Source organism: Mycobacterium sp. RTGN4, from assembly GCF_033804635.1.
In the GTDB taxonomy this organism is placed as follows: Bacteria; Actinomycetota; Actinomycetes; order Mycobacteriales; family Mycobacteriaceae; genus Mycobacterium.
In genome coordinates this window covers 800092-841722 of sequence record NZ_JAPZLB010000001.1, presented here as the reverse complement: position 1 = coordinate 841722, position 41631 = coordinate 800092, and the positions used below count along the sequence as shown (strand labels likewise).

Below are 41631 nucleotides of genomic sequence, written 5' to 3'. Positions count from 1 at the left end.
TGCGCGGCTCGCTGGTTTTGCCGGCGTGGTCCTCGATGTCGAGGACCCCCGTATCGAGGCTCAACCCGGCACCGCGTTGCCCGCGCCGAGCGGCGACGATGTCGCTTATCTGATTTACACCTCGGGCACTACTGGTACGCCGAAGGGGGTGGCGGTCACTCACCGCAGTGTGACGGGGTTGTTGGCGGCCTTGGATGCGGGCCTGCCGGTTGCGGGGGTGTGGTCGCTGTGTCATTCGTTGGCCTTCGACGTCTCGGTGTGGGAGATCTTCGGGGCGCTGCTGCGTGGTGGGCGGGTGGTGGTGGTGCCCGAGTCGGTGGTGGGTTCGCCGGACGACTTGCACGAGGTGTTGGTCAACGAAGGGGTCAGTGTGTTGACTCTGACGCCGTCGGCGGTGGCGATGCTCTCCGATGAGGGGTTGGAGTCGGCGACGGTGGTGATGGCCGGTGAGGCTTGCCCGGCCGAGGTGGTGGATCGGTGGGCGTCGGGGCGGGTGATGGTCAATGCCTATGGTCCGACCGAGACGACGATGTGTGTGGCGATCAGTGCGCCGTTGACGGCGGGGTCGGGTGTGCCGCCGATCGGTGTGCCGGTGTCGACTGCGGCGTTGTTCGTGCTCGATGGGTGGTTGCGCCCGGTGCCTGCTGGGGTGGTCGGTGAGTTGTACGTCGCCGGTGGCGGGTTGGCCTGTGGGTATGTGCGCCGGGCCGGGTTGAGTGGGTCGCGGTTCGTGGCGTGTCCGTTCGGCGGTCCTGGGGCGCGGATGTATCGGACCGGGGATTTGGTGTGTTGGGGTGCTGATGGGCAGTTGCAGTATCTGGGTCGCGCTGATGAGCAGGTCAAGATCCGCGGTTATCGCATCGAGTTGGGTGAGATTCAGGCTGCGCTGGTCGGGTTGGACGGGGTGGAGCAGGCGGTGGTGGTCGCCCGCGAGGACCGCCCCGGTGACAAGCGTTTGGTCGGGTACATCACGGGCACAGCAGATCCGGCTGAGATTCGCGCGCAGCTGGGCGAGCGGCTGCCGGCCTATTTGATCCCGACAGCGGTCGTCGTCCTCGAGGCGTTGCCGTTGACACCCAACGGCAAACTCGACACCCGCGCCCTGCCCGCACCCGAGTACACCGCGGGTGAGTATCGCGCCCCGACCAATGCGGTCGAGGAGATCCTGGCCGACATCTACGCCCAAGTGCTCGGGCTGGAGCGCGTCGGCGTCGACGAGTCGTTCTTCGATCTGGGTGGGGACAGCATTTCGTCGATGCAGGTGGTGGCGCGGGCGCGTGCGGCCGGGGTGCTGTGCAAGCCGCGCGACGTCTTCGTCGAGCAGACCGTCGCCCGGCTGGCCCGGGTGGTCATGGTGGCCGACGGTGACGTCGGTGTGGTCGACGAGGGTGTCGGCCCGGTAGTCGCGACGCCGATCATGCGCTGGCTGGCAGGCGTGGACGGCCCGGTCGAGGAGTTCAACCAGACCGTCGTCATGTCGGCCCCTGCAGGGGTGTCCGAGGCCGATGTGGTCGTGGTGTTGCAGGCGGTGCTGGATCGCCATGCCGTGTTGCGGCTCCGTGTCGACGACGATGTGGCCGGCGGCGGGTGGTCGTTGACGGTGCCCGAGATTGGTTCGGTGGATGCCGGCGCGTGCCTTTCCACAGCCGACGTGTTGTCCGATGCGGCGTTGGTGGCGGCGCGGTCGCGGTTGAACCCGGGTGCCGGGGTGATGCTGAGTGCCGTGTGGGTGGCCTCGTCGGGTCAGCTGGTGTTGATCGTCCATCATCTGGCCGTCGATGCGGTGTCGTGGCGAATCCTGTTGCAGGACATCAACATCGCCTGGGCTCAGCATCACCGTGGGCAGCCGATCGCGTTGCCGGCTCCGGGGACGTCGTTTGCCCGGTGGGCGTCGCTGCTGGCCGAGCACGCCCATGCGGCGGAGGTGCTGGCGCAGGCCGACGCCTGGACGAAGGTGGTGGCGGTCCCGCCGGTGCTGCCACCGGTGCAACCCGAGCGGGACACCTACGCCACTGCTGGCCAGTTGTCGATGGCGCTGGATAGCGAAACGACGCGGATGCTGTTGGGGGAGGTGCCTGCGGCGTTTCATGCTGGGGTGCAGGACATTCTGTTGATCGCGTTCGGGTTGGCGGTGGCGGAGTTCTTGGGTAGCGGCGGCGCGCCGGTCGGTATCGATGTGGAGGGCCACGGTCGCCAGGAGGAGCTGGGCCCGGATGTGGATCTGTCGCGGACGGTGGGCTGGTTCACCGCCAAATATCCTGTGGTGCTTGAGGTCGGCGGGCTGTCGTGGGGACAGGTGGTCGCCGGTGACGCGGCGCTGGGTGCGGTGATCAAGGATGCCAAGGAACAGCTGCGCGCCCTGCCCGATCCCCTCACGTATGGTCTGCTGCGCTATCTGAACCCCGACGTGGATCTGCCCGGCTCCGATCCGACGATCGGATTCAACTACCTCGGTCGGCTGGGCGCCCCGGCCACCGAGGCGCTCGGTGAGATATGGGGGATCAGTCAGGAAGGCTTGTCGCTGGCCGCCGTCGCTACCGCGGTGCCGATGCCCTTGGCGCACACGGTCGCGCTCAATGCCGGCACCGTGGACACCGACCTCGGCCCGCACCTGCACGCGAATTGGACGTGGGCGCCCTCGGCAACCGATCGTGATCAGGTCAGTCGGCTGGGCCGGTTGTGGTTCGACGCCCTGGCCGGCATCTGCGCCCACGTGCGAGGTGGCGGGGGCGGGCTGACCCCGTCGGACATCATCCCGGCGCGGCTGAGCCAACACCAGCTCGACGAGCTTCAGCAGGACTATGAGATCGCGGACGTGCTGCCGCTCATCCCGTTGCAGCAGGGGCTGCTGTTCCACGCCAGCACGACGCGGGGTGGCGATGACGATGTGTACGCGGTGCAGCTGGCCTTCACCGTGACCGGCCCGCTCGACCCCTCCGGGCTCCGCGATGCAGTGCACACCGTGGTCAAACGGCATCCCAACCTGGCGGCCCGGTTCTGCCCTCAGTTCGACGAGCCTGTGCAGATCATCCCGGCCGATCCCGCGCCGGGATGGCGGTATGTCGAGCCCAAGGCCGGCGGCGTCGAACTCGACGAGCAGATCGAGCGGGTGTGCGCCGAGGACCGTGCCGCGGTCTGCGAGCTGGCCGACGGGCCGGCTTTCCGAGTGGCGTTGATTCGCATCGCAGCACACCGGCATCGATTCGTGCTGACCAATCACCACATCGTGATGGACGGCTGGTCGCTGCCCATCCTGCTTGGGGAGATATTCGCCAGCTACTACGGGCAGCGACTACCCGCGCCGGTGCCGTATCGCAGGTATGTCAACTGGTTGGCGGACAGGGACATCGATGCCGCCGAGGCGGCGTGGCGGGAGGTGTTGGCGGATTTCACCACCCCCACATTGGTCGGACCGGCGCAGAGCTTGGGGTTGCGCGCCAAAGGCGTGGAAGCGTTTCGGCTGCCCGAGGAGACCACGCGGGCGATTGGTGAGCTGGCGCGTTCGCATCACACCACCGTCAATACCGTGCTGCAGGCCGCGTGGGCGCAGCTGCTGACGTGGCTGACCGGTCAGCACGACGTCGCCTTCGGCACCGCGGTCTCGGGCAGGACCGACGTGCTCGGCGCGGAGACCATGGTGGGGCTGCTGATCAACACGGTGCCGGTGCGCGCCACCATCACACCGGCCACCACCACGGCCGACCTGCTAGACCAACTGCAAAGCGCTCACAACGCCACCCTGGAACATCATCACCTGGCGCTCAACGAGATTCACCGCATCGCCGGCCACGATCAGCTGTTCGACACCCTGTTCGTGTACGAGAACTACCCGATCGACACGGCCGCACTGTCCGGGGACCACGAGATGGCCGTCACCGACTTCTCCATCAGCGAGTACAACCACTACCCGCTGACGGTGCAGGCCACGCCGGGCCCCGAGCTGGGCCTTCGCGTCGAATTCGACACCGGAGTCTTCGACGCGATGGACATCGCGGCGCTCGTCACGCGGTTGCAGCGGGTGCTGGTGGCGATGGCTGCCGACCCGACCCGGCGGCTGTCGACGATAACTCTGCTCGACGCGTCCGAGCATGCCCGGTTGGACGAGATCGGCAAACGTGCGGTCTTGACCCGGCCCGAGACGCCGGTGTCGGTTCCGGAGTCGTTCGCCGCGCAGGTGGCCCGCACGCCGGACGCGGTCGCGGTGATCTTCGAGGGTCGATCGACGTCGTATCGCGAGCTCGACGAGGCGGCGAATCGGTTGGCGCACCTGCTGATTGACCACGGCGCACGCCCGGGTGCGTATGTCGCGTTGCTGCTGGGACGCTCAGCCGACGCCGTCGTGGCGATTTCGGCGGTGCTCAAGACCGGGGCGGCCTACCTGCCGATCGACCCGGCGCTGCCGCAGGCCCGGATCGAATTCATGCTCGCTGACGCCATGCCGATCGCCGCGCTCACCACCACCGGTCTGGCCGACCGGTTGAACGCCTTCGACGGGCCGGTCATCGATGTCGCCGACCCCCGCATCCCGACCTATCCGACCACGGGCTTGCCGACGCCCGGGCCGGAAGATATCGCGTACCTCATGTACACCTCGGGCACCACCGGTGCGCCCAAGGGGGTGGCGATCACCCACCACAATCTGACCCAGCTGCTGGCGTCGCTGGACGACTGGCTCGCGCCGGAACAGGTGTGGTCGCAATGGCATTCGTTGGCGTTCGACGTTTCCGCGTGGGAGATGTGGGGTGCGCTGTTGCGGGGTGGGCGGCTGGTGGTGGTGCCCGAGTCGGTGGGCCGCTCGCCGGAAGATCTGCACGCCTTGCTAGTGGCCGAACAGGTCAGCATGCTCATCCTGACGCCATCGGCGGTGGGTATGTTGTCGCCGCAGGGGCTGGACGGGGTGACGTTGGTGGCGGCGAGTGAGGTCTGCCCGCCCGAGTTGGTCGATCGGTGGGCGCCCGGGCGCGTGATGGTCCACTCGTACGGGCCCACCGAAACCACGGTGTACACATCGATGAGTGCGCCGTTGGCAGTGGGGTCGGGGTCGCCGCCGATCGGCTCACCGGTCGCGGGGGCGGCGTTCTTCGTCCTGGACGGATGGCTGCGGGCGGTGCCCGTGGGCGTGGTCGGTGAGTTGTATGTCGCCGGTGCCGGGGTGGGACCCGGGTATTGGCGCCGGGCGGGGTTGACCGGGTCCCGGTTCGTGGCGTGTCCGTTCGGCGGGGCCGGATCCGCGCGTGGAATGAGGATGTACCGCACCGGGGACCTGGTCCGGTGGCGCAAAGACGGCCAGTTGCAATTCGTGGGACGTGCCGATGAGCAGGTCAAGATCCGCGGCTACCGCATCGAACTCGGCGAGGTGCGGACGGTATTGGCCGCCTGCGACGGGGTGGACCAGGCGGTTGTGGTCGCCCGCGAGGACCGTCCCGGTGACAAGCGCCTCGTGGGCTACGTGACCGGCACCGCGGATCCCGCCGAGGTGCGCATCGCGCTGGCCCAGCGGCTTCCGGCCTATATGGTGCCGGCGGCAGTGGTGGGGATCGCGGCGCTGCCGCTGACCCCCAACGGCAAACTCGACACCCGTGCCCTGCCTGCACCGGAGTACACCGCCGCTGCGTACCGGGCCCCAGGCACCGCGGCGGAGAAGATCCTGGCAGGCATCTACGCGCAGGTGCTCGGGCTCGAGCGAGTCGGGGTCGACGACTCGTTCTTCGACCTGGGTGGGGACTCGCTGTCGGCGATGCGCCTGATCGCCGCAATCAACACCCGCTTGGACACACACGTCGGTGTACTCGCCTTGTTCGAGGCGCCAACCGTTGGACGACTGAGCCAGCAATTGGCGAGACATTCCGGCCCGGCCGACGGCACCGACTTCGCAGCTGTGCACGGACGCAACGCCACGGAGGTGCACGCCGCCGATCTCACGCTCGACAAGTTCATCGATGCTGCGACGCTGACCGTCGCCCCGACGCTGTCATGCAAAACCGTCGAGATTCGGACGGTTCTGTTGACCGGAGCAACCGGTTACCTCGGGCGCTACCTGGCCTTGGAATGGCTCGAGCGGATGGAGGCGGTCGACGGCACGCTGATCTGTCTGGTGCGAGCCGAGACCGACGAGGATGCGCGGGTTCGTCTGCTTGAGACCTTCGACAGCGGCGACCCGAAATTGCTGCGGCACTTCCATGAACTGGCCGTCGATCATCTGGAGGTCATCGCCGGCGACAAGGGCGAAGCGAATCTCGGGCTGGACGAGGAGCTCTGGCAGTGTCTGGCCGACACCGTCGACCTGATCGTCGATCCCGCGGCCATGGTCAACGGTGTCCTGCCCTACAGCGAGCTGTTTCGGCCCAACGTCGTAGGCACTGCGGAGCTGATTCGGTTCGCACTCACCACGAAACTCAAGCCCTACGGTTACGTGTCGAGTGGCGACGTGAGAATCCAGATCGATTCGTCCGCGTTCACCGAAGATGCCGACATCCGGGTCATCAGCCCCACCCGCTCGAATGACGGCGGCTTCGGCAACGGCTACGCCAACAGCAAGTGGGCCGGCGAGGTGCTACTGCGCGAGGCCCACGACCTGTGTGGGCTGCCGGTCGCAGTGTTTCGCAGCGACGTGATCCTGGCCGAGCCGAACTACGCGGGTCAGCTCAATGTGTCGGACATCGTCACCCGGATGGTGCTCAGCTTGGTGGCCACCGGTCTCGCGCCCGGCTCGTTCTTCCAGCTCGACGCCACCGGCAACCGGCAACGCGCGCACTTCGACGGGCTCCCAGTCGATTTCATTGCCGAGGCGATCGCCACGCTGAGTGCTCAGGTGATCGACGGGTTCGAGACCTATCATGTGATGAACCCGCACGACGACGGCATCGGACCCGATGAGTATGTCGACTGGCTGATAGACGCCGGTTACCCGATCCAGCGCATCGGTGACTTCGGGGAGTGGTTTCAGCGGTTCCAGACTGCCTTGGGTGCCCTGCCGGATTGGCAACGCGAGCACTCGGTGCTGCAGATGTTGCGGTTGAACAATTACGAGCAGGTTGAGCCCCCCGAGCCGACCCTCGGGTCCTTCGCGCCGACCGACCGATTCCGTGCTGCCGTGCAAAAGGCGAAAATCGGCACCGACAAGGACATCCCGCACGTCGTGGCGCCGATCATCATCAAATACGTCACCGACTTGAAAATGTTCGGGCTGCTGTAGCCCGCTCGAGGAGTTCCACCCGCACCGACAATCCCCGGAGGAACAAAATGCGCCGAATCACCCTTTCGATCTACTGGGCGATCTTGACGGTTGTCCGCTCCTTTGGCCTGATGCGACAGAAAGACGCAGCGGCCTATTACACGATACTCGGCGATGACGTCATCGATTTCATGAACGAAGGTTACGTCGATAACTCGAAGCCGCTGTGGCTCAACAACGGTTACTGGAAAGCCGCTCGCACGTATCCCGACGCATGTGTCGCAATGGTCGAACTTCTGGGAACACGGGCTGGCCTGCAACCAGGCGATGGAGTGCTTGACGTCGGTGTCGGTTTCGGGGAGCAGGACTTCGTTCTTCTCGATTGCTTCAAGGTGGCACACATCACGGGGATCGACGTCACACCCGTCCATGTCGACAAGGGCCGCGAACGCGTCGCCAAGCGCGGTCTGGAGAAACAAATCGACATTCGACTCGGTTCCGCGACCGCAATGGAGTTTCCCGAAGCATCGTTTGACAGAGTCTTGGCCCTGGAATGTGCATTCCACTTCGACACGCGTGACCAATTCATGCGCGAAGCATTTCGCGTCCTCAAACCAGGAGGAACCATTGCGCTCGCCGACATGCTCCCGACTCCAGGCAGGCAACCAAGTCTGACGACGGTCTTCAGCCGAAAATACGGCCACATCCCCGAAGCCAATTACTATGACCGCGACGAGTATTTACGGCGGCTGGCTGCTGCGGGATTCGAAGATGTCCGCGTTGAATCGATCCGGGAAGACGTTTTCCCCGGGATGGCCAAATACGCTCGGCAACGCGTCGAGGGAAGAAAGAAGATGGACGAAGTGGTCGTGGAAGTCTCGGAAGAGGATCGTGCCAACTGCCGCGGCGTAGAGATGTGGGAACGGGGAACCGGCTTGACGGACTATGTGATCGCGTCGGCGCGAAAGCCTTTGGACACCGGAATTCAGGCCTAACTGATCAGAGCCCGGTGAGCAGAATGGGATTTGACGGGCTGTCGAAGTCGCGGCGCCGTACCGCGGCAGGCCTGGGCGATATTGGTGGCGCCGCTCAGGTGGTGGCGGATGATCCCGCTCATATCGTGGCCAGTGACGGTTTGCTTGGCGTTCAGTCGACCGACGTTGTCCAGTTCGGATCATCGGGCGCCGCTGGCAAGGGGTTTTCGGGTGACAAACGGTGTGCAGCAGCATCACGCGGCAGGCATTCGCGAGCCCCCGACGCCTGCTCGCCGTTGGCGCGGTGCTTCAACCCGGCGTCGAGCCACCGGCTCGTTGTAACGGACCTGGCCGCAGCAGCTTTGGCGTACTCCCACTGCTCCCGGTCACGAATGTAAAGCGGTGATACCGCCTTCAAACCCGCGAGTTCAAAGCCCCCGTTACGAAGGGTAAACCGGACGTCACCGCTGACGCGTTGAGCACACTCTTCGAGGAAGGACTGCAACGCCTTTCGGAGACCGCGGAACCATCGACCCTCTACGGCCTCCATGGTCAGGGCTTCGCCGAGAGTGCGCATCCAACGGAGGGTCTCCACATCGACCGTCGCCGACGCGAGCTGAGCGAATGCCTCGAGGAGGAGTGTCGCGGCGGGAGCCTCGCGGACCTCGAGTACTTTTTCGCCATTTTCTAAATGTTCCAGGCTGCTAAACCGTCCGATACCGTAACGTCCAACTTTGGCGTTGAGGCCGGAGATCAGTTCGACAAGATCTGTGACAGGTTGTCTGTCCACTGATACGACGTGACCTCTATCAAAGCCGAGCTCTATAACGCGGCTCGCGGTTTCAGATGCGACAGACCATTGGTACAGATTTTGATCGATTTCGAATCCTTCGGGATCGTCTAGAGTTCCACTCTCGAACTCTCTGCACCACACGTTGGTGTCGGTGCTTGTCATTCGATTCGCGAAACCAGTGATTCCGAAGGTCTCCTGAAGTTGTGAGCGTTTGAAGTCGCGGGTCATGGCATCGAACTCGTATGGCGATCCGAAGTAACCTTCAAAACCTAGGTCGGAAATAGCTCCGTTGAGCCTCCGCAAGCTATTTTGCGACTGATTGGCCGTGTGAACAAGACACTTGGCACCGACTGATCGCGCGAACTCCACGCCGACTCGGGCAATCAATGGCCGTGACAACGAAGCGCTAATGGGATGCTGACCAAGATATCTGCCCCCAGCAAGAATTGACGGGTAAACGAACTCCTCGACGAATTCCTTTTTATAGTCGAGCCGCTTGATTTCGACACTGAACTTGTTCGCGATGCATGAGAATTGTTCGATATTGAAGTCGTCTCCGACATCGACGGACAGTGCTATGAGTTGCACGTCAAGTCTCGACAACTGTGCCAAGAGATACGTACTGTCCAACCCGCCCCCGCACAAAGTCACGATAGTGTCATTGCGGTGACACAATTCCTCTATATCCGAAAAGGACCGAACTTTCCTGTCATTCATGTAGTCAGACCCCTGCTCGCGAACCACCAACCGTTCGGCCGAAGCGTCTGAAAACGAAGAATGCACGACCGTCCGGCACCTCCCCACCTAGGTCAGGCTAACACTGATCTCCATTCATGACATGGTGGTTTGTTGATTGACAGCTCCCCGACAAACCGGCGCGTCTTGCTGTGTGGCGGTACGCACCTGGCCGGGAAGCTGGACACCGACGCGGGTCAATACGTGTGGCAGTTGGGAGCCGCGTAAAGCCTTCCGGCTCAACGAAACATTCCGGGCAGCGCCACCTCAGTGCGCTGTACGAGCCGACCTTGCGCCTGTAGGCGGCAGATGTGCCGACGCCCAAAAGCGGGCTGCCTGCATCGGCCGCACCCGTCATGGCAGGAGGTCATCGCGCTCAAGTGCGGGCGCTCTTCGAGCCTCGCAGGATCTCTCGGATGCCATCTGCCTGAAATGCGCTCTGCTGGCCGAGCGACAGGTGCGGCGTGCTCGCGCTCGCCAAAGTGACGCGGCAGCAAACAGGTTGTCAACCAACCACCTCCTATGTGTGGCGCAGCTCATGGGCTCGCGATGGCCCAGTGTTTTGGCTTACCGCTGGGCGAATTAGTAGCCATCGGACTTCGCTGGATGTTTAGTTATTGCGTGTCCTCAAACTTCATGGGGAAGTGAAGACGGATAGCCATCAGAAATCTGACACCGCGGAAGTTGTTTCATGCAACGCCGTTCGCCGATTTTGAAAATGCATTGATTGGGCGATCTGATCAATTGTGCGTGTTATTGGTCTATTGGCCAACGCTTATCTTCATCGGCAAGGTGATCGCTTCGCAAAGCAGCCCCAGCAAGGCGCCCGCGCTTGCCCACTCCACGTCGCGACCCATTGCCCTCTTGACTTACTGCGGTTTCTTGCCGAACCACGACTGCCGCCATCCATGATGGTCCACATGGACAGGAGAGCCCACGACCTTGTGAGCATGCCCCGAGGCGGGCCGGACGCCTCCTGGCTGGACCGGCGGCTCCGCACCGACCGGTTGGAATACCTGGATCGCGACGACGACGACGACCTCAAGCGCAAGGTCATTGAATCGCTCGACCGCAGCGGACGTCGACGGTTCTTGGGTGCCTACGAGATGTGCGCCCGAGCGGCGCTTGATGAGGTGGCCGACATCGCGTCGCCGAAGATCCTCGAACTCGGATGCGGTCTGGGCGGATTGTCGCGCAAGCTGCTCGAGTACCACCCCGCTGCTCAGCTGACGGTCACCGACGTCGATCCTGCGTTTGTGACCGCCGTCGCCGCCAGCGACCTCGGCAGTCACCCACGCGCCACTGTGCGGGAAATGGACGCGACCGCGATCGAGGCTCCCGACGGGTTTTACGACCTCGCCGTGTTTGCGTTGTCGTTGCATCACCTGGCGCCTGAGCAGGCCGCCGGTGTGCTTGCCGAAGGGACTCGGGCAGCGAAGGAGTTGTTGGTCATCGACCTCCGGAGGTGGCGGGCGCCGCTCCAATTGGTGCAGTTGGCGCTCACTCTGCCGTTCACTGGGCTGATCCCGCCGCTACACGATGCGGTCATCAGCTCGCTACGCGCCTATAGCCCGTCGGCGCTGCGTGCGCTCGCCGGGTACGCCGACCCGGCGATTACCGTCGAGTTTCGCACCCGACCGCGGGGCACTACGGCAATGGTTGCCGCTCGCGCGAGGAGTCGATGACCAGCATCCACGCCGTCCCGCATGAGTAGCGACCGCTAGGCTTGTCGAGTGTTTGAATCCCTATCCGACCGGTTGACCGGAGCCCTGTCGGGGCTTCGCGGCAAGGGGCGGTTGACCGACGCCGACATCGACGCGACCACCCGCGAAATCCGGCTCGCCCTACTCGAGGCCGACGTCTCGCTTCCGGTGGTGCGGGAGTTCGTCGCCCGCATCAAGGACCGGGCCAAGGGCGCGGAGGTGTCCGGCGCGCTGAACCCGGCGCAGCAGGTCGTCAAGATCGTCAACGACGAACTCATCGGCATCCTCGGCGGGGAGACCCGCGTACTGGCGTTCGCAAAGACGCCGCCGACGGTCATCATGCTGGCCGGTCTGCAAGGCTCCGGTAAGACCACGCTCGCAGGCAAGCTCGCGAGATGGCTGCGGGAACAAGGTCATACCCCCCTTCTGGTGGCCTGCGATCTGCAGCGGCCCGGTGCCGTCAGCCAGCTGCAGATCGTCGGTGAGCGCGCGGGCGTTCAGGTGTTCGCACCACATCCGGGGGTTTCGCCCGGCGGAGCCGACATCGCGGAGATGAAGGCCGGTGACCCGGTCTCGGTTGCCGCTGCCGGCTTGGCCGAGGCCAAGGTCAAGCACTTCGACGTGGTGATCGTCGACACCGCGGGCCGACTCGGCATCGACGAGGAGTTGATGGGCCAGGCCGCGGCCATTCGCGACGCCGTCAACCCCGACGAAGTGCTGTTCGTCCTCGACGCCATGATCGGCCAGGACGCCGTCACGACCGCGGATGCGTTCCGCGAGGGCGTCGGCTTCACCGGCGTCGTGCTGACCAAGCTCGACGGCGACGCCCGCGGTGGCGCGGCGCTGTCCGTCCGCGAGGTCACGGGCGTGCCGATCATGTTCGCGTCGAGCGGCGAGAAGCTCGAGGACTTCGACGTCTTCCATCCGGATCGCATGGCCAGCCGCATCCTGGGCATGGGCGACGTGCTGTCGCTCATCGAACAGGCAGAGCAGGTCTTCGACGCAGAGAAGGCCGAGGAGGCGGCTGCCAAGATCGGCTCGGGCGAGCTGACGCTGGAGGACTTCCTCGAACAGATGCTGATGATCCGCAAGATGGGGCCCATCGGCAATCTGCTCGGCATGCTGCCTGGCGCAGGCCAGATGAAAGATGCCCTGGCCGCGGTCGACGACAGCCAACTCGACCGGGTGCAGGCCATCATCCGCGGCATGACGGCCCAGGAGCGCACCGACCCGAAGATCATCAACGCGTCGCGGCGGCTGCGCATCGCCAACGGGTCGGGTGTCACGGTGGCCGAGGTCAACCAGCTCGTCGACCGGTTCTTCGAGGCGCGCAAGATGATGTCGTCGATGGCGGGCCAGATGGGGATGCCGTTCGCTCGCAAGAGCGTCAGCCGCAAGGCCGCGAAGGGCAAGAACAAGCAGGCAGGCAAGAAGAAGGGCAACCGGGGGCCGACGCCACCGAAGGTGAACAACCCGCTCGGCGGCCCGGGCGCACTGCCCGCGGGCTTCCCCGACCTGTCGAACATGCCGAAGGGTCTCGACGAACTGCCGCCCGGATTGGCGAACATCGACCTGTCGAAGCTGAAGTTCCCCGGCCAGAAGTAGTGGCAGCGCTGCACGTCCGAGGCTACGGGCTCCCCGATGGCCAGCCGGTCGAGTGGTGGATTGCCGACGGCGTACTCAGCGCGGAGCCGATTGCCAACGCCGACACCGTGTTCGGTGCTGACGGGGCTGGCGGCTGGATCATTCCCGGGTTGGTTGATGCGCACTGCCATGTCGGGCTGGGTGAGCACGGCGCGACCGAGCTCGACGAAGCGATCTCCCAGGCCGAAACCGAGCGCGAGGCCGGCGCGCTGCTGCTGCGCGATGCCGGCTCGCCCGTCGACACCCGCAGCCTCGACGACCACGACGAGCTACCGAAGATCATCCGGGCCGGACGCCATCTGGCCCGACGGGGCCGGTACTCGAGGGGTTTCGCGATCGAGTTGGAGGACGAGTCGCAACTTCCCGACCTCGTCGCCGAGCAGGCCCGGTTCGGGGACGGCTGGGTCAAGCTCGTCGGCGACTGGATCGACCGCGGCGTTGGCGATCTTGCCCCGCTGTGGTCCGACGAGGTGCTGCGGGCCGCGATCGACGCCGCGCACGACAACGGGGCCAGAGTCACCGCGCACGTCTTCGGCGAGGAGGCGTTGCCCGGCCTGATCAATGCGGGCATCGACTGCATCGAGCACGGGACGGGCCTGACCGATGACACGATCGCGTCGATGGTGCAGCGCGGCACGGCGCTGGTGCCCACTCTGATCAATATCGAGAACTTTCCCGGAATCGCTGATGCGGCAGGCAAATACCCGACATACGCCAAGCACATGCGCGACCTGTACGCCTCGCGCCACGCGCGGGTGGGCGCTGCGCACGAGGCGGGGGTGCCGATCTACGCGGGCACCGACGCGGGCAGCATGATCGCCCACGGCCGCATCGCCGACGAAGTCGATGCGCTGAAGACCGTCGGGCTGAGTCCGACTGCGGCGCTTGGTGCAGCGTGCTGGGATGCGCGCGCCTGGCTGGGCCGACCCGCCCTCGAGCACGGGGCTCCGGCTGATCTGGTGTGCTACGCCGACGATCCGCGCACGGGTGCTGACGTGATCAAACGCCCTGACCTGATCATCTTGCGCGGCAGGGTGTTTGGCTGAGGTCGACTCAGTACACGTCCCGCACGTAGCGATGGTTCTTGATGAGCTCGTTGACATACGCGTGAGCGGCCGCGGCGTCCATCCCGCCGGCCGTGGCGACGATGTCGTGCAAGGTCTTGTCGACGTCCTTGGCCATCCGCTTCTCGTCGCCGCACACGTACACGTGCGCCCCGTCCTGCAGCCAACCGTAGAGCTCTCCTGCGTGCTCCCACATGCGGTGCTGGACATAGGTCTTCGCACCGTCGACGCCGTCCCGGGAGAAGGCGAGGTCAAGCCGCGTCAAGGTGCCGGACTCGACGAAACGGGTGAGCTCGTCGCCGTACAGGAAGTCGGTGGCTCGACGCCGGTCTCCGAAGAACAGCCACGACCGCCCCGAGGCGCCGGTCGTCTCGCGTTCCTGCAGGAAGCCGCGGAAGGGGGCGATGCCGGTGCCGGGCCCGATCATGATGATCGGCACGTGGGGAGCGGGCAGCCGGAAGGAGTTGTTGGGCCGCAGGTGCACCCGCACCGTCTCGCCGCGGTCGGCGAGGAACGTCGAGGCGACGCCGCCGTGGCTGCGCTCACCGGCGGTGTACCGCACCGCCGCCACCGTCAGGTGCACGCGGTCGGGGTGCGCGGCCGGACTCGAGGCAATCGAGTAGTCGCGGAACTGAAGCGGCCGCAGGGTGTCGACGACCTCGTCGACGGTCAGGTCGGCCAGCCTGATCAGGTCGAGCACGTCCTTGCCATACAGCCAAGAGCCAGGTCCGACTGTCGCCTCACCGCTGAGTGCGGCGCTGGCCTCCGGGTCGTGGGTTCGGTTGGCCACCAGGGCCTGTAGCGCCCGGGATGGCGCGCGGATCTCCAGCTGCTCGGAGAGCAGCACGCCGAGCGGCGCGTCATGCTCACCGACTTCGTAGTCGGGGCCGACGCCGAGTTCGGCCAGCACCGAAGCCACCAGAGCCGGATCATTCGTGGCGTGCACGGCGATGGAATCGCCTGTCTGATAAGAGCTTCCGGAACCAGTGAACTCCACTTCGTAGTGTCGGACCTCCTTGTCGGAACCCGCCGAGGTGAGCAACTGATTGACGACGATACGGGCGTCGAACTGGTGATGGCGTTCTCGGCTCTGCTGCTCGTTGCGATCGGACGGCGCGGCAGGGGCGGCAGGGGCGGTCTCGACCACCGCGCCGTCACCGGCGAGGTTGGCAGCCAACAGCTTGACGACGTCGGTCGTCCAGGCTGCGGCGGGTTGTTCGTAGAAGCCGTCGACGTCGACGCGATCGGCCAGCCTGGTGGCACCAAGGGCTTCCAGCCGCTCGTCGAGGAGTTTGCCTGCGTTGCAGAAGAGTTCGTACGAGGTGTCGCCCAGCGCGAGTACCGCGAAGCTCAGGTGCTCCAGCCGTGCGGCGTCGTCGGCGCCCAGCGCTTCCCAGAAAAGGAGCGCGTTGTCCGGGAACTCGCCCTCGCCGAACGTCGAGCAGACCACGACGAAGTGGGTCGCCTTCTGCAGCTTGGCGAGGTCGACTTGGTTGAGTTCGATTGCCTCGGCCTCGATGCCGACGGCCGCCGCACCCTCGGCGAATGTCATGGCGGCATCTTCGGAGTTGCCCATGTCGGTGCCGAAGGCGACGACCAGGGTGAGTTCGGGCCGGCCGGTCACGAGCGCTCCCCTCGGGTAGGCGCGCAGGGTCGACCCGCGCGAATTTAGGGTGACCTTACTTGGGGTTGGATGGCCTTGGGGGCCTACGTTTTCACCTATGCCAGACCATCGCGCCCACTTCGACTTCCAGATTCGGTTCGCCAACGGCGGAGACTTGACGGGAACCGGGTTTCGACTCGACCTGCCCTCCGACGATCTCGACGAGGCGGCGATCGGAAGACTGCTGGTGGCCCATCTCGGGCTCGCGCTCGTCGACACCGTCGAACTGCAAGGGCTACGCATCGTGGAGGAGCCGCACCGCGGGAGTCGCGGCGTGGAGCCCGGCCCAGGGCGCGGCGTCGCAGCCGCTCGCGTCGTTGATCTCAGTCACCGCATCCGAGCCGGTCTTATTACCTACCCCGGCCTGCCCGCGCCCGTCATCACGCCACACCTCACTCATGCTGATTCGCGCGAGAAGTATGCTCCTGGAACCGAATTCGCGATAGACGCCATCACGATGATCGGCACTACCGGAACTACCCTTGACTCACCGTTCCACCGATACGCTGACGGGAGCGACCTCGCGGGGCTCGACCTGTCGACGCTGGTCGGGCTTCGGGCCGAGGTCTTCCACCTCGACGACGCGTGGGACGTGCAGCGGCGTGGCATAGGTGCGGAGACCCTGGCCGACCGTGACGTGCGTGGCGCCGCGGTGCTGTTGCACACCGGCTGGGACCGCCACTTCGGGACCCCGGGCTATGGCGCGGGTGCGCCGTTCCTCACCGCGGCAGGCGCCCAGCACCTGATCGAAGCGGGCGCCGCGCTGGTGGGCATCGACTCGGTCAACATCGACGACACGGAATCCGGTGGCGAGCGACCCGCCCACACCCTGCTGCTCGCTGCCGGGGTGCACGTGGTCGAGCACCTCACCAACCTCGGCGCGCTTCCGCCGCGAGGCACCAGGTTCACCGCGGCCCCGCCTGCGGTGGAAGGGTTCGGAACGTTCTCCGTGCGCGCGTTCGCGGAGTGGCCCGCCGAACCCACTCCCCGGGTCGCTCCGCTCCTGCCCGCCGAGGTTGCCGAGGTTACTGCCTGAAGCCCCAATCAAGCAGCCCGATCGCCTGCCCGTAGAGATCGCCGCTGCTGTACATCAGCACCACCAGCAGGTGCCGCCCGTTGCGTTGTGCGGCGGTGACGAACGTATTGCGCGCGAGGTCCGTGTAGCCGATCTTGCCTGCGTAGTCGCCGGGGTAGCGGGTCAGCAACTCGTTCTGAGCGTCGATCGTGCGGAGGTTGCCGTCCTTGTCGGGGAAGGAGGCCGACTGGGCCGCGAAGATCTGGGCGATCAACGGATACTTCAGCGCCTGCCGGTAGATGAGTGCGAGATCGTGCGGCGTGGTCACGGTTTCCCAACCGGGCCCGTCAAGCCCGGATGGGGACGACGCGCGGGTGCTGCTCGCGCCGAGTGCTTGTGCCTTGGCGTTCATCGCGGCCACCGCGACCTTCTGCCCACCAAGCATGTCGGCGAGCATGTTGGCGGCGTCGTTCCCTGACACCATCAGTAGCGCCGCGAGCAGTTGCGTCGTCGTGTAGGGATGACCCGGCACCAGGCCGACGCACGAACACTCGACCTGGGTGTGACTCTGGTTGGCCCTTGCGAAGTTATCGGGTCTGAGGTGGTCGAGGACGACCATCGCCAACAGCGGCTTGATGGTGCTCGCAGGGGCGTACGAACCGTTGGGATCGCGGCTGCCCAATATCTGACCGCTGTCCAGATCGGCGACCAGCCAGGCTTTGGCCGGACCGTCGGGCGGGGCAATCACCGCTCCGGCAGCCTGGACGTCGGGCTGTGCCCAGCTGATCGGCGCAGTCAGCACCGCGCTGAGCAAGAGCGCCGTCATGGCCAGCAGTCTCCGCACGAACGCTGACGGTACGGAGCTCAGGACTCGTCAAGCGCGCGATCAGGTCTCCGTCGGGTATCGAGTGCAAGGTCTGTCGCGACTTCTACACCAGCGTCGTGACGAGCAGGGCGAAGACAACCGTGGGGTAGAACTCGCGAACCGCGCCTACAGCGTGCCGATACCGGTCGAAGCCCGCTGAGCGAAGCCCCAGTCGAGCAAGCTGGTCGCTTGATCCCAGTACGTCGGGCCACCTTCGACGATCAGGCCGTACATCATCGCGACGACGAGCCGGCGGCCGTCGCGCCCCGCGGCCCCAACGAACGTCTTGCGGGCGACGTCGGTGAAGCCGGTCTTGCCGCCGAGCATGCCGGGGTAGCGGAAGAGCATTTCGTCCTGGTTGACGAGGTTCACCGGCCCGTTGTCCCCGGGGAACGGTGCGCCTGGTGCCGACGTGAGCTGCGCGAACACCGGATTGGCCAGCGCCGCACGGAATATCACCGCGAGGTCGTGGGGAGTCGTGTATCCGTCGATGCCGGGGCCGTTGAGCCCTGACGGCGATCCGGCGTGGGTGTCGACGGCGCCGAGCGCGGCGGCCTTGGCGTTCATCTTGGCCACCGCGGCGTCGTTGCCACCGAGCATGTGGGCCAGGGTGTTCGCCGCATCGTTGCCCGACACCAGCAGCAGACCGTCGAGAAGTTCCTTCGCGGTATAGGTGCGGCCCGCCTTGACTCCGGCACAGTTGCACTCCACCTTGGCGTCGGCCTCGTCGGCGACGACTGTGCTGTCGAGTGGAAGCTCGTCGAGCGCCACCAGCGCGAGCAGCGTCTTGATGGTGCTCGCAGGCGCGTGCCTGGCGTTCTGGTCGCGTCCGGCCAGGATCTCTCCGGTGTCCATGTCAGCGACGATCCACGTCGGTGCCGGGCCATCGGGAATCGGCACCGAACCGACGGCTTGGACGTCGGCGTCTGCCAGCGCCACCGGGGACCCCATCGTGATCGAGGCGGTCAACAGAGCCGCAAGAACCATGGCGGTGACACGAAGCGCTCGTCTGAACATCGCCGCCGAGCCTAACGGGTTCACTTCGGCGCCGCCTTGTGCGCTGCACCACTGGGGTTGATCTTGTTTGTTTGAGCAGCGTGCTGGCGGGATACCCGCAGAGCGCATCCGGTCAACATAAAGGAGCTCCAAAAGTATGTGCGGCATCGCGGGGGAGATCGCGCGCGGACGTCCAGCTGACCTCGCGGCGGTGGCGGCCATGACTGACAGCATGGTTCCGCGCGGCCCCGACAGCAGCGGAGCCTGGGCGAGCGAACGGGTGGCGTTGGGCCATCGCCGACTGGCCATCATCGACCTGTCCACGCACGGACATCAACCCATGCATGACCCCGAGCTCGGGCTCACGGTCGCCTTCAACGGATGCATCTACAACTACCCGGAACTGCGCCAACAGCTGATCGGCCTGGGCTACCGCTTCTTCTCGCACAGTGACACCGAGGTCATCCTCAAGGGGTACCGCGAGTGGGGCGAGCGAGTCGTGGACCACCTGAAGGGCATGTTCGCCTTCGCCGTCGCCGAACTGGACTCCGGGCGCGTGGTGCTTGCGCGCGACCGGCTTGGCGTCAAGCCGCTGTACTGGTGCGACGTCGCCGACTCCGACGGATCGGGTGCGCTGCGGTTCGCCTCGTCACTGCCCGCCCTGGTGGCGGCGGGCGGCGTGGACACCGACGTCGACCCAGTCGCGCTGCACCACTATCTGAGCTTTCACTCCGTCGTACCCGCACCGCGCACCATTCTGCGCGGCGTGCACAAGCTCGCGCCCGGCACGATCATGCGCATCGAGCCGGACGGCAGGCGGGCGTTCGAAACCTATTGGGAGCCAGCGTTCGAGCGGTCGCCGGAGCGAGCCGGCTGGTCGGCAGCGGAATGGGAGGAGGCCATCCTCGCGTCGCTGCGCACCGCGGTCGAGCGCAGGCTGGTCGCCGACGTGCCCGTCGGGTGTCTGCTGTCGGGCGGGCTCGACTCCAGCCTCATCGTCGGATTGCTCGCCGAGGCAGGCCAGCACGGGCTTGCGACGTTCTCGATCGGCTTCGAGGCCGCCGGAGGCGAGGAGGGTGACGAGTTCAAGTACTCCGACGTCATCGCCCGCCACTACGGCACCGACCACCATCAGATCCGCATCGACACGGCCCGCATGCTGCCTTCGCTCGGTGGCGCCATCGGCGCGATGAGCGAGCCGATGATGAGCCACGACTGCGTGGCCTTCTATCTGCTCTCCGAAGAGGTCAGCAAGCACGTGAAGGTGGTGCAGTCCGGGCAGGGCGCCGACGAGATCTTCGCCGGCTACCACTGGTACCCGCCGATGGCCTACGCCGCCGATGGTGATGCCGACGATGCCCTGTCGCGGTACCGCAAGGCCTTCTTCGACCGCGACCACGCTTCGGTCAACCGGCTTCTGCAGCCCGCCTGGCGGCTTGACCACGACGTGGCGGGGGAGTTCGCGCTGGCGCAGTTCGCCCATCCCGGCGCGGCGACGGCGACTGATCGGGCCCTGCGGCTCGACACCACCGTGATGTTGGTCGACGATCCCGTGAAGCGGGTCGACAACATGACGATGGCGTGGGGGCTGGAGGGCCGGGTGCCGTTCCTCGACCACGAGCTCGTCGAACTCGCGGCCACTTGCCCGCCCGAGCTCAAGACCGCGCAGGACGGCAAGGGCGTGCTGAAGGAGGCCGCTCGCCGGGTCATCCCTCATGAGGTGATCGACCGGCCCAAGGGTTATTTCCCCGTGCCTGCGCTCAAACACCTTGCCGGACCGTACCTCGAGCTGGTGCGCGACGCCCTGCACAGTGACGCGGCCCGCGCGCGGGGGTTGTTTTCGCCCGAGTCGGTCGATGGGCTGCTCGCCGAGCCCAACGGCAATCTCACCCCGTTGCGCGGAAACCCGTTGTGGCAGTTGGGCTTACTCGAGTTGTGGCTTGCCCGCCACATCGACGGAGTCGCCCCGTGATGACCTCCGATGCCAAGCCCGCGGCCAAGACCGGAGTCATCCAGGACCTCGGTTGGGGACGGCTGGTGTTCGGGCAGACGTTCGCCGATCCCGAGCAGTTCGGCACCGCCCTGCGCGCCGAGGCCAGCGGCAGGCGCGACATCGGCATGTACCTGGACGCGCCGCACGTCTACGTCGCGCTCCATCCGCAGGAGTTCTTCATCGACCCGAGCTTTACCTACCGCGTCGACCTGACGCAGCCGCTGGAGTACGAGCCTGCACCGGTACCAGGGCTGTCAGTGCGCCCGGTGAACGTGTTGGAGGACTGCGCCGCGATCAACCAGCTCTACCTGCAGTGCCGCATGGTGCCAGCCGACATCGACCTCATGTGGGACAACAGCCAGGCTCAGTCGCACATGGTGTATCTCGTCGTCACCGATGACCACACCGGCGCGGTGGTCGGCACCGTCACCGGCATCGATCACGCCGAGCTCTTCGGCGACGACGAGAACGGGTCCAGCCTCTGGTGTCTTGCGGTTGATCCGACGCTGTCGCGACCTGGCGTTGGCGGGCTGCTGGTGCGCTCGCTCATCGAGGAGTTCATCAGGCGGGGACGCGCCCAGATGGATCTATCCGTACTGCACGACAATGAGGGAGCCATCGCTCTTTACGAGCGGATGGGCTTCGTCCGCGTGCCAGTCCTTGGGATCAAGCGCAAGAACGCCATCAACGAAAAGCTTTTCGCCCCAGCGAAATCCGAGGAAGAACTCTCCCAACTCAATCCCTACGCCCGCATCATCGCCGACGAGGCCATCCTGCGCGGTATCGCCGTCCAAGTGCTCGACGCCAAGGGTGGCTATCTCAAGCTCATCCACGGCGGCACCAGCGTGGTCACCCGCGAATCACTGTCCGAGCTCACCAACGCCGTGGCGATGAGCCGCTGCGACGACAAGCGCGTCGCCCGCAGGGTGGTCGCCGAGGCGGGTATCCGGGTGCCGGAGGGCCGCACGGCGACGTTCAACGAGGAGGACCACGAATTCCTCAGGCAGGTCGGGTCTTTGGTGGTCAAGCCGGCCCGCGGCGAGCAGGGCCTAGGCATCACCGTCGGCGTCATCCGACCCGAGGAGCTGGATCGTGCCATCAAGTTGGCCGCAGAGCACAGCCCGGACGTGCTACTCGAACAGCGTTGCGAGGGTGAGGATCTGCGCATCGTCGTCATCAACGGAAAGGTGATCGCGGCCGCGCTCCGACGTCCGCCCGAGATCGTCGGCAGCGGCAACCACACGGTGCGTCACCTGGTCGAGGCGCAGAGCAGGCGGCGCGCCGCGGCCACCCAGGGAGAGTCCACCATCCCAGTCGACGATCTCACTGCCGACACCGTGCGGGAAGGCGGCTGGGACCTCGACGACGTGTTGCCCCTCAACGAGCATCTGATCGTGCGGCGCACGGCCAACCTGCACACCGGGGGAACCATCCGCGACGTCACCGATGAACTGAACCCGAGGCTGGCTAAGGTGGCGGTGGACGCGGCCGACGCAATCGGCATACCGGTGACCGGCATCGACCTCATCGTGCCGTCGGTGGATGGGGAGGAGTACGTCTTCATCGAGGCCAACGAGCGTCCCGGACTTGCCAACCACGAGCCGCGGCCCACCGCGCAGGCGTTCGTCGACCTGTTGTTCCCGCGGACCGCCGCGACGCCGTGGGCGTGGCAACCCGATCCCGTCGAACCCAGCTGAGCCGTACCCGCCGAACCAGAGAGGAACCATGACCGACGTCGCGACATCCACAGCCCCGCGGATGCCCGTTACCGATCGCAGCTGGATGGTCGACACGCTGCTCGCGTTACTGCAAACCCCAAGCCCGTCAGGCCGCACCGATGCGGTGATGCAGTTGATCGGCGGCATCTTCGATGACATCGGCGTCCCCTTCACGCTGACCCGCCGCGGTGCGCTCACCGCTCAGCTGCCAGGCGCGTCGGCCACGACCGACCGCGCGATCGTCGTCCACGCGGACACCATCGGGTGCATGGTGCGCGAGCTCAAGGACAACGGGCGGCTCGAGCTGGTGCCGGTAGGCACCTTCTCGGCGCGGTTCGCCGCCGGGTCGCGGGTGCGCATCTTCACCGACGACAGCGACGCGTTCATCACCGGAACCGTCATGCCGCTCAAGGCTTCTGGGCACGCATTCGGTGACGATATCGACACCCAGCCGACGGATTGGGAACACGTCGAGGTCAGGGTCGACCGCAACGTATCCACCCGCGCGGACCTCGTCGCGCTCGGCGTGAACATCGGTGACTTCGTCGCGTTCATCACCAGCCCCGAGCTCACCGAGGATGGCTTCATTGTCTCGCGGCACCTCGACGGCAAGGCGGGAGTCGCCGTGGCACTCGCGCTGGCGCGCAACGTGATGGATCGCGAGGTGGTGCTGCCCCACCGCACCACGATCATGGTCACCATCACCGAGGAGGTCGGCCACGGCGCCAGCAGCGGGCTTCCGCCCGACGTCGCCGAACTGATCTCGGTCGACAACGCGGTGTGCGCACCCGGCCAGCACTCGCTGGAGCATGGTGTCACCATCCCGATGGCCGACATGCACGGCCCGTTCGACTACCACCTCACCCGTAACCTGTTGCGACTCGCCAAGGAGCAGGGCATCGCCCACGCCCGCGACATCTTCCGGTTCTACCGCTCCGACGCGGCCGCCGCGATCGAAGCCGGCGCCAACACGCGAGCGGCACTCGTCGCCTTCGGGCTCGACGGCAGCCACGGCTGGGAGCGCAGCCACCTGGATTCTCTCGAAGCGTGCTACCTGCTGTTGGAAGGCTGGCTGCGTACCCCGTTGACGTTCGAGACGTGGGATGCCAAACCCTCTGGCAAACTGCAGGACTTCCCGGCATCCCAGCAGCCCGCACCGACCGAGCAGTGGGTGCCACTGTCGCGCGGTGACCACGCCGAACCGGGCGACGTGTCGCCAGGGGAGCACTGGCCGCCCTCGGAAGGCCCGATGGCCTGAGTCCGCATGGGCGGGTGTTGAATCGAGCAATGCTCAGCCTGGAAGAAATCTCGGACCGCCTCGAAATTCAACAGCTGCTAGTGGCCTATTCGACCGCGATCGACACGCGCCGGTTCGACGACCTCGACGACGTCTTCACCCCGGACGCCTACATCGACTACCGCGCGATGGGCGGTATCGATGGCGCGTTCGGTGACGTGAAGAAGTGGCTCTCCGAGGTGCTGCCGAACTTCCCGGCCTACTCACACCTCATCGGCAACTTCGACGTGAAAATCACGCGCGACACCACCGGAGATACTGCGAAGTCCCGGATCCTCTGCTTCAACCCGATGGTGCTCGACGCCGAGCAGAAGCAAATCCTGTTCTGTGGGCTCTGGTACGACGACGAGTTCGTCCGCACCGAAGCCGGTTGGCGCATGACGCGCCGCGTCGAGACGAAGTGCTTCGACAAGGTGGTTTGAGCGCGGAGTTTGAGCGCGGCTTCAGGCGTCCGCTGACGCGAGCACCTCTGGGCCGAACTTCTGCTCGATAAGCGTCCATGGGTCGGCGTAGCGTCCCCGATTCTCCCGCTTGCGCTGCACAGCCAGGATCAGCCGCATCAGCGGGCGGATCAGCGGGCCCAGCAGCTGCACCACGGCGATCTTGCGCCCCTGCGATTCGCGGATCCAAGCCCGCGTCTGCGACCAGTCGTGTTCCTGAAAGTCCAGCAGCGCTTGCGATTCTCTTGTGTCGAAGAAGCCGGTAAAGGCCCAGCCCCTGTCGTCTTCTGGGTCGCCGGGCAGGCTTGCCGACGGGCCGAGTCGGCCGATGCCCATGGTCTCCATCATGTCGTCCTCGAGGTCGCGCTGCGTGCGCCGGTGCGAGTCGTCGCCTGCGATCAGCAGCACCTTGCCGTTGATCGTGTCGCGGCGGTCGACGGCGTTCGCGAACGCGAGTGCGACGTCGCGTCCGTCCACGGTGTGCATCCGGTTGTCGCCGGGCGTCGCGCGCGTCAGCACGAGATGGTCGCCACTGATGGTCGAGGTGCCGTCGGGTGAGATGACGCCGCCCAACCTCAACATCGCGTAGGGCAGCCCACTTTCGCGGACGATCGCTTCGGCCAGCATCTTGTCCTCGCCGTACTGGTCGATCGGCTTGATGGGAGTCTCGGGTGTGATGGGGTCGGGGTAGCGGTACGGGTTGATCGACCCGTACACCGAGGCGCTCGACGCTTCGACGAACAGCGGCGGCTCGGAGAGCGTCGTGGCAGCGTCGACGACGTTGCGGGTGCCCTCTACGTTGACCTTCCTGGCCAGCTTCGGATTGCGGTAGGACGTGGGCGCCAGAATCCCTGCGAGGTGCACGATCGCGACGGGTTGGTGTTCGGTCACCAGGGCGCGGATCGCCGCCGCATCGGTCAGATCGGCATACGCGGGCACCAGCGTTCCCGGCCCAGCGTGCTCGGCAAGCCCCGCGGCGGTGGCGACGGACTTGTCACCGGGCAGGTCCAACGCGATGACGGTGCGGCCGCGGCCGAGCAGAATCTCGGTGCAGCGACTGCCGACCTGACCGAAGGCACCGGTCACCAGCACAGTTCCAGGGTTCGCGTCATCCATGCTCAGAGCGTGACAGTTCTACCCGAACTTGTAAATTCAATGAGGTTGAGGGCTCGCCACGATTTCGTCGTCAGCGAGGGGTTCTGGCACAATGGGCAACTGTCTGACGGGCGACACTGTTCGATGCGCGATCCGCAAGCTCCTCGCTGAGGTTCGATGCGCGATCCGCGCTCGATGCGCTGCCCTTCGGTCACACACGCGAGGCAAAACCGGACCGGGCAATCTGCCCGAGTCGCTGAATTGCAGCGTGGCAACGGAAAAGAGATGTCAGTCATGGCTGTCAAGATCAAGCTCACCCGGCTCGGGAAGATCCGCAACCCCCAGTACCGCATCGCCGTCGCTGACGCGCGCAACCGTCGCGACGGCCGGTCCATCGAGGTCATCGGCCGGTACCACCCGAAGGAAGATCCGAGCTTCATCGAGATCGACTCGGAGCGCGCGCAGTACTGGCTGGGCGTCGGCGCTCAGCCCACCGAGCCGGTCCTCGCACTACTGAAGATCACCGGTGACTGGCAGAAGTTCAAGGGCCTGCCGGGTGCCGAGGGCACGCTGAAGGTCAAGGAGCCGAAGCCGAGCAAGCTGGATCTGTTCAACGCCGCGCTCGCCGCCGCTGACAACGCGCCCACCGGCGACGCCGTGAAGCTGAAGACCAAGAAGGCTCCCAAGAAGGATGAAGGCGCCGAGGCCACCGAGTCCTCTGACGCCGAGCCTGCCGCCGACGCACCCGCTGCCGAATGAGCTCCGTCGTCGTCGACGCGGTCGAGCACCTGGTTCGCGGAATCGTCGACAACCCCGATGACGTCCGCGTCGACATGGTGACCAGCCGTCGCGGCCGCACCGTCGAGGTCCACGTGCATCCCGACGACCTCGGAAAGGTCATCGGTCGTGGCGGCCGCACCGCGACTTCGCTTCGCACGTTGGTCGCGGGCATCGGCGGGCGTGGCATCCGCGTCGACGTGGTGGACACCGACCAGTAGTTCGGTACCTCTCATGGACCTCGTCGTTGGGCGGGTAGCCAAGGCTCACGGCATCGCGGGCGAAGTCGTTGTCGATATTCGCACCGACGATCCGTCGGCACGCTTCGTCGCGGGTAAGACACTGCGGGGCAAGCCAAGTCGCGGTGGAGTCGAACGGCCCTTCGTCGTGGAAAGTGTGCGTCAACACGGCGGGCGCTTACTGATCAGGTTGTCAGGCGTCGAGGATCGCACTGCCGCCGATGCGCTGCGCGGGACGCTGTTCCTCGTCGACGTCGCGGACCTGCCGCCGATCGAGGATCCCGACGAGTACTACGACCATCAGCTTGAGGGGCTTACCGTGCATACGGTTTCCGGCGCCGAGGTCGGAGTCGTCACCGAGGTCTTGCACACGGCCGCAGGCGAACTGCTGGCCATCAAGCGCGCGAGCGGAGCCGAGGTGTTGGTGCCCTTCGTCGGTGCGATCGTGACGTCGGTTTCGCTGACGGACCGAATCGTGCAGATCGATCCGCCCGACGGCCTGCTGGAACTTGAATAGAGCCGCGAAGCCATGCGCATCGACGTCATCTCCATCTTTCCCGACTACCTCCAACCGCTGCGACAGTCGTTGCCCGGCAGGGCGATCGACACGGGGATCATCGAACTGGGCGTACACGACCTGCGCCGCTGGACCTACGACGTCCATCACTCGGTGGACGATGCGCCCTATGGCGGTGGGCCGGGCATGGTGATGAAGGCGCCCGTGTGGGGGGAGGCGCTCGATGAGATCTGCACTGCCGATTCGCTTCTCGTCGTCCCAACGCCAGCGGGCAAACTGTTCACCCAAGCCGACGCGCAGGACTGGAGCGCCGAGGCGCACCTGGTATTTGCGTGCGGACGCTACGAGGGCATCGACCAGCGGGTCGTCGACGACGCCGCCCGCCGCATGCGGGTCGCCGAGGTGTCGATCGGTGACTACGTGCTGCCCGGTGGCGAATCCGCCGCCCTCGTCATGATCGAGGCGGTGGTGCGGTTGTTGCCAGACGTCCTGGGCAATCCCGTTTCACATCAAGATGATTCGCATTCGGCGCAAATGGAGGGCCTGCTCGAAGGGCCGAGCTACACACGCCCGTCGACCTGGCGGGAGCTGGACGTGCCGCCGGTGCTGCTATCCGGCGATCACGCGAAGGTCGCCGCGTGGCGACGGGAACAGGCAGTGGAGCGCACCCGCGAGCGCAGGCCCGACCTACTCGACTGACACGCTAGATGCGCCCGCCGGGGAACATGGTCTTGACGGCCTCGGTGATGGTGGCGCGCGCATTGTCTGCGTTGGTGGGTTGCATCGAGCTGATCGCCATCACGTAGCGCCGGTCCGGGCCGATGACGCCAGTGGACAGATGCATCCAATCGGAGCCGACACAGCACATCCAACCCTGTTTGACGGCAACGGGTTCGGCGTACAAGCCCTCCGGGATGCCGAACCGCTGCGGGTACACGCCGCCAGGCACCATCCCGTCCGGCGCCGTCGGTGTCGACGCCGCGAGGTTGGACAGAATGACGTTGGCCTGCTCGGGCGGTAGGCCGCCGGTGCCCGCCAGCATCATGTCGTAGTAGCGCACCAGGTCGGTGACCGTGCTGGTGGTGTTGAACCACCGGCCGTCGTTGGGCGGAGTCGTCGAGCTCAGCCCGTAGCGGGCGACCACCCGGCTGATGATCGCGCTGCCTCCGCTGCGGTTCCAGAACTGTTCGGCGGCGCTGTCGTCCGAGGACCGCAGCATGACGTCGAGCTTGTCCCGATCGTCCGGGGATAGTTCGGTCTGGCCCTTGGACACCTGCAGTAGGAGGTCATCGGCGATGAAGAGCTTCACCACCGAGGCGATGGCGATGGTGGTGCCGCTGTGGTTGGTGATGAGTTGGCCGGTGTTGCGATCGAGCACGGCAACGGTGATGTCGGCGCCAGAGTCGGAGGCTTCGGCAATGGCCTGCTGCTCGCGCGACTGAAGGTTGGCGAACGCGGCGACGGCTTGGTCCGGCGGGGCCTCGGGCAGCGGGGCCAGGCTGCCGAGGGGTGCGACGACCGTCATCTGAGGTGCTCCCGAAGATACGGGCGGAGTGCCGTACACCTTGGCCTCGCAACCCGCACCGATGATCGCTGCCCCGATCACCGTGACGTTGACCATCAACAGCTTTGACGGCCGGCCGAACATGGCCCTCCTCATAGGCGTCGTGAACGATGTGCCGGGCGTCGATGAGCCGCTACTTTGGATCACTCACAACCCCGATGGCTCACCATAACTGGTGAAGGGGCGTGGCGCGTCCTTGGGCGCACCAGGTGTTACACGAGATGTTCACTGTGATTTCACACGGCGCAGGGTGGTGCGAAACGGCACGATTTCGCCGCATGGGCCCGGTCTGGCACAATTAACCAGTTGTCTGCGCACGCCGGGGGCTACCGCTCCCATTTGATGCGAGATAAAGCAAGGTACGAAGACATCGGCTCGGCGACGCATTGCGCCCGCAGCCCGCGAACTACAAGGAAGTGTCACCGATGAACACGCTGGACTTCGTCGACCAGACGTCGCTGCGCGACGACATCCCAGCCTTTGGCCCGGGCGACACCATCAATGTGCACGTCAAGGTCATCGAGGGCTCCAAGGAGCGCATCCAGGTCTTCAAGGGTGTCGTGCTCCGCCGTCAGGGCGGTGGCGTCCGCGAGACCTTCACCGTCCGCAAGGAAAGCTACGGCGTTGGCGTCGAGCGCACCTTCCCGGTGCACTCGCCCAACATCGATCACATCGACGTCGTCACCCGCGGCGACGTGCGCCGCGCGAAGCTGTACTACCTGCGCGAGCTGCGCGGCAAGAAGGCGAAGATCAAGGAAAAGCGCTGAGCCTGCGCTGTGATCGCCCACCAGCGACCAGCGAAACGGGGCTTGCGTGGCGCTGTTCCATGCGCCGTGCTGGCTAGTCTGAAGCCGTGACCGAAACCGCTGACGACGCCGACGCACATTCCGCCGACGCCGAGGTTCCCGACGAACCGGCTGCGCCACCACCTCCGAAGGAGTGGAACGCCCGTCGCGTCCTCGTAACCGTATTCACCAGCGAGGCAGTGATCCTGCTCAGCATCGCGCTGGTGCTCTACTACGTCACGTTGACGTTCATCGCCCGGCCCTACCTGATCCCGTCCGAGTCGATGGAGCCCACGCTGCACGGCTGCAGCGGCTGCGTCGGCGACCGCATCATGGTGGACAAGGTCACTTACCGATTCTCCAGCCCGGAGCCCGGTGACGTGGTCGTGTTCAAGGGCCCGCCGAACTGGAGCATCGGATACAAGTCGATCCGCTCGGACAACACCGCAGTCCGCTGGATGCAGAACGCGCTCTCGTTCATCGGATTCGTGCCGCCTGACGAGAACGATCTGGTCAAGCGAGTCATCGCGGTCGGAGGGCAAACCGTGGAGTGCCGCGCCGACACGGGCTTGACGGTCGACGGGAAGAAGCTCGACGAGCCGTACCTCGACCCGACGACGATGATGGCCGACCCCGCGATCTACCCGTGCCTCGGCAACGAGTTCGGGCCGGTCAAGGTCCCGAACGACCGGATTTGGGTGATGGGGGACAACCGCACGCATTCGGCCGATTCCCGCGCACACTGCAGCAATCTGCCCGCCGACGCACAGAAGGGGTTGCTGTGCACCGGCGACCCCATGGCAGGCACGGTTCCGGTCGACAACGTCATCGGCAAGGCCCGGTTCATCGCCTGGCCGCCTGGCCGATGGGGCCGCGTCGTCGCGACCGACCCCCAGCACTGATTTCAGACGGTAGGAGTTCTTCGTGCCGGCGACCTGGCCGCCTAGAACGGTGATCCGCAAGTCTGCGGGCCTGCGCACCATCGAATCCGCGCTGTACCGCAGCGGACTGGGTCCGGTGGCGGGCGTCGACGAGGTGGGGCGCGGCGCATGCGCGGGGCCGTTGGTGGTGGCCGCGTGTGTCTTGGGCCCGAACAAGTTGGAGAGCCTGGCTTCGCTCGACGACTCCAAGAAACTCAACGAGCGCGAACGTGAGCGGCTGTTTCCGCTGATCCGACGTTATGCGTTGGCCTACCACGTGGTGTTCATTCCATCGACCGAGGTGGACCGGCGCGGCGTTCACGTCGCGAACATCGAGGGGATGCGTCGAGCGGTCGCCGGGCTGCCAACGCGGCCCGGTTACGTGTTGTCCGACGGCTTCCGGGTGCCCGGACTCCCGATGCCGTCGTTGCCGGTGATCGGAGGCGACGCGGCGGCAGCGTGCATCGCCGCCGCCAGCGTGCTTGCGAAGGTGAGCCGGGACCGGCTCATGGTGGCCATGGAGCAGGACCATCCTGGCTACGGCTTCGCGCTGCACAAGGGGTACTGCACGCCGACACACACCGCCGCGCTGGCCGAACTGGGTCCCTGCAGCGAGCACAGGTTTTCGTTTGTCAACGTGCGCCGAGCGGGTAACCGGACTTTCCAGGGCGAGCGTAGCGACGGGAAATACGAAGTGGTGATCCGAGCCGGGGCCGACGATGAAGTGCCGGATTCGGAGCCAGCGCAGCGCCGTGAGTTCGCGTGAGGAAAGATGTGCCCAACCGACCAGAAGGACCACTGACTAGATGAGTGCCGAAGATCTCGAGAAGTACGAAACCGAGATGGAGCTCTCGCTGTACCGCGAATACAAGGACATCGTGGGGCAGTTCAGCTATGTCGTGGAGACCGAGCGTCGGTTCTACCTCGCCAACAGCGTCGAACTGGTGCCACGCAACTCCGACGGCGAGGTCTACTTCGAACTTCGGCTCGCCGACGCATGGGTATGGGACATGTACCGTCCCGCTCGCTTCGTCAAGCAGGTCCGGGTCATCACCTTCAAGGACGTCAACATCGAAGAGGTCGAGAAGCCCGAACTCAGGCTGCCCGACTGAGACCCTCCGATGGCATGACCGACGAACGGACACCCGTGGCAGTGGTCACCGGGGCCAGTCGAGGCGCTGGCCGCGGCATTGCGGCTGCGCTGCTCGAGGCGGGTTGGCTGGTCTACCTCACCGGCCGGACGGTGACCGACGTCGGAGCCAGGGGCATCGCCGTTCGAGTGGACCACCGGGACGACGCTGCGGTGGCCGCGCTGTTCGAACGGGTCGCCGCCGAGCGCGGCAGGCTGGATCTGCTCGTCAACAACGCCGCGGTGATCCACGACAAGCTGACAAGCCCGAAACCGTTCTGGGACAAGCCACTTGAACTGGGCGACGTGCTCGACGTCGGGCTGCGTTCGGCGTACGTCGCGTCGTGGCACGCTGCGAAGCTCATGGTGGCAGCCGGCCCACAAAGGCAGCGCCTCATCGCGTTCACCTCGTCGCCAGGATCGGTCTGCTACATGCACGGGCCGGCGTACGGGGCCCAGAAGGCGGGCATCGACAAGATGGCCGCAGACATGGCGGTCGACTTCGAGGGAAGTGGCGTCGCGACCGTCTCGATCTGGATGGGCATCCTGCTGACGGACAAGTTCCGCAGCGCCTTCGACGGGCACCCGGACGCGCTCGCGGAAACCGCCAAGCACGCCGAGACGCCGGAGTTCACGGGACGGCTCATCGACGCGCTGTGGCGGGACCCGGCGCTGTCCGAACTCAGCGGGCAGACGGTCATCGGGGCCGAACTCGCGACGCGCTACGGCATCGTCGACGAGGACGGTCGGAAACCGCCGTCGCATCGCGACATGCTGGGTGCGCCCAGGACACCGTCCCCCGTCGTGGTGCGCTGAGGCAGGACTGGCTCAGGCCTCGATTCCCCTGGCGCGGTCCTCGTAGGCCTTGCGCGCGGCCTTGTCGACGTCCTCGAGGAAGACGTGGTCCATGCCGAGTTTGCGGGCGATGAATTCGCCCGCGGACTGAGGGATGAACTTCATCGACGCGATGACGAGGCCCGCGGCCCTGGTCACCGCCACCCGCGCCCCCGGCTTCGTGATGATGCCGATGATCGCGGTGGCGATGTCCTCGGGTTCGGCGTTCCTCAAGAGCTTCGTACTGGTGGTGCCAGCGATGAGCTCGGTGTTGGTGAATGTGGGCAGCACCGACGAGAAGTGGACGCCGGTGTCGCGGTACTCGATGCGGGCCGAGTCGGTGAACCCGAGCACGGCGTACTTGCTGGCGCAGTACGTCGCAAGCCCAGGTGTCGGGCTTTCGCCTGCCAGCGACGCGATGTTGATGACGTGGCCACTGCGGCGCGGCACCATTCGTTGGGGGGCCAGCTTGCTGCCAAGGATGACACCGTACGTGTTGATGTCCAGGATCCGGCGCGTAACCGCGTCGGGTTCCTCGATCACCTTGCCCGCTGGCATGATTCCCGCGTTGTTGATCAGGACGTCGAGGGGACCGAGCTGCCGTTCGACGTCGTCGAGGAACGCGGCGAACGACTCTGGGTCGGTGACGTCGAGCTTGCCGTAGACGTCCAGGCCGAGATTAGTTGCCGACGCCTTCAACTTGGCTTCATCGACGTCACCAATGGCGACCTTTGCGCCGAGTTCGTGAAGGGCTGTCGCGGTGGCCAAACCGATTCCCCGTGCGCCACCGGTGATCACGATCACCTTGTTGCGGATGGCGGTGTTCGCCGTCATTTCGTTCCCCCGTCGATGAACTGCAGAACGTGTCGTGCCAACGTGGACGGGTCGTCGAGTTGGGGGCAGTGTCCCGAATTCGGCAGCACGACAAGGGTGCTGGCCGGTACCGATTCGTGCAGTCGCTGGCTGGCGTGCACGGGGATGATGCGGTCCTTGCGGCCATGGATCACCAGCAGCGGACATCTGACGTGTTCCGAGTCGTAGCCACCGGCGGTCTCGAGTGCGACCGCGCGGGCATCCCCGAGCAGCCGACGAACGTGCGCCTGGTCGGGAGCCTGGACGGTGAAGCGGTCGAGCACTCTGGGGTCGGCCTGGGCGGGATTCGCGTACAACAACCGAGCAAAGACGCGGCGAATCGTTCGGGGGTACAAGCCTTTCGGGATCGGCAGTCGATGCTCGAGGACCCGAAAGGGATCTGCGCGCCGACGGCCGAGGCGCATCAAGAAGTGCGACGCGAGGATGGGTTCGTCAACGGCGATGGCTCCGTGGATGTTGGAGGACCCGCGCGCTGCGGCCCGCACGGAGACGCACGCCCCCAACGAGTTTCCCATCAGGATGACTGGCCCGGTATCGGCGATCACGGCGTCGATGAATGCGTCGAGCTGCGGCATGATCGGGCCCGGTGCGCGTGCCTCCGCACGACCGAAACCGGGCATGTCGACGGCGAAGGCCGCCCGGCCGGCCGCGTCGAATTCGGTCAGCAGAGCTCGCCAGGTGTCGACGCCATCGGCGAATCCGTGCAGTAACGCGATCGGTGGTCCGTCGCCCGCGACGGACAGCCGCCGGGTGTGCACACCGTCGAAGCAGACCCGGTCCTCGGTGATCATCGGACCGGCGAGTCGTCAGCGGTGGCGAGGAGTTCGGTGCCGATGGTGACCAGCGCGGACTCGACGTCGGTGCGCTCGCGTACTGACGGAACGAGGGCGATGTCGTTCATCATGGTTTGTGCGGCCTGCACCCGGATCCGGGCGGTGACGGCGTCCCACTGCGGGTGCACTTCGCGCAGCAGGTTCACCCACTCGGCGATGTAGGCATACTGGGCGGCTCGAGTGCGGTGGCGTTGCGGTTCGGGGAGGTGTCCGGCTTCCGAGACCAGCACCGCGATGAGCTGAGGGTTGTCGAGGACGAACGCGCAGTAGCTGCCGAGCAGGCGGTTGAGCCCGTCCCGTGGATCCGAGGCCGCGGCGAAGGCGCGGTTCATGTCCATCCGAAGCCACTCGTCGCCGCGCAGCATTGCGGCGACCAAGATGTCCGACTTGGCCGGGAAGTGGTTGTACACACTGGGCCCGGCGATACCGACGCTGGCCCCGATGTCTTCGGTGCTTACGCCGCTGAAGCCGTTGGCCGCGAACAGTTTCGTCGCCTCGGTGAGGATCTTCTCGCGCCGCGACTGAGTGCGCAGGGTCGGAGGCTCTGCATTCCGCGCCGATACCGATTCGAGCGGCGGTATCGGTGCGTCGATCGCCGTGGCGATGAGTTCGCCGAGCAAGGTGGTGAATGCCGGTTCGGGCAACGCCAGGCCGTGAAAGGACACGCTCGTCGCGACCGCGAGTCCCGACCAGGCCAGCAACTGAGCCTGGGCGGAGCTGAGTTCGGGTCGGCGCGTATGGAGATAGGCGGCGAACCGGCGGCCGAGCTGATTGACCGCGGCCTGAATCTCCGCCCGGTCGGCGGGGGCGAGCTGGCGCGCTTCGCGTTGCCACAGCACCCCGACACCGCGGTGCTGGAGCACCACCGTCGCCAATGCGTGGACGACGTCGGGCGGTTGCGCGTGCTCGGCCGCGGTGATGGCGTCGTCGAGTGTGTTCAGCGCGTCACCCACCACGGCGGCGAGCAGGCCTTGCTTGCCACGAAAATGCCGATACAGTGCCGACGGACCGATCGCGACTGCCTCGGCGACGTCGCCCATGCCGACTGCCGCGTATCCGTTGCGGGAGAACAGCTCCGTTGCGGCGTCGAGGATGAGCTGCCTGCGGTTCGCGGGGCGGGTCCCGCGCGCCGGCGGGGCCACGGAGCGCTGCGTTGGGCCTGCCGTCATCAGGACACCTGGTTTCCAGAGTCGCCCCAATACCGTTTGCGGAGTTCGCGTTTGAGGATCTTGCCGGCGCCGGACATTGGGAGTGAGTCGACGAAGTCGACCGTGCGGGGAGCCTTGTATCCGGCGATGAGTGACTTGCAATGCGTGCGGATCTGGTCCGCGGTCGCCTGCTGGCCGGGAAGCAGCACCACCACGGCGTGCACGCGTTCACCCCAGTCGGGGTCGGGCACGCCGATCACCGCGCACGCCGCCACCGCCGGATGCCCGGCCAGCGCATTCTCCACCTCGGCGGAGTACACGTTCTCACCGCCGGTGATGATCATGTCCTTGATCCTGTCGACGATGAATATGTATCCGTGCTCGTCCATCCGGCCGCCGTCGCCGGTGTGCATCCAGCCGTCACGGATCGCTGCGGCCGTGTCGTCGGGCCGGTTCCAGTAGCCGAGCATGACGTTGTCGCCGCGCGCGACGATTTCGCCGACCTCGCCGCGCGGTACCTCGTTGTCGTTGGGGTCGACGATGCGGACCTCGACGTGCGGCGCTGCCCGGCCCGCCGCCCGGCACAGGGCCGGGTCGTCGTGATCGTCCGCCGTCAGGATTGCCACCACCGGAGCCATCTCGGTCATGCCGTAGCCCTGCGTGAAGCCGGCCGTGGGAAATACCTTGCGGGCCCGCTCGAGCAGCGCTTGCGAGATCGGCGAGGCGCCGTAGGTCAAGTGCACCAGGCTGGACATGTCGCTGTCCGCGGTGTTCGGATCATCGACCAGCATTTGGATCATGGTCGGCACCAGCAGGGCGTCCGTGACCGCGTGCTCCGAGATCGCCGTTGCCACGTCGGACGGAGTGAACATCGGCACGATCACGTGGGTCGAGCCGACGAGACATCCACAGGTCCACGCACCGATGGCCGCGAGGTGGAACATCGGTGCCGCGTGCAGGAGCCGCCCGCCGGGTGAGACCATCTGGCCTGAGGCGAGGCCGCCCAAGGCCGAGGTGAGCACGTTGTCGTGGGACAGCATCACGCCCTTGGGATGACCAGTAGTGCCGCCGGTGTAGAACACGCCGAGCAGCTGGTCGCCACCGGTGCGGGTGTCCTCGACCGGCGCGTGCTCCGCGATCACCGTCTCGTAGCACAGCGCGCCTGCCGGCAGTTCGCCATCGCCGCAGTGGATTACGGTCGTGAGGCCCGGAAACTGTTCGCGCAGTGCTGGAATCACGGGCGCAAAGGCGTCGTCGACGAACAACACCCGGGTGTCCGAATCAATCAACGAATAGGCGATCTCCGCGGGGCTCCAACGGATGTTCACCGGATTGACTGCGGCGCCCATCCATGGCACTGCATAGAAGTACTCGTGATAACGGTCGGAGTTCAGTGCGAGGATGCCCACCCGTTCGCCGCGTTGCACACCCAGCCCGGTCAGCGCACCGGCAACGCGGGCGATGCGATCAGCCGACTCGGCCACCGTGCGGATACGGTCGCGGTAGATCGTCGCCAGCTGCTCGGGATTCTGCTGCAGGTTTCGGTGCAGCGACTGGGTCAGATACATGTCGGCTCCTCGGAACGGCGCTACAGCGAGCGCGCGATCAATTCCTTCATCACTTCGTTGGCGCCGGCGTAGATCTTCTGCGCCCTCGAATCGACGAACATCCGCGCGATCGGGTATTCCAGCATGTACCCGTAGCCGCCGAAGAGTTGCACACATCGGTCGATTACGGCCACCTGCATGTCGGTGACCCAGGCCTTCGCCATCGAGGCCGTCGTGGCGTCGAGCTCACCGCGCAGGTGGCGTTCGATGCAGTCGTCGACGAACACCCGGGCAATCCGCGCGATGGTCGCGCACTCGGCGAGCTCGAATCGGGTGTTCTGCATCTCGAAGAGGGGAGTGCCGAACGCGTGGCGGTCCTTGGTGTACTTGACCGTTTCGTCGACCGCGCTCTGCAGCACCGCAGTGCCCCAGACCGCGACGACCAGCCGTTCGTGGGCCAGCTGCCGCATCGCGTAGCCGTAACCCGCGCCCTCTTCGCCGAGCAGGTTCTCGGCGGGCACTAGGACGTCGTCGAAGAACAACTCGGCGGTGTCCTGGGCCTTCATCCCGACCTTCTCGAGTACGCGACCGACCCGGAAGCCGGGTACGTTCGCTGTTTCGAGCACCAAGAGCGACACTCCCTTGGCGCCCGCCGTCGGGTCGGTCTTCACGACGAGCACGATGAGATCAGCTGAGCTGCCGTTGGAGGTGAAGGTCTTCGCTCCATTGAGTCGGTAGTGGTCTCCCTCGCGGATGGCGCTGGTGCGCAACGCCTTCAAATCGGACCCACCGCCGGGCTCGGTCATCGCGATGGCGCTGACCAGTTCCCCGGTGGCCATGCCCGGCAGCCAACGCTGCTTCTGCTCCTCGGTGCCGTAGGCGACGATGTACTGGGCGACCAACCCGCTGTGTACCTGGTTTCCGAATCCAGTTTCGCCGCAGGCGGCTTGGGCCTCCATGATCGCGAACTCGTGCGCGAGCGTTCCGCCGCCGCCGCCGTACTCCTCAGGGATGGAGGCGCACAGCAGGCCGAGTTCGCCGGCCTTGTACCAGAACTCGCGGTCCACGCACTTTTGCGCGGCCCAGCGCTCGCGGTGCGGCAGGGCTTCGGTCTCGAAGAACTTGGTTGCCATCTCCTTGAGGGCGATGATGTCGTCGTCGACCCAGGCCGACCGGTAAGCGGTGGTGGTCACCATCGGCCTTAGAAGCTGAAGCCGCCGCCGCAGACCAAGGTCTGGGCGCTGACGTAGTCGGACTCGGGGAGGCAGAACAGGTACACGGCTCCCGCCGCTTCGGCCGGTGTGCCGCCGCGTCCAAGGGGCACCATCTGCTCCATCGCGGCGAGCAGGTTCGGATTCACGCCGACCTTGATCTCGTTGCCGGCGACGTCGATCGTGCCGTCGCCATCGGCGGGGGTCTCGGTCAGTCGGGTCTTTATCAGGCCGAACGCCACCGTGTTGACGGTGACGTTGTAGCGGCCCCACTCCTTGGCCAGTGCCTTCGTCAGACCTGTCACGCCGGCCTTGGCCGATGAGTAATTAGCCTGTCCGGCATTGCCGCCCGTGCCGGCAAGCGAGGAGATGTTGACCACCTTGCGGCAGGGGATCGGCTCCCCGGCGGACTTGGCCGCCTTTACTGCGGCGGCGATGACCGGCTGTGCAGCGCGCAGGATCCGGAACGGAGCCTTGAGGTGCACGTCGAGGATGGCGTCCCACTGCTCGTCGGTCATCTTCTGGATCACCGAGTCCCAGGTGTATCCGGCGTTGTTGACGATGATGTCCAGCCCACCGAAGTCGTCCACGGCGGCCTGCACGAACCGCTCGCCGAAGTCGGCGTCGGTCACGCTGCCGACGCAGGTGACGGCCTGCCCGCCCGCGGACTCGATCGCGGCGACGGTGTCCTTCGCCGGCTCGGCGTCGAGGTCGTTGACCACCACCTTCGCGCCTTCGCTCGCCAGCTTCAGTGCGATCTCGCGCCCGATGCCGCGGCCCGAGCCGGAGACAATGGCGACCTTGCCATCAAGAGTTCCCATGATATGTAAGTCCTTTCAGTTGGGGCGAGCGAAGCGACGGGGAAATGTCACAGTGCGACGACGGCGTCGCCGGTGAGTGTGACGGTGCCGTCATCGAGCGTGACGGTGAGTTCGAGTGTGGCCAAGCCGTTGTCGATCGCGACAACCTTGCCGGTGGCGGTCGGCTTGCCGTAGAGCGGCGTGATGGCGGCGAAACGTACCCGATAGCTGCGAATCGCCTGCGGGTCAACCCAATCGGTCAGTAGCCGACCCAGGTATGCCATCGACAGCATGCCGTGGACGAAGACGTCGTCGAGGCCCGCCGATTTCGCGACGTCGATGTCGATGTGCATCGGGTTGTGATCGCCTGATGCACCCGCGAACAACGCCAGCGTCGTCCGGGATACCGGCTTGACCTCTAGGGGTGGCAGCTCGGTGCCGACCGTGATGTCCTGCGTGGCGGTCATGCGACGGGCTCCGGGTTGCGTACGACGATCACGGTTTTCAGCTCGGCCACCAGGTCGCCGTTCTCGCGGGTCACCGCGGAGGCCTTCTCGATGAAGTCCAGCGCACCGCCCTTCTTGCTGTAGACGTTGCCGATCCGGGGAGCGACCGTGAGCACGTCGCCGGCCACCGCCGGTGAGTGGTAGGTGAAGGACTGCTCACCGTGCAGCACTCGACGCAGGTCGACGCCGATGTCGGCCAACCACGCGAAGGCGTCAGGGCTTTCGAGTTCGATGCCGAACAGGAACGTCGGCGGCACCGGCAAGTCGCGGTGGCCCGCGGCCTTGGCCGTCTCGAGGTCGGTGAACACCGGGTTGGTTTCACCAATCGCCTTGGCGAAGAAGCGAAGCCGACCCGCATCCACCGTCATGGTGAGCGGCGGAAACTCCTTCCCGATCACACTCTGGTCCACGGACATCGATTCAGCTCACCTTCTCGTAGAGGGTCACGACGGCGGCGCCGCCGAGTCCGATGTTGTGCTGCAGCGCGAGCGTGACGCCGTCGACCTGGCGCGCCTCGGCTTGCCCGCGCAGCTGCCAGACCAGCTCGGCGCATTGCGCCAGACCGGTTGCGCCAAGCGGGTGGCCTTTCGATAGCAGTCCGCCCGACGGGTTCGTGACAACTCGGCCGCCGTAGGTGTTGTCGCCGTCTGCGATGAACTTCTCGGCGGTGCCTTCCGGCGTTAGACCGAGGACCTCGTATGTGAGCAGTTCGTTGGTGGTGAAGCAGTCGTGGAGTTCAACGACGCGGATGTCCTCCGGGCCGATGCCTGCCGCCTCATAGACCTGATCAGCGGCGGACTTGGCCATGTCGTACCCGACCACCGTCATCATGTCGCCGGAGAACGTCGACGCGAAGTCGGTGGCCATGGCCTGCGCTCTGATGACCACCGAGCCGTCGAGGCCGTTGGCGTCGGCGAAGTCGGCGCTGCACAGAATTGCGGCCGCCGCCCCGCAAGTCGGCGGGCAACACTGCAATCGCGTCAGGGGACCGAAGATCGCTGGAGACGCCAGCACATCCTCGACACTGACCGGGTCGCGGAACACCGCGTAGGGGTTGTTGGCGGCGTGCTTGCGTGCCTTGACCGCGATCTGGGCGAAGACCTTCGGGTCCATTCCGTACTTCTCGGCGTATGCCGCGCCGGCGCCGCCGAAGTACTGGGCGGCCATCGGCGCTGCCTCGTCCCAGTCCTGCAGCGCCTTGGTGGCGTCGTCGAAGCGGGTGAATGCGCTTGGCCGGTCGGTCCACATCGAACCGAGCGCCCCGCGCATCATCTGCTCGAAGCCGAGCGCCATGACGCAGTCGGCCGCGCCTGTCTCGATTGCCTGCCGCGCCAAGAAGAGCGCGGACGAGCCAGTCGAACAATTGTTGTTGACGTTGAGGATCGGAATTCCGGTCTGGCCCAACCCGTATAGCGCGGCCTGCCCGGACGTCGAGTCGCCGTACACGTAGCCCGCGTAGCCCTGCTGGACGCTCGGGTATTCGACGCCCGCATCGTCGAGCGCCTTTCGCGCAGCCGCCTCGGCCATCACCTGGTACGACTCGCTGTTCCTGGGCGTGGTGAAGGGAACCATCCCGACACCTGCCACCACGACGCGCTTGCTCATCGTCACTCCCGTCTTTTAAACTAACGAATATTCACTTAGTACACCACGATGGGTGTGAACGTTGCAAGGGCGATGACATAACAGCTGTTAAAAGCAAAATACGGTCGCGTCATGTCGGCCGCCCAGCCGTAATAGTGGCCCTTTCAAAGCTACGAAGTGTTCATATAGAACGAGGTCGCGGGTTGCGTGATCCGCTGTGTGGGTGGCTGGGAGATCGCGTCGTGCGGGGGATCCGTCGCATCGGCGTTCAGCTGAGGAACTAACTTCGAGTTGAGACACTGGTTCGATGCGCACCACACCGCAGTGCTGGTTGACCGACATGGACGGCGTCCTCGTACACGAGGACCATGCCCTGCCCGGTGCGGCCGAGTTCCTTGCGAAATTACGCGACCGTGCTCGACCCTTTCTGGTGCTGACCAACAATTCGATCTTCACCCCGCGTGACTTGGCCGCTCGTCTGCTGCGGTCCGGCCTGGAAGTCCCCGAGGCCGCCATCTGGACCTCGGCGCTGGCCACGGCAGCGTTCCTGCATGACCAGTTGCCTGGGGGATCGGCCTACGTCATCGGTGAGGCCGGTTTGACGACGGCGTTGCACGAGGTTGGCTACACGCTGACCGACACGGGTCCGGACTTCGTGGTGCTCGGGGAGACACGAACGTATTCGTTCGAGGCGATCACCAAGGCCATCCGGCTCATCGGAGGGGGTGCCCGCTTCATCGCGACCAACCCCGACGTCACGGGACCTTCTGCGGAAGGGCCGACGCCCGCCACCGGGTCGGTCGCCGCGCTCATCACCAAGGCCACCGGACGCGAGCCGTACTTCGTCGGCAAACCGAACCCGATGATGTTCCGCAGCGCGCTCAACCGCATCGAGGCGCACTCGGAGAACACCTTCATGGTGGGCGACCGAATGGACACCGACGTCGTGGCAGGCATCGAGGCCGGGCTGGAGACCATCCTGGTGTTGACCGGATCTACCAAGGTCGAAGACATCGAGAAGTACCCCTTTCGGCCCAGCAGAGTGCTCGACTCGATCGCGGACGCCGTCGAGCTCATCTGAGCCGTGGGGGGCCGGTGCGGGCTTTCGCGCGACCAATATCGTGTCCTGGTGACGACAACCGAACGACCAGATGCGACCCGACCGCTAGCGGGGGTGCGCATCATCGAGCTCTCG

Annotated in this window: 36 protein-coding genes (1 of these 36 only partly in view); 21 read left to right on the top strand and 15 right to left on the bottom strand. The window is 65.8% G+C overall.

The genetic code is table 11. The features are described 5' to 3' along the window. Window positions 1-7195 (top strand): non-ribosomal peptide synthetase (locus SLQ30_RS04070; protein WP_319458305.1); only part of this gene is annotated, 7195 nt, incomplete at its 5' end. A gap of 47 nt (window positions 7196-7242) precedes the next feature. Further along, window positions 7243-8169, top strand: a complete 927-nt coding sequence (locus SLQ30_RS04065) for a class I SAM-dependent methyltransferase (protein ID WP_319445534.1) — start codon at window positions 7243-7245, stop codon at window positions 8167-8169. A gap of 151 nt (window positions 8170-8320) precedes the next feature. Here SLQ30_RS04065 and SLQ30_RS04060 read toward each other — a convergent pair whose 3' ends face one another. After that, window positions 8321-9658, bottom strand: coding sequence for an argininosuccinate synthase-related protein (locus SLQ30_RS04060; RefSeq protein ID WP_319445608.1), 1338 nt, complete (start codon window positions 9656-9658; stop codon window positions 8321-8323). A 938-nt stretch (window positions 9659-10596) separates the two neighbouring features. On the opposite strand from SLQ30_RS04060, the gene SLQ30_RS04055 reads away from it, so the two are divergent. Genes SLQ30_RS04055 through SLQ30_RS04045 form a run of 3 tightly spaced genes read left to right on the top strand, consistent with a single transcriptional unit; the run spans window position 10597 to window position 14069 of the window. Continuing rightward, window positions 10597-11361 (top strand): class I SAM-dependent methyltransferase, encoded by a 765-nt coding sequence (locus tag SLQ30_RS04055; protein ID WP_413467908.1) that lies wholly within the window; start codon window positions 10597-10599, stop codon window positions 11359-11361. A gap of 48 nt (window positions 11362-11409) precedes the next feature. Continuing rightward, complete coding sequence (gene ffh / locus SLQ30_RS04050) at window positions 11410-12984, top strand: signal recognition particle protein (RefSeq protein ID WP_319445533.1); 1575 nt, start codon at window positions 11410-11412, stop codon at window positions 12982-12984. Then, window positions 12984-14069 (top strand): amidohydrolase family protein, encoded by a 1086-nt coding sequence (locus tag SLQ30_RS04045; protein ID WP_319445532.1) that lies wholly within the window; start codon window positions 12984-12986, stop codon window positions 14067-14069. The genes ffh and SLQ30_RS04045 overlap by 1 nt, the downstream gene beginning before the upstream one ends. A 7-nt stretch (window positions 14070-14076) precedes the next feature. Here the strand turns inward: SLQ30_RS04045 and SLQ30_RS04040 are convergent, their stop codons facing one another. Then, the gene (locus tag SLQ30_RS04040) at window positions 14077-15711 is read right to left on the bottom strand and encodes a sulfite reductase flavoprotein subunit alpha (protein WP_319445531.1); all 1635 of its coding nucleotides are present in this window, start codon (window positions 15709-15711) and stop codon (window positions 14077-14079) included. A 97-nt stretch (window positions 15712-15808) separates the two neighbouring features. On the opposite strand from SLQ30_RS04040, the gene SLQ30_RS04035 reads away from it, so the two are divergent. Then, window positions 15809-16786, top strand: coding sequence for a cyclase family protein (locus SLQ30_RS04035; RefSeq protein ID WP_319445530.1), 978 nt, complete (start codon window positions 15809-15811; stop codon window positions 16784-16786). On the opposite strand, the gene SLQ30_RS04030 is transcribed toward SLQ30_RS04035, so the two are convergent. Together SLQ30_RS04030 and SLQ30_RS04025 are read right to left on the bottom strand one after the other, a co-directional pair. Further along, window positions 16776-17609: a D-alanyl-D-alanine carboxypeptidase family protein gene (locus tag SLQ30_RS04030; protein ID WP_413467907.1), complete on the bottom strand. Its 834-nt coding sequence runs from the start codon at window positions 17607-17609 to the stop codon at window positions 16776-16778. The two genes, SLQ30_RS04035 and SLQ30_RS04030, sit on opposite strands and share 11 nt — an antisense overlap. Window positions 17610-17756: 147 nt before the next feature. Beyond that, window positions 17757-18617 (bottom strand): D-alanyl-D-alanine carboxypeptidase family protein, encoded by an 861-nt coding sequence (locus SLQ30_RS04025; RefSeq protein ID WP_319445528.1) that lies wholly within the window; start codon window positions 18615-18617, stop codon window positions 17757-17759. Between the two features lie 166 nt (window positions 18618-18783). On the opposite strand from SLQ30_RS04025, the gene SLQ30_RS04020 reads away from it, so the two are divergent. The 4 genes from SLQ30_RS04020 (at window position 18784) to SLQ30_RS04005 (ending at window position 24056) form a co-directional block, all read left to right on the top strand. After that, window positions 18784-20598, top strand: a complete 1815-nt coding sequence (locus tag SLQ30_RS04020; RefSeq protein ID WP_319445527.1) for an N-acetylglutaminylglutamine amidotransferase — start codon at window positions 18784-18786, stop codon at window positions 20596-20598. Beyond that, window positions 20598-22316: an N-acetylglutaminylglutamine synthetase gene (gene ngg / locus SLQ30_RS04015; protein WP_319445606.1), complete on the top strand. Its 1719-nt coding sequence runs from the start codon at window positions 20598-20600 to the stop codon at window positions 22314-22316. The genes SLQ30_RS04020 and ngg overlap by 1 nt, the downstream gene beginning before the upstream one ends. 61 nt (window positions 22317-22377) lie before the next feature. Beyond that, complete coding sequence (locus SLQ30_RS04010; RefSeq protein ID WP_319458304.1) at window positions 22378-23595, top strand: osmoprotectant NAGGN system M42 family peptidase; 1218 nt, start codon at window positions 22378-22380, stop codon at window positions 23593-23595. 29 nt (window positions 23596-23624) lie between these two features. Further along, on the top strand, window positions 23625-24056 hold the full coding sequence (locus tag SLQ30_RS04005; protein WP_319445525.1) for a nuclear transport factor 2 family protein: 432 nt from the start codon (window positions 23625-23627) through the stop codon (window positions 24054-24056). Between the two features lie 21 nt (window positions 24057-24077). On the opposite strand, the gene SLQ30_RS04000 is transcribed toward SLQ30_RS04005, so the two are convergent. Then, on the bottom strand, window positions 24078-25190 hold the full coding sequence (locus tag SLQ30_RS04000) for an NAD(P)-dependent oxidoreductase (RefSeq protein WP_319445524.1): 1113 nt from the start codon (window positions 25188-25190) through the stop codon (window positions 24078-24080). 273 nt (window positions 25191-25463) lie between these two features. Between SLQ30_RS04000 and rpsP the strand changes: the two genes are divergently transcribed. Genes rpsP through trmD form a run of 4 tightly spaced genes read left to right on the top strand, consistent with a single transcriptional unit; the run spans window position 25464 to window position 27401 of the window. Further along, the gene (gene rpsP / locus SLQ30_RS03995) at window positions 25464-25928 is read left to right on the top strand and encodes a 30S ribosomal protein S16 (RefSeq protein ID WP_319445523.1); all 465 of its coding nucleotides are present in this window, start codon (window positions 25464-25466) and stop codon (window positions 25926-25928) included. Next, the gene (locus tag SLQ30_RS03990) at window positions 25925-26167 is read left to right on the top strand and encodes an RNA-binding protein (RefSeq protein ID WP_319445522.1); all 243 of its coding nucleotides are present in this window, start codon (window positions 25925-25927) and stop codon (window positions 26165-26167) included. Before rpsP ends, SLQ30_RS03990 begins: the two co-directional genes overlap by 4 nt. A gap of 13 nt (window positions 26168-26180) precedes the next feature. Then, window positions 26181-26702: a ribosome maturation factor RimM gene (rimM, locus tag SLQ30_RS03985; protein ID WP_319445521.1), complete on the top strand. Its 522-nt coding sequence runs from the start codon at window positions 26181-26183 to the stop codon at window positions 26700-26702. Window positions 26703-26714: 12 nt separating this feature from the next. Beyond that, the gene (gene trmD, locus SLQ30_RS03980; protein ID WP_319445520.1) at window positions 26715-27401 is read left to right on the top strand and encodes a tRNA (guanosine(37)-N1)-methyltransferase TrmD; all 687 of its coding nucleotides are present in this window, start codon (window positions 26715-26717) and stop codon (window positions 27399-27401) included. Between the two features lie 4 nt (window positions 27402-27405). Here trmD and SLQ30_RS03975 read toward each other — a convergent pair whose 3' ends face one another. Next, a complete protein-coding gene (locus tag SLQ30_RS03975; protein ID WP_319445519.1) occupies window positions 27406-28350 on the bottom strand; it encodes a hypothetical protein in 945 nt (314 codons plus the stop codon). Between the two features lie 341 nt (window positions 28351-28691). Between SLQ30_RS03975 and rplS the strand changes: the two genes are divergently transcribed. From rplS to SLQ30_RS03950, 5 genes are all read left to right on the top strand, one after another. After that, a complete protein-coding gene (gene rplS / locus SLQ30_RS03970) occupies window positions 28692-29033 on the top strand; it encodes a 50S ribosomal protein L19 (RefSeq protein WP_319445518.1) in 342 nt (113 codons plus the stop codon). An 86-nt stretch (window positions 29034-29119) separates the two neighbouring features. Then, window positions 29120-29953: a signal peptidase I gene (gene lepB / locus SLQ30_RS03965; RefSeq protein ID WP_319445517.1), complete on the top strand. Its 834-nt coding sequence runs from the start codon at window positions 29120-29122 to the stop codon at window positions 29951-29953. A 22-nt stretch (window positions 29954-29975) separates the two neighbouring features. Continuing rightward, window positions 29976-30737: a ribonuclease HII gene (locus SLQ30_RS03960; RefSeq protein WP_319445516.1), complete on the top strand. Its 762-nt coding sequence runs from the start codon at window positions 29976-29978 to the stop codon at window positions 30735-30737. A 40-nt stretch (window positions 30738-30777) separates the two neighbouring features. After that, window positions 30778-31083: a DUF2469 domain-containing protein gene (locus SLQ30_RS03955; RefSeq protein ID WP_102142913.1), complete on the top strand. Its 306-nt coding sequence runs from the start codon at window positions 30778-30780 to the stop codon at window positions 31081-31083. A gap of 14 nt (window positions 31084-31097) precedes the next feature. Then, on the top strand, window positions 31098-31916 hold the full coding sequence (locus SLQ30_RS03950) for an SDR family NAD(P)-dependent oxidoreductase (protein WP_319445515.1): 819 nt from the start codon (window positions 31098-31100) through the stop codon (window positions 31914-31916). Between the two features lie 12 nt (window positions 31917-31928). Here the strand turns inward: SLQ30_RS03950 and SLQ30_RS03945 are convergent, their stop codons facing one another. The 9 genes from SLQ30_RS03945 to SLQ30_RS03905 are packed head-to-tail and all read right to left on the bottom strand — an operon-like array spanning window position 31929 to window position 40457. Next, entirely contained in the window at window positions 31929-32768 is an 840-nt protein-coding gene (locus SLQ30_RS03945; protein WP_319445514.1) for an SDR family oxidoreductase, read from the bottom strand. Further along, window positions 32765-33598 (bottom strand): alpha/beta hydrolase, encoded by an 834-nt coding sequence (locus tag SLQ30_RS03940; protein ID WP_319445513.1) that lies wholly within the window; start codon window positions 33596-33598, stop codon window positions 32765-32767. The genes SLQ30_RS03945 and SLQ30_RS03940 overlap by 4 nt, the downstream gene beginning before the upstream one ends. Continuing rightward, entirely contained in the window at window positions 33595-34809 is a 1215-nt protein-coding gene (locus SLQ30_RS03935; protein ID WP_319445512.1) for a TetR/AcrR family transcriptional regulator, read from the bottom strand. Before SLQ30_RS03935 ends, SLQ30_RS03940 begins: the two co-directional genes overlap by 4 nt. Beyond that, on the bottom strand, window positions 34809-36356 hold the full coding sequence (locus SLQ30_RS03930; protein WP_319445511.1) for a long-chain-fatty-acid--CoA ligase: 1548 nt from the start codon (window positions 36354-36356) through the stop codon (window positions 34809-34811). Before SLQ30_RS03930 ends, SLQ30_RS03935 begins: the two co-directional genes overlap by 1 nt. 20 nt (window positions 36357-36376) lie before the next feature. Then, window positions 36377-37531, bottom strand: coding sequence for an acyl-CoA dehydrogenase family protein (locus SLQ30_RS03925; protein WP_319445510.1), 1155 nt, complete (start codon window positions 37529-37531; stop codon window positions 36377-36379). Between the two features lie 5 nt (window positions 37532-37536). Beyond that, entirely contained in the window at window positions 37537-38367 is an 831-nt protein-coding gene (locus SLQ30_RS03920; RefSeq protein ID WP_319445509.1) for an SDR family NAD(P)-dependent oxidoreductase, read from the bottom strand. A gap of 47 nt (window positions 38368-38414) precedes the next feature. After that, window positions 38415-38813: a MaoC/PaaZ C-terminal domain-containing protein gene (locus SLQ30_RS03915; RefSeq protein WP_319445508.1), complete on the bottom strand. Its 399-nt coding sequence runs from the start codon at window positions 38811-38813 to the stop codon at window positions 38415-38417. Then, window positions 38810-39268, bottom strand: a complete 459-nt coding sequence (locus tag SLQ30_RS03910; protein ID WP_319445507.1) for a MaoC family dehydratase N-terminal domain-containing protein — start codon at window positions 39266-39268, stop codon at window positions 38810-38812. Before SLQ30_RS03910 ends, SLQ30_RS03915 begins: the two co-directional genes overlap by 4 nt. Before the next feature lie 4 nt (window positions 39269-39272). Next, on the bottom strand, window positions 39273-40457 hold the full coding sequence (locus SLQ30_RS03905) for a lipid-transfer protein (protein ID WP_319445506.1): 1185 nt from the start codon (window positions 40455-40457) through the stop codon (window positions 39273-39275). 286 nt (window positions 40458-40743) lie between these two features. Between SLQ30_RS03905 and SLQ30_RS03900 the strand changes: the two genes are divergently transcribed. Further along, window positions 40744-41517 (top strand): HAD-IIA family hydrolase, encoded by a 774-nt coding sequence (locus SLQ30_RS03900; protein ID WP_319445505.1) that lies wholly within the window; start codon window positions 40744-40746, stop codon window positions 41515-41517. Between the two features lie 48 nt (window positions 41518-41565). Next, window positions 41566-41631: the start of a CoA transferase gene (locus tag SLQ30_RS03895; RefSeq protein WP_319445504.1), read on the top strand. The gene runs 1143 nt beyond the window's last position; 66 of the gene's 1209 nt are visible here — the first part of the coding sequence; the start codon lies at window positions 41566-41568; the stop codon falls past the right edge of the window.

Coding starts and splice junctions, on each gene's coding strand:
- SLQ30_RS04065 (WP_319445534.1), top strand. CDS start 7,243: ATGCGCCGAATCACCCTTTCGATCTACTGGGCGATCTTGACGGTTGTC.
- SLQ30_RS04060 (WP_319445608.1), bottom strand. CDS start 9,658: ATGAATGACAGGAAAGTTCGGTCCTTTTCGGATATAGAGGAATTGTGT.
- SLQ30_RS04055 (WP_413467908.1), top strand. CDS start 10,597: ATGGACAGGAGAGCCCACGACCTTGTGAGCATGCCCCGAGGCGGGCCG.
- SLQ30_RS04035 (WP_319445530.1), top strand. CDS start 15,809: ATGCCAGACCATCGCGCCCACTTCGACTTCCAGATTCGGTTCGCCAAC.
- SLQ30_RS04025 (WP_319445528.1), bottom strand. CDS start 18,617: ATGGTTCTTGCGGCTCTGTTGACCGCCTCGATCACGATGGGGTCCCCG.
- SLQ30_RS04020 (WP_319445527.1), top strand. CDS start 18,784: ATGTGCGGCATCGCGGGGGAGATCGCGCGCGGACGTCCAGCTGACCTC.
- ngg (WP_319445606.1), top strand. CDS start 20,598: ATGACCTCCGATGCCAAGCCCGCGGCCAAGACCGGAGTCATCCAGGAC.
- SLQ30_RS04010 (WP_319458304.1), top strand. CDS start 22,378: ATGCCCGTTACCGATCGCAGCTGGATGGTCGACACGCTGCTCGCGTTA.
- SLQ30_RS04005 (WP_319445525.1), top strand. CDS start 23,625: ATGCTCAGCCTGGAAGAAATCTCGGACCGCCTCGAAATTCAACAGCTG.
- SLQ30_RS04000 (WP_319445524.1), bottom strand. CDS start 25,190: ATGGATGACGCGAACCCTGGAACTGTGCTGGTGACCGGTGCCTTCGGT.
- rpsP (WP_319445523.1), top strand. CDS start 25,464: ATGGCTGTCAAGATCAAGCTCACCCGGCTCGGGAAGATCCGCAACCCC.
- SLQ30_RS03990 (WP_319445522.1), top strand. CDS start 25,925: ATGAGCTCCGTCGTCGTCGACGCGGTCGAGCACCTGGTTCGCGGAATC.
- rimM (WP_319445521.1), top strand. CDS start 26,181: ATGGACCTCGTCGTTGGGCGGGTAGCCAAGGCTCACGGCATCGCGGGC.
- trmD (WP_319445520.1), top strand. CDS start 26,715: ATGCGCATCGACGTCATCTCCATCTTTCCCGACTACCTCCAACCGCTG.
- SLQ30_RS03975 (WP_319445519.1), bottom strand. CDS start 28,350: ATGTTCGGCCGGCCGTCAAAGCTGTTGATGGTCAACGTCACGGTGATC.
- rplS (WP_319445518.1), top strand. CDS start 28,692: ATGAACACGCTGGACTTCGTCGACCAGACGTCGCTGCGCGACGACATC.
- SLQ30_RS03955 (WP_102142913.1), top strand. CDS start 30,778: ATGAGTGCCGAAGATCTCGAGAAGTACGAAACCGAGATGGAGCTCTCG.
- SLQ30_RS03950 (WP_319445515.1), top strand. CDS start 31,098: ATGACCGACGAACGGACACCCGTGGCAGTGGTCACCGGGGCCAGTCGA.
- SLQ30_RS03945 (WP_319445514.1), bottom strand. CDS start 32,768: ATGACGGCGAACACCGCCATCCGCAACAAGGTGATCGTGATCACCGGT.
- SLQ30_RS03940 (WP_319445513.1), bottom strand. CDS start 33,598: ATGATCACCGAGGACCGGGTCTGCTTCGACGGTGTGCACACCCGGCGG.
- SLQ30_RS03935 (WP_319445512.1), bottom strand. CDS start 34,809: ATGACGGCAGGCCCAACGCAGCGCTCCGTGGCCCCGCCGGCGCGCGGG.
- SLQ30_RS03930 (WP_319445511.1), bottom strand. CDS start 36,356: ATGTATCTGACCCAGTCGCTGCACCGAAACCTGCAGCAGAATCCCGAG.
- SLQ30_RS03925 (WP_319445510.1), bottom strand. CDS start 37,531: ATGGTGACCACCACCGCTTACCGGTCGGCCTGGGTCGACGACGACATC.
- SLQ30_RS03920 (WP_319445509.1), bottom strand. CDS start 38,367: ATGGGAACTCTTGATGGCAAGGTCGCCATTGTCTCCGGCTCGGGCCGC.
- SLQ30_RS03915 (WP_319445508.1), bottom strand. CDS start 38,813: ATGACCGCCACGCAGGACATCACGGTCGGCACCGAGCTGCCACCCCTA.
- SLQ30_RS03910 (WP_319445507.1), bottom strand. CDS start 39,268: ATGTCCGTGGACCAGAGTGTGATCGGGAAGGAGTTTCCGCCGCTCACC.
- SLQ30_RS03905 (WP_319445506.1), bottom strand. CDS start 40,457: ATGAGCAAGCGCGTCGTGGTGGCAGGTGTCGGGATGGTTCCCTTCACC.
- SLQ30_RS03900 (WP_319445505.1), top strand. CDS start 40,744: ATGCGCACCACACCGCAGTGCTGGTTGACCGACATGGACGGCGTCCTC.